Annotated in this window: 50 protein-coding genes, 1 tRNA gene and 1 pseudogene (1 of these 52 running past the window's edge); 26 read left to right on the top strand and 26 right to left on the bottom strand. The window is 71.4% G+C overall.

Translation table 11 applies throughout. The annotated features are described in order from the left end of the window. The 11 genes from OG349_RS24335 to OG349_RS24285 all read left to right on the top strand — a co-directional run. Nucleotides 1–797, top strand: the 3' portion of a protein-coding gene (locus tag OG349_RS24335; protein ID WP_327236619.1) for a carbohydrate ABC transporter permease. Its footprint begins 202 nt before the window's first position; the window shows 797 of its 999 coding nt (coding positions 203–999); its start codon lies off the left edge, out of view; the stop codon is at nt 795–797. A 1-nt stretch (nt 798) separates the two neighbouring features. After that, complete coding sequence (locus tag OG349_RS24330) at nt 799–1,701, top strand: carbohydrate ABC transporter permease (RefSeq protein ID WP_327236618.1); 903 nt, start codon at nt 799–801, stop codon at nt 1,699–1,701. Between the two features lie 5 nt (nt 1,702–1,706). Then, nucleotides 1,707–2,972, top strand: coding sequence for a 6-phospho-beta-glucosidase (locus OG349_RS24325; RefSeq protein WP_327236617.1), 1,266 nt, complete (start codon nt 1,707–1,709; stop codon nt 2,970–2,972). Next, a complete protein-coding gene (locus tag OG349_RS24320) occupies nt 2,969–3,985 on the top strand; it encodes an N-acetylglucosamine kinase (RefSeq protein WP_327236616.1) in 1,017 nt (338 codons plus the stop codon). Before OG349_RS24325 ends, OG349_RS24320 begins: the two co-directional genes overlap by 4 nt. A 389-nt stretch (nt 3,986–4,374) precedes the next feature. Continuing rightward, on the top strand, nt 4,375–5,715 hold the full coding sequence (locus OG349_RS24315; protein ID WP_327236615.1) for a hypothetical protein: 1,341 nt from the start codon (nt 4,375–4,377) through the stop codon (nt 5,713–5,715). Between the two features lie 128 nt (nt 5,716–5,843). After that, on the top strand, nt 5,844–6,812 hold the full coding sequence (locus tag OG349_RS24310) for a glutamate ABC transporter substrate-binding protein (protein ID WP_327238701.1): 969 nt from the start codon (nt 5,844–5,846) through the stop codon (nt 6,810–6,812). Between the two features lie 122 nt (nt 6,813–6,934). Beyond that, nucleotides 6,935–8,287 (top strand): hypothetical protein, encoded by a 1,353-nt coding sequence (locus OG349_RS24305; protein ID WP_442806304.1) that lies wholly within the window; start codon nt 6,935–6,937, stop codon nt 8,285–8,287. A 97-nt stretch (nt 8,288–8,384) separates the two neighbouring features. After that, nucleotides 8,385–11,795 carry a tetratricopeptide repeat protein gene (locus OG349_RS24300; protein WP_327236613.1) on the top strand — a complete coding sequence of 1,137 codons (3,411 nt, stop codon included), beginning with the start codon at nt 8,385–8,387 and terminating at the stop codon, nt 11,793–11,795. A 483-nt stretch (nt 11,796–12,278) separates the two neighbouring features. Then, nucleotides 12,279–13,763 (top strand): PP2C family protein-serine/threonine phosphatase, encoded by a 1,485-nt coding sequence (locus OG349_RS24295; RefSeq protein WP_442806414.1) that lies wholly within the window; start codon nt 12,279–12,281, stop codon nt 13,761–13,763. Nucleotides 13,764–13,810: 47 nt separating this feature from the next. Then, entirely contained in the window at nt 13,811–15,169 is a 1,359-nt protein-coding gene (locus OG349_RS24290; protein WP_327236611.1) for a vWA domain-containing protein, read from the top strand. Nucleotides 15,170–15,261: 92 nt separating this feature from the next. Next, nucleotides 15,262–16,485 (top strand): FHA domain-containing protein, encoded by a 1,224-nt coding sequence (locus OG349_RS24285; protein WP_327236610.1) that lies wholly within the window; start codon nt 15,262–15,264, stop codon nt 16,483–16,485. Here OG349_RS24285 and OG349_RS24280 read toward each other — a convergent pair. Next, nucleotides 16,466–17,518 (bottom strand): methyltransferase domain-containing protein, encoded by a 1,053-nt coding sequence (locus tag OG349_RS24280; RefSeq protein WP_327236609.1) that lies wholly within the window; start codon nt 17,516–17,518, stop codon nt 16,466–16,468. The genes OG349_RS24285 and OG349_RS24280 overlap by 20 nt on opposite strands. A gap of 180 nt (nt 17,519–17,698) precedes the next feature. Here OG349_RS24280 and OG349_RS24275 point away from each other — a divergent pair, with 180 nt between their 5' ends. Next, entirely contained in the window at nt 17,699–18,103 is a 405-nt protein-coding gene (locus tag OG349_RS24275; protein ID WP_327236608.1) for a globin, read from the top strand. Nucleotides 18,104–18,154: 51 nt separating this feature from the next. On the opposite strand, the gene OG349_RS24270 is transcribed toward OG349_RS24275, so the two are convergent. The 3 genes from OG349_RS24270 to ettA are packed head-to-tail and all read right to left on the bottom strand — an operon-like array spanning nt 18,155 to nt 20,986. Beyond that, complete coding sequence (locus OG349_RS24270; RefSeq protein WP_327236607.1) at nt 18,155–18,850, bottom strand: hypothetical protein; 696 nt, start codon at nt 18,848–18,850, stop codon at nt 18,155–18,157. Next, the gene (locus tag OG349_RS24265) at nt 18,847–19,320 is read right to left on the bottom strand and encodes an acyl-CoA thioesterase (RefSeq protein WP_327236606.1); all 474 of its coding nucleotides are present in this window, start codon (nt 19,318–19,320) and stop codon (nt 18,847–18,849) included. The genes OG349_RS24270 and OG349_RS24265 overlap by 4 nt, the downstream gene beginning before the upstream one ends. 1 nt (nt 19,321) lies before the next feature. Next, nucleotides 19,322–20,986, bottom strand: coding sequence for an energy-dependent translational throttle protein EttA (gene ettA / locus OG349_RS24260; protein WP_327236605.1), 1,665 nt, complete (start codon nt 20,984–20,986; stop codon nt 19,322–19,324). A 229-nt stretch (nt 20,987–21,215) separates the two neighbouring features. On the opposite strand from ettA, the gene OG349_RS24255 reads away from it, so the two are divergent. Genes OG349_RS24255 through OG349_RS24245 form a run of 3 tightly spaced genes read left to right on the top strand, consistent with a single transcriptional unit; the run spans nt 21,216 to nt 23,153 of the window. Then, a complete protein-coding gene (locus OG349_RS24255) occupies nt 21,216–21,611 on the top strand; it encodes an ArsR/SmtB family transcription factor (RefSeq protein WP_327236604.1) in 396 nt (131 codons plus the stop codon). Beyond that, complete coding sequence (arsB, locus tag OG349_RS24250) at nt 21,608–22,723, top strand: ACR3 family arsenite efflux transporter (protein ID WP_442806303.1); 1,116 nt, start codon at nt 21,608–21,610, stop codon at nt 22,721–22,723. Before OG349_RS24255 ends, arsB begins: the two co-directional genes overlap by 4 nt. Then, a complete protein-coding gene (locus OG349_RS24245) occupies nt 22,716–23,153 on the top strand; it encodes an arsenate reductase ArsC (protein ID WP_327236603.1) in 438 nt (145 codons plus the stop codon). Before arsB ends, OG349_RS24245 begins: the two co-directional genes overlap by 8 nt. An 84-nt stretch (nt 23,154–23,237) precedes the next feature. Here the strand turns inward: OG349_RS24245 and OG349_RS24240 are convergent, their stop codons facing one another. The 4 genes from OG349_RS24240 to OG349_RS24225 all read right to left on the bottom strand — a co-directional run bounded on the left by OG349_RS24240 (nt 23,238) and on the right by OG349_RS24225 (nt 29,479). Next, nucleotides 23,238–24,599 carry a thioester domain-containing protein gene (locus OG349_RS24240; RefSeq protein WP_327238699.1) on the bottom strand — a complete coding sequence of 454 codons (1,362 nt, stop codon included), beginning with the start codon at nt 24,597–24,599 and terminating at the stop codon, nt 23,238–23,240. 389 nt (nt 24,600–24,988) lie between these two features. Further along, the gene (locus OG349_RS24235; protein WP_327236602.1) at nt 24,989–25,540 is read right to left on the bottom strand and encodes a single-stranded DNA-binding protein; all 552 of its coding nucleotides are present in this window, start codon (nt 25,538–25,540) and stop codon (nt 24,989–24,991) included. Between the two features lie 158 nt (nt 25,541–25,698). Further along, nucleotides 25,699–27,675 carry a GTPase gene (locus OG349_RS24230; protein WP_327236601.1) on the bottom strand — a complete coding sequence of 659 codons (1,977 nt, stop codon included), beginning with the start codon at nt 27,673–27,675 and terminating at the stop codon, nt 25,699–25,701. Then, nucleotides 27,668–29,479: an ATP-binding protein gene (locus OG349_RS24225; protein ID WP_327238698.1), complete on the bottom strand. Its 1,812-nt coding sequence runs from the start codon at nt 29,477–29,479 to the stop codon at nt 27,668–27,670. Before OG349_RS24225 ends, OG349_RS24230 begins: the two co-directional genes overlap by 8 nt. A gap of 318 nt (nt 29,480–29,797) precedes the next feature. On the opposite strand from OG349_RS24225, the gene OG349_RS24220 reads away from it, so the two are divergent. Beyond that, a tRNA-Arg gene (locus OG349_RS24220) sits at nt 29,798–29,870 on the top strand. Nucleotides 29,871–30,136: 266 nt separating this feature from the next. On the opposite strand, the gene OG349_RS24215 is transcribed toward OG349_RS24220, so the two are convergent. After that, nucleotides 30,137–30,733: a TetR/AcrR family transcriptional regulator gene (locus OG349_RS24215; protein WP_327236600.1), complete on the bottom strand. Its 597-nt coding sequence runs from the start codon at nt 30,731–30,733 to the stop codon at nt 30,137–30,139. A gap of 76 nt (nt 30,734–30,809) precedes the next feature. Here OG349_RS24215 and OG349_RS24210 point away from each other — a divergent pair, with 76 nt between their 5' ends. Together OG349_RS24210 and OG349_RS24205 are read left to right on the top strand one after the other, a co-directional pair. Further along, nucleotides 30,810–31,145: a tautomerase family protein gene (locus tag OG349_RS24210; RefSeq protein WP_327236599.1), complete on the top strand. Its 336-nt coding sequence runs from the start codon at nt 30,810–30,812 to the stop codon at nt 31,143–31,145. 224 nt (nt 31,146–31,369) lie between these two features. Then, nucleotides 31,370–32,149, top strand: coding sequence for an SDR family oxidoreductase (locus tag OG349_RS24205; RefSeq protein ID WP_327236598.1), 780 nt, complete (start codon nt 31,370–31,372; stop codon nt 32,147–32,149). A 53-nt stretch (nt 32,150–32,202) separates the two neighbouring features. Here the strand turns inward: OG349_RS24205 and OG349_RS24200 are convergent, their stop codons facing one another. Both OG349_RS24200 and OG349_RS24195 read right to left on the bottom strand, forming a co-directional pair. Beyond that, nucleotides 32,203–33,471: a cytochrome P450 family protein gene (locus tag OG349_RS24200; RefSeq protein WP_327236597.1), complete on the bottom strand. Its 1,269-nt coding sequence runs from the start codon at nt 33,469–33,471 to the stop codon at nt 32,203–32,205. Between the two features lie 223 nt (nt 33,472–33,694). After that, entirely contained in the window at nt 33,695–34,480 is a 786-nt protein-coding gene (locus OG349_RS24195; RefSeq protein WP_327236596.1) for an SAM-dependent methyltransferase, read from the bottom strand. A gap of 313 nt (nt 34,481–34,793) precedes the next feature. On the opposite strand from OG349_RS24195, the gene kamB reads away from it, so the two are divergent. Next, nucleotides 34,794–35,495, top strand: coding sequence for a 16S rRNA (adenine(1408)-N(1))-methyltransferase KamB (gene kamB, locus OG349_RS24190; protein WP_327236595.1), 702 nt, complete (start codon nt 34,794–34,796; stop codon nt 35,493–35,495). Between the two features lie 5 nt (nt 35,496–35,500). Here kamB and OG349_RS24185 read toward each other — a convergent pair whose 3' ends face one another. Next, nucleotides 35,501–36,685, bottom strand: a complete 1,185-nt coding sequence (locus OG349_RS24185; RefSeq protein WP_327236594.1) for a DUF371 domain-containing protein — start codon at nt 36,683–36,685, stop codon at nt 35,501–35,503. Between the two features lie 128 nt (nt 36,686–36,813). On the opposite strand from OG349_RS24185, the gene OG349_RS24180 reads away from it, so the two are divergent. Continuing rightward, nucleotides 36,814–37,209: a TOBE domain-containing protein gene (locus tag OG349_RS24180; protein ID WP_327236593.1), complete on the top strand. Its 396-nt coding sequence runs from the start codon at nt 36,814–36,816 to the stop codon at nt 37,207–37,209. Nucleotides 37,210–37,250: 41 nt separating this feature from the next. Here OG349_RS24180 and OG349_RS24175 read toward each other — a convergent pair whose 3' ends face one another. The 3 genes from OG349_RS24175 to OG349_RS24170 are packed head-to-tail and all read right to left on the bottom strand — an operon-like array spanning nt 37,251 to nt 38,953. Beyond that, on the bottom strand, nt 37,251–37,880 hold the full coding sequence (locus OG349_RS24175) for a S10 family serine carboxypeptidase-like protein (protein ID WP_327236592.1): 630 nt from the start codon (nt 37,878–37,880) through the stop codon (nt 37,251–37,253). After that, nucleotides 37,799–38,533, bottom strand: coding sequence for a S10 family serine carboxypeptidase-like protein (locus tag OG349_RS34885; protein ID WP_442806413.1), 735 nt, complete (start codon nt 38,531–38,533; stop codon nt 37,799–37,801). The genes OG349_RS24175 and OG349_RS34885 overlap by 82 nt, the downstream gene beginning before the upstream one ends. A 15-nt stretch (nt 38,534–38,548) precedes the next feature. Then, nucleotides 38,549–38,953 (bottom strand): MazG nucleotide pyrophosphohydrolase domain-containing protein, encoded by a 405-nt coding sequence (locus tag OG349_RS24170; RefSeq protein ID WP_327236591.1) that lies wholly within the window; start codon nt 38,951–38,953, stop codon nt 38,549–38,551. Between the two features lie 132 nt (nt 38,954–39,085). Here OG349_RS24170 and OG349_RS24165 point away from each other — a divergent pair. After that, a pseudogene (locus OG349_RS24165) lies at nt 39,086–39,748 on the top strand (O-methyltransferase); the annotation flags it as partial. Between the two features lie 102 nt (nt 39,749–39,850). After that, nucleotides 39,851–40,486, top strand: coding sequence for a pyridoxine/pyridoxamine 5'-phosphate oxidase (locus OG349_RS24160; RefSeq protein WP_327238697.1), 636 nt, complete (start codon nt 39,851–39,853; stop codon nt 40,484–40,486). A gap of 30 nt (nt 40,487–40,516) precedes the next feature. On the opposite strand, the gene OG349_RS24155 is transcribed toward OG349_RS24160, so the two are convergent. Both OG349_RS24155 and OG349_RS24150 read right to left on the bottom strand, forming a co-directional pair. Continuing rightward, nucleotides 40,517–41,374: a GNAT family N-acetyltransferase gene (locus OG349_RS24155; RefSeq protein ID WP_327236590.1), complete on the bottom strand. Its 858-nt coding sequence runs from the start codon at nt 41,372–41,374 to the stop codon at nt 40,517–40,519. A gap of 104 nt (nt 41,375–41,478) precedes the next feature. Then, nucleotides 41,479–43,176, bottom strand: coding sequence for a discoidin domain-containing protein (locus OG349_RS24150; protein WP_327236589.1), 1,698 nt, complete (start codon nt 43,174–43,176; stop codon nt 41,479–41,481). Nucleotides 43,177–43,873: 697 nt separating this feature from the next. Here OG349_RS24150 and OG349_RS24145 point away from each other — a divergent pair. Beyond that, complete coding sequence (locus tag OG349_RS24145; protein ID WP_327236588.1) at nt 43,874–44,791, top strand: aminoglycoside phosphotransferase family protein; 918 nt, start codon at nt 43,874–43,876, stop codon at nt 44,789–44,791. Then, on the top strand, nt 44,788–45,642 hold the full coding sequence (locus OG349_RS24140; RefSeq protein WP_327236587.1) for a nucleotide triphosphate diphosphatase NUDT15: 855 nt from the start codon (nt 44,788–44,790) through the stop codon (nt 45,640–45,642). Before OG349_RS24145 ends, OG349_RS24140 begins: the two co-directional genes overlap by 4 nt. Here OG349_RS24140 and OG349_RS24135 read toward each other — a convergent pair. From OG349_RS24135 to OG349_RS24120, 4 genes are all read right to left on the bottom strand, one after another. Further along, nucleotides 45,615–46,442, bottom strand: a complete 828-nt coding sequence (locus OG349_RS24135; RefSeq protein ID WP_327236586.1) for an SAM-dependent methyltransferase — start codon at nt 46,440–46,442, stop codon at nt 45,615–45,617. The genes OG349_RS24140 and OG349_RS24135 overlap by 28 nt on opposite strands. Before the next feature lie 43 nt (nt 46,443–46,485). Continuing rightward, entirely contained in the window at nt 46,486–46,722 is a 237-nt protein-coding gene (locus OG349_RS24130) for a DUF397 domain-containing protein (RefSeq protein WP_161308020.1), read from the bottom strand. Beyond that, complete coding sequence (locus OG349_RS24125) at nt 46,722–47,582, bottom strand: helix-turn-helix domain-containing protein (RefSeq protein ID WP_327236585.1); 861 nt, start codon at nt 47,580–47,582, stop codon at nt 46,722–46,724. Before OG349_RS24125 ends, OG349_RS24130 begins: the two co-directional genes overlap by 1 nt. Nucleotides 47,583–47,944: 362 nt before the next feature. Then, a complete protein-coding gene (locus OG349_RS24120; protein ID WP_327236584.1) occupies nt 47,945–48,403 on the bottom strand; it encodes an anthrone oxygenase family protein in 459 nt (152 codons plus the stop codon). A gap of 359 nt (nt 48,404–48,762) precedes the next feature. Here OG349_RS24120 and OG349_RS24115 point away from each other — a divergent pair, with 359 nt between their 5' ends. Further along, entirely contained in the window at nt 48,763–49,455 is a 693-nt protein-coding gene (locus OG349_RS24115) for a DNA-binding response regulator (RefSeq protein ID WP_327236583.1), read from the top strand. A gap of 62 nt (nt 49,456–49,517) precedes the next feature. Here the strand turns inward: OG349_RS24115 and OG349_RS24110 are convergent, their stop codons facing one another. Both OG349_RS24110 and OG349_RS24105 read right to left on the bottom strand, forming a co-directional pair. After that, nucleotides 49,518–50,450, bottom strand: coding sequence for an ABC transporter permease (locus tag OG349_RS24110; protein WP_327236582.1), 933 nt, complete (start codon nt 50,448–50,450; stop codon nt 49,518–49,520). Next, a complete protein-coding gene (locus OG349_RS24105) occupies nt 50,447–53,086 on the bottom strand; it encodes an alpha/beta fold hydrolase (RefSeq protein ID WP_327236581.1) in 2,640 nt (879 codons plus the stop codon). Before OG349_RS24105 ends, OG349_RS24110 begins: the two co-directional genes overlap by 4 nt. A 386-nt stretch (nt 53,087–53,472) precedes the next feature. On the opposite strand from OG349_RS24105, the gene OG349_RS24100 reads away from it, so the two are divergent. Then, nucleotides 53,473–54,651 (top strand): S8 family peptidase, encoded by a 1,179-nt coding sequence (locus tag OG349_RS24100; protein ID WP_327236580.1) that lies wholly within the window; start codon nt 53,473–53,475, stop codon nt 54,649–54,651. A gap of 68 nt (nt 54,652–54,719) precedes the next feature. Here OG349_RS24100 and OG349_RS24095 read toward each other — a convergent pair whose 3' ends face one another. Genes OG349_RS24095 through OG349_RS24085 form a run of 3 tightly spaced genes read right to left on the bottom strand, consistent with a single transcriptional unit; the run spans nt 54,720 to nt 57,033 of the window. Next, nucleotides 54,720–55,775 (bottom strand): bile acid:sodium symporter family protein, encoded by a 1,056-nt coding sequence (locus OG349_RS24095; protein WP_327236579.1) that lies wholly within the window; start codon nt 55,773–55,775, stop codon nt 54,720–54,722. Between the two features lie 11 nt (nt 55,776–55,786). Then, nucleotides 55,787–56,137 carry a hypothetical protein gene (locus tag OG349_RS24090; RefSeq protein ID WP_327236578.1) on the bottom strand — a complete coding sequence of 117 codons (351 nt, stop codon included), beginning with the start codon at nt 56,135–56,137 and terminating at the stop codon, nt 55,787–55,789. Nucleotides 56,138–56,166: 29 nt separating this feature from the next. Beyond that, nucleotides 56,167–57,033, bottom strand: coding sequence for an isocitrate lyase/PEP mutase family protein (locus OG349_RS24085; RefSeq protein ID WP_327236577.1), 867 nt, complete (start codon nt 57,031–57,033; stop codon nt 56,167–56,169). Nucleotides 57,034–57,177 lie beyond the last annotated feature (144 nt).

The raw sequence follows: 57,177 nt of genomic DNA, 5'->3' as shown, positions 1-57,177 counted from the left end.
AGATCAAGGCCCCCGACTTCGTGGGGCTGCGGAACTGGAAGTACGTGTTCCAGCAGATGCCGCTCTTCGGTCCCGCGCTGTGGAACACGATGTGGCTGGTTGTCGTGATGGTCGCGCTGCGGGTGGCCTTCGGCCTGGGCATCGGCCTGCTGGTCACGAAGATCAAGACGGGCGTCGGCCTGTTCCGTACGGCCTTCTACATCCCGTACCTGGCACCGCCGGTCGCCGCGACCGTGGCCTTCGTCTTCCTGCTGAACCCGTCCACGGGCCCGGTCAACGAGATGCTGGGCTGGATCGGCCTGCACGGCCCGAACTGGTTCAACGACCCCAGCTGGTCGAAGCCGTCGCTGGTGCTGCTCTCCGTGTGGGGCATCGGCGATCTGATGGTCATCTTCATGGCCTCGCTGCTGGACGTGCCCAAGGAGCAGTACGAGGCCGCCGATCTCGACGGCGCGGGGGCCTGGTCGAAGTTCCGTTACGTCACCTGGCCGGCGATCACCCCGATCGTACTGTTCGCCGTGGTCACCGGGGTCGTACAGACGATGCAGTACTACACGCAGGCCCTGGTCGCCGGAAAGCTCGCGTCGGGTGTCTCCATCGGGCCCGGCACGGTGATCCAGCCCGGCTATCCCGACCACTCGACCCTGACCGTCCCGCAGCTCGTCTACTCGCTGGGCTTCCAGAACTTCAACACCGGCGCGGCATGTGTGCTCTCGCTCGTGCTCTTCGCCATCGCCATGGCCGTCACCCTGCTGCTGATGCGCAAGAGCGTCGGCCTCATCCCGGCGGAGGACTGAGATGACCACCACGACCCTGACCGCGCCACCCGCCGCCGAGCGGACCCGCGACCGCGGGCCCGACGCCGCCCGGCACCGCCGCAAGCGGATCCTGAACTGGATAGCGGTCCACTCCGTGGCGCTCGCGCTGGCGCTCTTCTTCATCCTGCCGTTCGTGTTCGTCTTCCTCACCTCGGTGATGAGCGACGGGCAGGCGCTGAGCGGCGACCTGTGGCCGACCTCGTGGCACTGGTCGAACTACTCGACGGTGTTCCACACGCCGGGCTTCCTGACCTGGTGGCGCAACTCGCTGGTGTACGCGGTGCTGGGCACCGTCTTCACGGTCTGTTCGTCGGTCCCGGTCGCGTACGCCCTCGCGAAGTTCCGCTTCCGGGGCCGCCGTACGGCCATGATCCTCGTCATCTCCACGATGATGCTGCCGCCGCAGGTCATCATCATCCCGATGTACCTGGTGTGGGCGCAGCAGTTCCACCTGTCGGGCTCGCTGTGGCCGCTCATCATCCCGATGGCGTTCGGCGACGCGTACTCGATCTTCCTGCTGCGGCAGTTCCTGCTCACCATCCCGCAGGAGTACATCGAGTCGGCGAAGGTCGACGGCTGCGGCGAACTGCGCACGCTGCTGAAGATCGTCGTACCGATGGCCAAGCCCGGCATCGCGGCCGTCGCCCTGTTCCAGTTCTTCTACTGCTGGAACGACTACTTCGGGCCGCAGATCTACGCCGCGCAGAACCCGGGGGCCTGGACACTGAGTTACGGACTGGAATCCTTCAAGAGCGCGCACTCGGTCAACTGGAACCTGACCATGGCGGCGACTCTGCTGGTGATGGCCCCGGTCATCATCGTGTTCTTCTTCGCACAAAAGGCCTTCGTCGAAGGCGTCACGCTCACCGGAGTAAAGGGCTGAGAACCATGAAGCTCGCAGTGGTAGGCGGAGGATCGACCTACACACCCGAACTCATCGACGGATTCGCACGGCTGAGGGACACCCTGCCGATCGAGGAACTCGTACTGATCGACCCGTCGGCCGACCGGCTCGGACTGGTCGGGGGCCTGGCCCGGCGCATCTTCGCCAAGCTCGGCCACCCCGGGCGCGTCACCACCACGTCCGACCTGGACGCGGGGGTCGAGGGCGCCGACGCCGTCCTGCTCCAGCTGCGGGTCGGCGGACAGGCCGCGCGGAACCAGGACGAGACGTGGCCGCTGGAGTGCGGCTGCGTCGGACAGGAGACGACGGGCGCCGGGGGGCTCGCCAAGGCGCTGCGCACGGTGCCGGTGGTGCTCGACATCGCCGAGCGGGTGCGCCGTACCAACCCCGACGCGTGGATCATCGACTTCACCAACCCGGTGGGGATCGTGACGCGCGCGCTGCTGGAGGCCGGGCACAAGGCCGTCGGGCTGTGCAACGTGGCGATCGGCTTCCAGCGCAAGTTCGCCGCGCTGCTGGAGGTCGCGCCGTCCGAGGTGTACCTGGACCACGTGGGGCTCAACCACCTGACGTGGGAGCTGGGGGTGCGCCTGGGCGGCCCCGAGGGCGAGAACCTGCTGCCCAAGCTGCTGTCCGAGCACGCGACGGCGGTGGCGGAGGACCTGCACATGCCGCGCGAGATCGTCGAGCGGCTCGGCGTCGTCCCCTCGTACTACCTGCGGTACTACTACCAGCACGACGCCGTCGTACGGGAGTTGCGGACGAAGCCGTCGCGCGCCTCCGAGGTGGCGGCGATGGAGAAGCAGCTGCTGGAGATGTACGGCGACCCGTCCCTGGACGAGAAGCCCGCGCTGCTCGCCAAGCGCGGGGGCGCCTTCTACTCGGAGGCCGCGGTGGACCTGGCGGCGTCGCTGCTGCGGGGCGGCGGCAGTCCGGTGCAGGTGGTGAACACGTACAACAACGGCACGCTGCCGTTCCTGCCCGACAACGCGGTCATCGAGGTCCAGGCGGAGGTCGGCACGTCCGGCGCGGTGCCGCTCGCGGTGCCGAAGCTGGACCCGCTGTACTCGGGGCTGATCGCGAACGTCACGGCGTACGAGGATCTCGCCCTCCAGGCGGCGCTGCACGGCGGGCGCGAGCGCGTCTTCAAGGCGCTGCTGTCGCATCCGCTGATCGGGCAGTACGAGTACGCCGAGGCGCTCACCGACCAGCTGATCGCGCACAACCGGGAGCACCTCGCGTGGGCATGAGCACGGGGACGGGCACGGCCGGCCCGGCGGCGGGGCGCGGCAGCGTCCTCGCCGTCGACGCCGGGAACAGCAAGACCGATGTGGCCGTGATCGGCGCCGACGGTTCGGTGCTGGGCACGGCCCGCGGGGGCGGCTTCCAGCCGCCGGTCGTCGGGATCGAGGCGGCGATCGACATCCTGGCGGTGGCGATCGCCGAGGCCGCGTCGGCGGCGGGGCTGCCGGGGCTGGACTTCGCCGACCATGTGTCGGCGTGTCTGGCCAACGCCGACCTGCCCGTCGAGGAGCGGGAGCTGGCGGAGGCGGTGCAGGCGCGGGGGTGGGGGCGTACGACCGACGTGCGCAACGACACCTTCGCGATACTGCGGGCCGGCCTGCCGAGCGGCGCGGAGCCGCGGGGTGTGGCCGTCGTGTGCGGCGCGGGCATCAACTGCGTCGGCATGCTGCCGGACGGGCGGACGGCGCGGTTCCCCGCGCTCGGGCGCATCTCCGGTGACTGGGGCGGCGGTTCGGGGCTCGCGGAAGAGGCGATGTACTACGGCGCCCGGGCCGAGGACGGCCGGGGCGAGCCGACGGAGCTGGTACGGACCCTGCCGGGGCACTTCGGCCTGGCGACGATGTACGACCTGATCGAGGCGCTGCACCGGGGGCACATCCCCTACGCGCGGCGGCACGAGCTGGCGCCGGTGCTGTTCGCGACGAGCGCGGCGGGCGACCCGGTCGCCCGGTCGCTGGTGGACCGGCTGGCGGAGGAGGTCGTGGCGCTGTCCACGGTCGCGCTCGGCAAGCTGGACCTGCTGGGCGAGGAGGCGCCGGTGCTCCTCGGCGGCAGTGTGCTGGCGGCGCGTCATCCGCAGCTGGACGACGGGATCGCGGAGCGGCTGGCGGCGAAGGCGCCGAAGGCGTACGTGGAGGTGGTCACGGCGCCGCCGGTGCTGGGGGCCGCGCTGCTGGGTCTTGACCGGGTGGGGGCGAGCGCGGAGGCGCATGTGCGGCTGGGTGAGCACTTCGTGTGACGTGTTGTCTCGGGTAGGCGCTGCCGCCGCCGGGGTTCTCCCGGCGGCGGCAGCGTCGTTGTAGGGAGCGGTCGTTGTACGGGTCCTGTCGTCGTACGGGGCTGTCGCACTTGGTACGGGTCCCTCGCCGCGCCCTCCGGGGACATGGCGGATGATCGCCACGAACACCCACGAACGCCCCGGAACGGGAACCGATCAAGCATGCGCGGCGTATTCATGGTGGGAAGCCGGACAGACGCGGGCGCACACCGGCCCGGCGCGATCCGTACAAGATCGCGTCAAGGCTGCTGCCAATGTCCGTCCCTGCGGCCATACTGCTGGTCGGGAGGGGTTCCCGGGCTCGCGAGGGGGTGAGCCACCGCCGGCCGATCGACCCAGGGGGAGGTCACGTGACATACCCAGCGTCTCCGTCGCCCGCAGCGCACGGCGCGTGGGCCGAGACCGTGGAGCGCCTGCGCGCTTCCGCGACGACGGAGCCCGGGCGGCTGCGGATCATCGGGGCCGCGCTGGCCCTGCTGGTCGTGGCCTTCGGCGCGGTGACGGCCTGGGAGGTCTCCGACCGCTTCGCCGCCGCCGACGACGTGGTGACCCGCAGTCAGCCGCTGAGCGCGGACGCGGCGAACATATACCGCTCGCTGGCCGACGCGGACACGGCCGCGGCGACGGGCTTCCTGGCGGGCGCGCAGGAGCGGCCCGAGGATCTGGCGCGGTATCAGAAGGACATAGAGACGGCGTCCCGGCTGCTGGTCAAGGCCGCCGCCAACACGGGCGGTTCGGGCGGCGGCGACGCGGCCCGGCAGATAGCGACACTCAACGAGGCCCTCCCCCGGTACACGGGTCTGATAGAGCGCGCCCGGGCGAACAACCGTCAGGGGCTGCCGCTGGGCGGCGCCTATCTGCGGTACGCGAACCAGCAGATGACGAGCGACCTGCTGCCGGCCGCCGAGAAGCTGTACGCGGAGGAGACGGCCAGGCTCGACCGGGACAACAACGACGCGCGGGTGTGGCCGTTCGTCTCCCTCGCGCTGGGCGTGCTCGCCTTCGCCGTGCTGTTCTGGGCGCAGCGGCGCAACTACCGTCGTACGAACCGGCTGGTTAACCACGGCCTGCTCGCGGCGACCGCCGCGTCCACCGCCATCCTGCTCTGGCTGGCCGTGGGACACACGGTCGCGCGGACCGAGTTGAACAACGCCCAGGTGCACGGGCAGGAGTCGCTCGCGGTCCTGAACGACGCGCGGATCAACTCGCTCAAGGCCCGGGCGAACGAGAACCTCACGCTGGTGGCACGGGGCGCGGTTCTCACGGCGGACGGCGACGACAAGTACGAGACGGACTACACGTCGGGCATGGCGAGGCTCACCACCGCGCTCGACCGGGCGAAGGGCCTGGCCGACGACGGCTCGGGCGTCGCGCCGGTGGCCGCCGCCATCGCCTCCGCCGACGAGTGGCAGAAGCGCCACAGGTCGGCCAGCGCCACGGACAAGGCCGGTGACTACGAGCTCGCGCTGGAGCGGGTGATCGGCACCGAGGGATCCACCGGTGAGTGCTTCGACCAGGTGGACGCGGCCCTGGAGAAGGCGATCGCGCACGAACAGGTGGAGTTCGACGCCTCCGCCACGGACGGCAGGAGCGCGCTGACGGGACTGGCCGTCGGGGCCGGGGTCCTGGCCCTGCTCGGCGCGGTGGCCGCGATCCTGGGCATAGGCCGCAGGCTTTCGGAGTACCGGTGAGAGGCGGAGGGATGACTTCCATGGACAGGCTCCGCCGGTCCGGCGGGCCGCGCCCGTCCGGCGGCCCTCGCGGCGCCGGCAGGCTCCGTCGCCCGGGCAGGCTCCGTGGCTGGGGCGGTGTCACCGCCATGGCCGCGGCCTGTGTGGTGACGGCGTCGCTCACCCTGCTGCCGCTCGCCCACAGCACGTCGGAGAAGGGTCCGGACCGGGCGGCCCAGCGCGTGGTCACCTCCGCGTCCGCCGCCGCCGAGGACTGCTCGGAGCCGGAAGCCAGCCTGCCGCCCTCCACCGCCGACGGCCCGGCGATCGAGCGGATCAAGGCCCGGAAGAAACTGGTCGTGGGCGTCGACCAGAACAGCTACCGCTGGGGGTACCGCGACCCTGAGTCGAACAAGATCCAGGGCTTCGACATCGATCTCGCGCGGGCGATCGCCAACGACATCCTGGGCAGCCCGGACGCGATCATCTTCCTCGCGATCCCCACCAACCAGCGGGTGCCGGCGCTGGAGAAGGGCACGGTGGACCTGGTCGTCAGGACGATGACGATCAACTGCGCCCGGATCAAGCAGGTCGCCTTCTCCACCGCCTACTTCCAGGCGGGCCAGCAGGTGCTCGCCCCCAAGGGCTCGACGATCACCGGGCGCGACACGTCGCTGGCCGGGAAGCGGGTCTGCACGGCGGAGGGCTCGACGGCGTACGAAGCGATGAAGGAGGAGTCCTTCGGTGCGATCTACCAGGACAAGAACGACGGGAAGCCCGGTGACGAGGACCTGTTGACGGTCCCCAACCAGCTCGACTGCCTGGTCCGGCTCCAGTTGGGCGAGGTGGACGCGGTGGTGACGGACAACGCGCTCGCGGCGGGCCAGGCCGCGCAGGACCCGACGGTCGAACTCACGGGCAAGCCGTTCACCACGGAGTACTACGGCGTCGCGGCCAAGCTCGGGAACGACGACCTGGTCCGCCGGGTGAACGAGGTGCTGGTGGGGTATCGCGCCGGTGGGGACAACAGCCCCTGGATGACCTCGTACCGGAAGTGGCTGGCGGCGGGGCTGCCGGGGATCACCGCGCCGCCTCCCGCCAAGTACAAGAACGGGTAGGCGGGCCGCTCGGGCGGGCCCCGGGATGTGCCTCGTCCCCCGAGGACGGGCGTTGTTCCCCAGGATGTGCGTTGTTCCGACACGGAGTTCCGGCAGGACACGAACGAGCGGAGAGGTGATCGATGGGCGGCGCGGGCTCCATCCCCGACTCCAGGGGAGTGCCATCCGGACCGGTGATGGACCGGGACGAGGCCGACCGCGCGCTGGCGCGCCTCGAAGCCGAGCACGAAGCCATCGAGACCTCCCTCCTCGCCCTCCAGGACCACGCGGGCCGCAGACTCCTCGAAGGGGCCGCGCTCACCGGCGTCACGAAGGACCGCTGGGCGGCGACCGAGCAGTCGATCACCCTGCTGTGGACGTACTTCGACGCCTACAGCGCGGCTCTGAGCGGTGCCCGTGACACCCGCGCCAGGCGCCGCTGGCCGAACCGCGACGACCTGGTGGAGCTGACCGAGACGCTGCGCGGCAGCAGCGTCACGCTCTCGGGCGCGGCCGCCCTCGCCGGGTCGGCGGAACACCAGCCGCCGTCCTCGATCACGGGACCCGCCCAGCTCTCCGAGCGCTTCACGCTCGCGGAGCTGGTCTCCCGGATGAACGAGCTGTACGCGCGCGCTCTCGACATGGTCGTGGCCGCCGACTCGGTGTGGTCCGCGCTGCCCGCCCGGATCGACCTGCTCTCCACCGAGCTGCGGCGGACACTGTCGCTCGCGCACTCGGTGGGCGTACGGCCCGGGGAACACCCGGCCGGGGACGACCTGGAGTCGATCACGCACGAACTGACCGCCCTGCGCGCCCAGGTGGTGTCCGACCCCCTGGGCTTCTGGCGGCCCGCGCCGGGGAGTTCGGCCCCCGGCGGCGGCCGGCCGGACACGGAGCGGTACGACCGGGCGGCCCGCGCGCTGGAGGACGTACGGCGCGAGATAGAGGCGGTCCTGGCGGTGCGCCAGGACTCGGAGGAGCGGCTGATGCGGCTGCGGGACGTCGTGTCCCGCGCGGACCGCACGCTCACCGAGGCCCGCGCCGCCCGGGGCGAGGTGCTCGCGAAGATCGCCGCGTCGGAGGTGCCCGCCGTCAGCGGGCCGCCGATCGTCCTCCACGAACGGCTGTCGACCGCCGCCGAGTACCGCAGGCACGCCCAGTGGCACCGGCTCTCGCCGCTGCTGGAGTCGCTGGAGCGCGAGGCCGAGGACGAACTGCTGCGGGCCCGCGAGTCGCTGACCGCCGTCACGCAGCCGCTCGCGGTCCGCGCGGAGCTGCGCGGCCGGCTCGACGCCTACAAGGCCAAGGTCGCCCGGCACGGCATGGCGGAGGACCCGGTGCTGATCGAGCGGTACGACGCGGCCCGCCGGATGCTGTGGAGCGCGCCGTGCGACCTGCGGGTCGCCGAGCAGGCCGTCCTGCGGTACCAGCAGGCGGCGGCGGACCTCCTGGTCCCGCGCGCCCCGGGCCCGGCGGACGGCGGGGGGCGGCCGTGAGCGGCACCACCACGGCGACGGCAGCGGCAGCGGGGCGGGTGCGGCCGGCCGTACAACCGACAGATCCACCGTCAGGGACACGGACAGGAGGGGACCGATGAGCGGGACGGGCACATGCCAGCGCCCCGGGTGCGAGGGCTCGTACGAGGACATGGGCGGCGGTGAGCTGTACTGCGACACCTGCGGTCTCGCCCCGGTGGTGGGCGCGCGCGGCGAGCTGTCCTCGCCGGCCACGGGCGTCACGGGCGGCGGCCGGGCCAGCGGGCGCTCCGCGCGCGGCAGTTCGTCGTCGCGCGCCTCCTCCCGGGCCTCCTCGCGCTCCGCCACCTCCCGCCGCTCGGTGTCCGGCCGGCTCTCCCTGGCGCAGTCGGGCACGGCGGCGACCGGCCGGTCGGTGTCGGTCCGCAGCTCCGGTGCGTCCTCCACGACCTCGGGGCGCGGCAGGCTGGGCGCCGGGCTGGTCTCCGTACCGGACGTGCCGCGTCCGGATCCGCAGGCCGCGGTGATGGAGAACGCGGAGGTGCCGGAGCGCAAGCGGTTCTGCTCGCGTTCCGACTGCGGTGCGCCGGTGGGGCGTTCGCGGGGTGACCGGCCGGGCCGTACGGAAGGGTTCTGCACGAAGTGCGGCCACCCGTACTCGTTCGTGCCGAAGCTGACCCGGGGCGATGTGGTGCACGGGCAGTACGAGGTCAAGGGCTGCCTGGCGCACGGCGGTCTGGGGTGGGTCTACCTGGCGATCGACCGGGCCGTCTCGGACCGCTGGGTCGTCCTCAAGGGCCTGCTGGACACGGGCGACCAGGACGCGATGGAGGCGGCGATCTCCGAGCGGCGCTTCCTCGCCGAGATCGAGCACTCGAACATCGTCCGCATCTACAACTTCGTGGAGCACCTCGACCAGCGGACCGGCTCCATGGACGGCTACATCGTCATGGAGTACGTGGGCGGGAAGTCGCTCAAGGAGATCGCCAACGAGCGGCGGACGGCCACCGGTCAGCGCGATCCGCTGCCGGTGGAGCAGGCGTGCGCGTACGGCATCGAGGCGCTGGAGGCGCTGGGTCACCTGCACAGCAGGAACCTGCTGTACTGCGACTTCAAGGTCGACAACGCGATCCAGACGGAGAACCAGCTCAAGCTGATCGACATGGGCGCGGTCCGCCGGGTGGACGACGACGAGTCGGCGATCTACGGCACCGTCGGGTACCAGGCGCCGGAGGTCGCGGAGACGGGTCCGTCGGTGGCCTCGGACCTGTACACGGTGGCGCGCACGCTCGCGGTGATGACCTTCGACTTCCACGGCTACACGAACGTGTTCGTGGACTCCCTCCCGGACCCGGGCACCATTGAGGTCTTCCGTACGTACGAGTCGTTCTACCGCCTGCTGGTGCGGGCGACGGACCCGGACCCGGCGCGGCGGTTCTCCTCGGCGCTGGAGATGGCGGAACAGCTGACGGGGGTGCTGCGGGAGGTCGTGGCCCTCCAGACGGGGCGCCCGCGCCCGGCACTGTCGACGCTGTTCGGTACGGAGGTACGGGTCACGGACACGGAGCTGTTCGCACAGCCGACGGAGGACGTGTCCCGCCTGGGCGCGCGGACGGCCCGCCGGAAGGGCCGGGGGGCGCGGCCGTCGGCGGCGCCGGGAACGGTGCCGGGTACCCCGGACCTCGCGGCACAGGCACAGCTCCCCGGCGAGGTCCGGTCCCCGGAGTACGCCTCCGCGCAGGGTCGCCCCCAGATCCCCGGCCAGGCGCCTGCCCAACCCCAGGGACAGGTCCAGGCCTCCATGTACGCCTCCACCCCAGGTCCCCTCCCGGGCCAACTCCCGGCGTACGGCCCGGGCCAGGGCCACGGCTCGGCCCTCCCGATCCCGCCCCAGGGCGAGACCCCGTCGCCCCTGCCGCTCGGCGCCCAGGCCCCGGCCTACGGCCCGGGCCCGGCCTCCGCTCCACGCGCGGGGCAGGCGCCCGGTACGGGCCACGGTTCGGCCCCGGGCCTGGGCCACGGCTCCCCCCTGCCGGCTCCCGGCGGGGGCCGGACCCAGGCCTACGGCCCGGGCCCGGCTGCCGCCCCGCGGACCGGGCAGACCCCAGGTGCGAGCCACGGCTCGCCCCCGGGCCAGGGCGCCCAGGCCTACGGCCCGGGCCCGGCTGCCACCCCGCCCACCGGACAGGCCCCCGGTACGGGCCACGGCTCGGCCCAGGGCCAGAACCACGGCTCACCTCTGCCGGCTCCCGCCGGGGGCCGGACCCCGGCCTTCGGCCCGGGTCCGGCTTCCGCCCCGCCCGCCGGCCCGGCGCCCGGCGCGGGCCACGGCTCGGCCCAGGGCCAGAGCCACAGCTCAGCCCTGCCGGTTCCGGGCGCGGGCCAGGGCTACGGGCCGGGCCCGGCCAACAGCCACGGCCAAAGCCTCGGTTCGGCGTCTCCGGACGTTTCGGGACAGGGTCCGGGTTCCGTTCCGCCGGCCGGGCGGGGCCACGCCGCGTACGTTCCGGCCCTCGGGCAGGGGCAGAGCCTGGCGCCCGTGGGCGGCGGGGGGCGGGGGCCGCGGCTCGTGGCCATGGACGCGCCCGCGACCGCGCTCGCGCTGCCCGTCCCCCGGGTCGACCCGAACGACCCGAACGCGGGGTTCCTGGCGAGCCTGATGGCCGCCGCCCCCGCCGAACTCATTTCCGCGCTGGCGTCGGCCCCGGCCGACACCGTGGAGCGCCGGCTGCGCGAGCTGCGGGCCCGGCTGGAGATGAACGACCTGGTCCCCGCCGGTGAGGCGCTGCGCGCGCTGGAGGCGGAGCACCCCGACGACTGGCGGGTCGTCTGGTACCGGGGCCTGTTCGCCCTGGCCACCGGCGATCACGAGAGCGCGGCGCTGGCGTACGACGCCATCTACGACGCGTTCCCCGGCGAGCCCGCGCCCAAGCTCGCGCTGGGGGTCTGCGCCGAGGTGCTCGGCCAGCTCGACAACGCCGCCGAGTACTACCGCCTGGTCTGGATGACCGACCCGAGTTACGTCAGCGCCGCGTTCGGCCTGGCCAGGGTGCAGTTGGCCGCCGGTGACCGGGCCTCGGCCGTACGGACCCTGGAGTCCGTGCCCGAGGCGTCGATCCACTACACGGCGGCGCGTGTCGCGGCCGTACGGGCCAGGCTGCGCGAGCGTGACGTGGCCGTACCGGCCCGGGAAGCGGCCCGGACCCCGGGCACGGAACCGGCGCTGATCGACGACCTGTCGGCGGCGGCGCGGCAGGTTTCCGAGCTCCAGCAGTTCGGCCTGGACGCGGTGCGGCGTGAACAGTTGTCGACGGAGGTACTGGGCACGGCTCTGGACTGGGTACTCTCCGGTAGTCCCGGGGGCCGCCCCGGCCCGGCCGTGCTGCTCGGCAGCGCGCTGGACGAGCGCGGCCTGCGTTTCGGGCTGGAACGCTCGTACCGGGTACTCGCCCGGCTCGCTCAGCGCGGCGAGGAGAGGATCGAACTGGTGGAGCGGGCCAACCGTTTCCGCCCCCGGACGTGGGTGTGAGTGATGGCGCAGATGCACCGGTCGACCGATGGCCCGACCTGCCCCGGCTGCGGGGATCCGCTGGAGCCCGCCGACCTGTTCTGCGGGGCGTGCGGGTACGACCTGTCGGCCGTGGCCACGGGCACGAGCGGCGGTGACCGCCCGACGGTCGCCCTGACCGGCGGCCCGATCGGCACCGGTCCCGTAGGCGGCATGCCTGCCGGCGGTGGTTCCGTCAGGAGCGCGCCCGCCGGCCCCGCTCCCGTGGGCGGCACACCTACCCACGGTCCCGTAGGCAGCTCGCCCGCCGGCAGCGGTCCCGTAGGCGGCACCCCCGCCGCCGCCGGTCCCGTCGCATGGCCGCCCGCCGCCGAGACGGACAGCTCGAACGTGCCCGCGCCCGTCCATGTGCCCAGCGAGCTGCCGGGCCTGGACTCGTCCGGCTCCCCCCTGTCGGTCCACCCGCCCACGCCCCCGGCCGGACCCCGGCGGCCGGACCCGTCCGTGGCCGCCGACCCGCCCGTACCCCCGCAGCCAGCCCATCACCCCGACGCCGCCCACGCGCCCGTACCGCCCGCTCCGTACACATCGCCCGCACCGCTCGCGAGCCCCCCGCAAGCCGCACCACCCGCGTCGCGCACGAACGGTCCGTCGGCCACGCCGCCCGTACCCCCGCAGCCCGCCCAACACCCGGCCGCCGCGCACCCGCCCGTACCACCCACACCACCCGGGCCGCCCGCTCCGCACGCATCGGCCGGCCCACCCCCACCCATCGCGGGCCCCCCGCAGGCCGCACCGCCCACAGCCGCCGCGCAGGCCCCGCCCCTGCAGGGAAACGGTGCGCCGCTGCCACCCCCGGCCGCCGGCACGGTCGGCACGGCCCCGCACGCGGGTGACTTCGAGCTGCCCGCGCCCCACCCGCCCGTACGGTCCGACGCTCCCGGCGGGAACGGCGCGGACGGCACGGACGGCACGGTCGGCACGAGCGCCACCCCCGCCGGGAGCCCCGCAGGAGACCCCCGTACCGCGTCCCCCGCGCCCGGCGCGAAGCTCTGTGTCGCCTGCCGGGCCGGCCGCGTGGACCTCGACGGCTACTGCGAGAACTGCGGCCACGCCCAGCCGCGCGAACGCGACCACATGGAGCAGGAGTTGGGCACGGTGGCAGCGGTCAGCGACCGCGGCCTGCGCCACCACCGCAACGAGGACGCGTTCGCCGTGTCCGCCGCGGCCCTCCCCGACGCCTCCCCCGCCGTCGTGGCGATCGTCTGCGACGGCGTGTCCTCCGCGACCCGCCCCGACGAGGCCTCGGCCGCCGCCGCGGCCTCCGCCAACGAGTCGTTGCTGACCGCCCTGCCGCGCGGCACGCACCCGCAGCAGGCGATGCACGAGGCGATCGTCGCCGCCGCCGAAGCGGTCAACGCGCTGGCCCCGGAGCCCGGCAGGGCGTCGGAGCACGAGCCGCACCGCCACCAGAACGCCCCCGCCTGCACCATCGTCGGCGCCGTTGTCGCGAGCGGACTGCTGGTCGTCGGCTGGATCGGCGACAGCAGGGCGTACTGGGTCCCCGACGACCGCGGCGGCCCCCCGGCCCGCCTCACCGAGGACGACTCGTGGGCCGCGCAGATGGTCGCGGCGGGCCTGATGAACGAGGCGGAGGCGTACGCGGACGAACGCGCCCACGCCATCACGGGATGGCTCGGCGCCGACGCGTACGAACTGGAGCCGCACACCGCGTCGTTCAAACCGGACCGCCCCGGCGTCGTGGTGGTCTGCACGGACGGGCTGTGGAACTACGCCGAGGGCGCCGACGACATGGCCAGGGTCCTGCCGCCCGACGCGGCGGCCCGCCCGCTGCACGCCGCGCGGGTCCTGGTCGGGCACGCGCTCGACGGAGGGGGCCACGACAACGTAACGGTGGCCCTGGTGCCGTTCGCCGTACCTGGGCAAGGGGCAGGATCCGCGTACGAAAAGGCCCCCGTCCTCCCCTGATCCCCTTCTCTTGTTCCGGTCTGTGGAGCGTCAAGGAGCGAAACGCGATGGCCAACTTCTCCAAGTCGAACGTGCCGCAATTCTCGGTCGACGTGTACCAGAACGAGTACCTGCCCGAGGGCGGCCGCGAGGTCAACGCCATCGTCACCGTCACCTCCACGGGCGGCGGCACCTCGGGCCGGGTCCCGCTGCTCGGCGCCTCGGCCACCCCCTCGGCCGTGCCCGGCAACAGCCCCGACGCAGCCGTGGTGATCATGGTCGACTGTTCGGGGTCGATGGAGTACCCGCCGGCGAAGATGCGCAACGCGCGCGACGCGACGGCCGCCGCCGTGGACACCCTGCGCGACGGGGTCGCCTTCGCGGTGGTCGCCGGTACGCACCTGGCGAAGGAGGTCTACCCGGGCAACGGCCGGCTGGCCGTCGCCGACGCGCGGACCAGGGAAGAGGCGAAGCACGCGCTGCGCCGGCTCAACGCGGCCGGCGGTACGGCGATCAGCACCTGGCTGCGGCTGGCCGACCGGCTGCTGAACTCCGCCGAGGTCACCATCCGCCACGGCATCCTCCTCACCGACGGCCGGAACGAACACGAGTCGTCCGAGGCCCTCAGGTCCGCGCTGGACGACTGCGCCGGCCGCTTCACCTGCGACGCCAGGGGCGTGGGGACGGACTGGGAGGTGAAGGAGGTCACCGGCATCGCGTCGGCACTGCTCGGCACCTCCGACATCGTCGCCGACCCCGCCGGACTGGCCGCGGACTTCACGCAGATGATGACAAACGCGATGGGCAAGGAGGTCGCGGACGTGTCGCTGCGCCTCTGGACGCCGGTCGGGGTGGAGATCGCGTTCGTCAAGCAGGTCGCGCCCCGGGTCGAGCAGCTCACGGACCGGCGTACGGAAGCGGGGCCCCGGGCCGGCGACTACCCGACCGGCTCGTGGGGCGACGAGTCCCGCGACTACCACGTGTGCGTACGGGTCCCGGAGGCCGGCATAGGCAGGGAGATGCTGGCCGCCCGCGTCTCCCTCATCATCCCGGCGCCGGACGGCGGCTCCCCCGAGATGCTGTCCCAGGGGTTGGTACGGGCGGTGTGGACGGACGACATGGAGGCCTCCACCTCCATCAACCCCCAAGTCGCCCACTACACCGGCCAGGCCGAGCTGGCCCAGGTCATCCAACAGGGCCTGGACGCACGGAAGATGGGCGATCTGGACGGCGCGACGGCGAAGCTGGGCCGCGCCGTACAGCTCGCCGCCTTCTCCGGGAACGCGGATACGGCGAAACTGCTTTCGAAGGTGGTGGACGTCGTCGACGAAGCGAGCGGTACTGTGCGACTGAAGGCGAAAGTCGCGGAAGCGGACGAGATGACCCTCGAAACCCGCTCCACCAAGACGGTTCGCGTCAAGAAGTAGGAGCGCGACCGGGCGGCGCCGAGCGGTACCGCCCGGGAACCAGTGGTGAGAAATCCGGCCTCCGGGCCGCACAGGAAGGGGGAAGCGCCGATATGCCGACATGCCCGAACGGACACCAGTCGGGATCCGACGACTGGTGCGAGGTCTGCGGCCATCGCATGACAGGCCAGGCGCCCACGGGCTCCGTGCCCCAGCCTCCTCCCCCGCCGCCGGGCTACGGCTTTCCGCCCGCCCCCGGCCCGGGCCCCGGACCCGACGCGACCATGCAGGCCCAGCTCTGCCCGCAGTGCCGCACCCCGCGCGAGCCGATGGCTCCGTTCTGCGAGGAGTGCCGGTGGAACTTCCTCACGAACACGGCCACGTCGTACACCCCGCTGGCTCCGCAGGGCGGTCCGGTCAGCCGGCCCACAGGGCCGGTCCCCGGCGTCAATCCGCCGCCGGGCTTCCCGTCCCAGGGACCGCCGAGGCCGCCGGACCCGTACGAGTACCAGAGCTCACGCCCCTCCCAGCTGAACCGGCCCGCGGAGCCGCTCGCGGCCGAACAGGGCCACCAGCAGGGCGCTCCCCACGCGCCGCAGCAGGGATCGCCGCTGGGCCCGCCGCCTTCGGCCTTCCAGCGGCAGGCGCCGCCGCAGCAGGGGTCGCACCCGCAGGGTCCGCACCAGGGCGGCCCTCACCAGCAGGGATCGCACCAGCAGGGTCCGCCCCCGCCGCCGTACCAGCACCAGGGCCCCCCGCTCCCGCCCGTCTTCCAGCAGCAGTCCTCGGCCCCGCCCGCGCCGCCGCAGTCGCGCGGGACCGCCGAGGACGACTGGATGCTCCCGCCGCCCTCGGCCGGCCAGTCGCCGCTGCCGCAGCACGGTCCGCCCTCCCCGCAGCACGGCCCGCCGGCCGCGCAGTACGGTCCGCCCGTCGGATGGACGGCCGTCGTCGGGCCCGACCGTGAGTACTTCATGGCGATGATGCAGCGCAGCGGCCCCGAGGCGACGGGCCTCAATCTGCCCGCGTACTCCCCCGAGCAGCGGCTCACGCTCGGCGGGCACCAGCTGACCATCGGCCGCCGCCGGCACTCCACCGGCGAGTCCCCCGACATCGACCTGTCCGTCCCGCCGGAGGACCCCGGGGTCTCGCACCAGCACGCGATCCTGGTCCGCCAGCCGGACGACACCTGGGCCGTCGTGGACCAGAACTCCACGAACGGCACCACGATCAACGGCGCCGAGGACCCGATCCAGCCCTACGTCCCCGTCCCCCTGTCGGACGGCGACCGGGTGCACGTCGGCGCCTGGACGACGATCACGGTCCGCCGGGGCTGAGCAGCCCGGCGGCGGCCGGTCCCGTCGGTTCGAGCGGCCATACGTACGGCCCCGCGGGGTCGTCCAGCCACGCCCATTGGCGGCCGCCGCCGACCGTGACGCCGTACCGCTCCCGAGCCGGGCGCCCCTCCAGCTCCCAGAGGGAGAGCGCCTCGTGCGGGTCGAGGCTGCCCTCGGTCAGCGCGAGCAGGAAGCGGAAGAGGTCGTTGTCGGTGACGCCTTTCGGCAGTCCGCCGAGGGGCCGTGCCGCCATGGGCACCCCCTTGGGCGTGCCCCGCAGCGGTACGAAGAAGGCCGCGGTCCGGAGGAACCGCCCCTCCGCGAAATCCGGCCTGCCCGCTGTCCCCGCCTCCCCGGCCTTCAGGACGATCAGTCCGGTGGCGAGCGGGGCGAGGATCCTGGCCCCGGGCGCGCACTGCGCCAGCCAGCCGCTCGGCACCGACGGGAGGGTGCAGGTCGCGATGATCCGGTCGAACGGCGCGCGCTCCGGGCAGCCGCGCACCCCGTCCCCGGTGACGACGGCGGGCCGGTAGCCGGCCGTCGCGAGGTGGGCGCGGGCCGACTCCGTGATCTCCGGGTCCAGGTCGACGGTGGTGACGTTCTCCTCGCCGAGCCGGTGGGAGAGGAGCGCCGCGTTGTATCCGCTGCCCGCGCCGATCTCCAGGACGCGGTTGCCGTCCCGTACGTCCAGCTCGTCCAGCATCCGGGCCATGAGGGAGGGCTGGCTGCTGGACGAGATCAGCTCGCCGTCCCGTACCCGCGTCGCGATCGCGCTGTCCGCGTACGCCCCGCGCAGCCAGCGCTCCCGCCGCCGGGGGTCGGGGTCCCCGTACCAGAGCCTGTCGTAGCCGCCGGGCCTCCCGACGAAGTAGTACGGGACGAAGAGATGGCGCGGGACCTGCGCGAACGCCGTACGCCAGGCCGGATCGTCCAGCACCCCCGACAGGCTGATCTCCTGCACGAGCGCGGCCCGCGCCTCGCCGGCCGCCGCTTCGTCCGGTCTGTACACGTCCTGGTCCCGGTGTGCGCCCATCTCTCCACTGTCCTGGGTACGGGCCCAGGAAGCGAGCGGGCCGGGTCCGTACGGCGGTCCACACCGGACGGGGTGGGCCCCAGGGCCTGTCCGCGAAGTGGTGTCCGGCTCGCGACGTCCGGCAGGCCCTAGGTCGCTGGACCGAGGCAGGGAGGCGGTCGTGTCTGAGACGATGGTCAGGTGAAAGAGATTCCGCGCGGCACGCTTCAGGAGCAGACCTTCTACGAGCAGGTCGGCGGCGAGCAGACCTTCCGGCGCCTGGTCCACCGCTTCTACCAGGGGGTCGCCGGGGACCCCGAGCTGCGGGCGATGTACCCGGAGGAGGACCTCGGCCCCGCCGAGGAGCGCTTCACGCTGTTCCTGATGCAGTACTGGGGCGGCCCCCGCACCTACAGCGACCACCGAGGCCACCCCCGCCTGCGGATGCGGCACGCCCCCTTCGCGGTGAACCAGGCCGCGCACGACGCGTGGCTCCGGCACATGCGGGTGGCGGTCGACGAGCTGGGACTGTCCGAGGAGCACAGGAAACAGCTCTGGGACTACCTGACGTACGCGGCGGCGTCGATGGTGAACACGGCGGGCTGAGGGCTCGCTGAGGGCTGCGGCCCTGAGGCCCGGGGCCTCACGCGGGCATGCTCAGGCGGGCGTGACCGACAGGCCGCCGACTCCGGCCCTGCGTACCGCGATCGAGCCGTACGGCGTCCGCAGCCGCAGCCAGTTGCCGGACGCGAGCAGCGCCACCGTCTTCTCCGGGGCTCCGCCCGCCGGCACCAACGCCCGTACCGGACGCAGGAATCCGAGCGACTGGGCCGCATGCGCGGCCCGCAGCGGGAGCGGGGTCTCCCCGAGCGTCCTGGACCAGATCTCGCGCCCGATCCGGTCCCGCTGGGCCCTGGTCCGGTCGCCGGGCGCCAACTGTTCGTCCCGCGAACGGAATTCGCCGACCGCCGCGGCCACCGCACCGCGTATGGCGTCCTCCTCCGGCAGCCCGGGGAGCTGCTGCCAGCCGCCGCGCGGCGGCAGCATCCCGGCCCACGGGGGGCCGGTGACGGCGGCCGGGATCCCGGCCGTGCCCGCCGACTCCCCGATGCCTTCGAGGAGTTCACCCGCGGAGACGGTGACGTCCAGCACGTGCGGGGTGGCGAGCCTGGCCGAACGGATGGCGAGCACGTCGAACGACGCCGGCCTGCCGAACACGGCGAGCGCGCCGCCGCCGGCCTGGATCCTGACCGCCGCGGCGCGGTCGTAGTGGATCAGCCGGCCGAGGAAGGCGGCGAGGTCCGCCGCCTCCCTCGGATCGGCGAAGTCCAGTGTCAGGACGGGCGATGTCATGCCGCGAGAGCATCCTTTTTGTTGTTGCCGCGCTGGGAGCCGGCACCGTTCGCACCGTCGTCCAGGTAGTGGAGGAGGAAGGACTTCTCCTCGTCGGTGATGCGCCGGGGCCGCCCTGCCTCCAGGTTGTACGGCACCACGACCGTCGAGGCCTTCACGTACACCTCGTCCGCGCCCTCGGCGTCCTTGATCTCGTACGCGATCGTCAGCGACGCGGCCGTGATCGCCGTCACCCAGGACTCGATGATCACCGGCTCGTGCCGGTGGACCAGCGGGCGCTTGTAGTCGATCTCGTGCCGGGCCACGACGGACCCGCCGGAGAACGACGGCGAGCCGTCCCCGGGCGCCAGCCGGAACATGAAGTCGATGCGGGCCTCCTCCAGGTAGCGGAGGAAGACCACATTGTTGACGTGCCCGAAGGCGTCCATGTCCGACCAGCGCAGGGGGCAGCTGTAGATGTGCCGGGCCATCTCAGCCTCGCGTCAGCTTCTTGTAGGTGGCACGGGTGGGGCGGGCGGCGTCCGCGCCGAGGCGCTCGACCTTGTTCTTCTCGTACGAGTCGAAGTTGCCCTCGAACCAGAACCACTTGGAGTTGCCCTCGTACGCGAGGATGTGCGTCGCGACCCGGTCGAGGAACCACCGATCGTGACTGACGACCACGGCCGCGCCGGGGAATTCGAGGAGCGCGTTCTCCAGCGAGGAGAGTGTCTCGACGTCGAGGTCGTTGGTCGGTTCGTCGAGGAGCAGCAGGTTGCCGCCCTGCTTGAGGGTCAGCGCGAGGTTCAGGCGGTTGCGCTCACCACCGGAGAGGACGCCGGCCGGCTTCTGCTGGTCGGGGCCCTTGAAGCCGAACGCGGAGACGTACGCGCGCGAAGGCATCTCGACCTGGCCGACGTTGATGTAGTCCAGCTCGTCGGAGACGACGGCCCACAGCGACTTCTTGGGGTCGATGTTGCCGCGGCCCTGGTCGACGTAACTGATCTTGACGGTTTCGCCGACCTTGATCGAGCCGGAGTCGGGCTGCTCGAAGCCCTGGATCATCTTGAACAGGGTCGTCTTGCCGGCGCCGTTGGGGCCGATCACGCCGACGATGCCCATGCGGGGCAGCGTGAACGAGAGGTCGTCGATCAGCACCTTGTCGCCGAACGCCTTGGTGAGGTGCTCGACTTCGACGACCACATTGCCGAGGCGCGGGCCCGGCGGGATCTGGATCTCGTCGAAGTCCAGCTTCCGCATCTTGTCCGCCTCGGCGGCCATCTCCTCGTAACGGGCCAGCCGGGCCTTGGACTTGACCTGCCGTCCCTTCGCGTTGGAGCGGACCCACTCCAGCTCTTCCTTGAGCCGCTTGGCGCGCTTGACGTCCTTCTGGCCCTCGACCTTGAGGCGGGCCTGCTTGCTCTCCAGGTACGTGGAGTAGTTGCCCTCGTAGCCGATGGCGCGGCCGCGGTCGAGCTCCAGGATCCAGCCCGCGACGTTGTCGAGGAAGTACCGGTCGTGAGTGACGGCGACGACGGTGCCGGGGTACTTGGCGAGGTGCTGCTCCAGCCACTGCACGGACTCGGCGTCCAGGTGGTTGGTGGGCTCGTCGAGGAGCAGCAGGTCGGGCGCTTCGAGGAGCAGCTTGCAGAGCGCGACGCGGCGGCGCTCACCACCGGAGAGGTTGGTGACGGGCCAGTCGCCGGGCGGGCAGCCCAGGGCGTCCATGGCCTGTTCGAGCTGGGTGTCCAGGTCCCACGCGTTGGCGTGGTCGAGGTCCTCCTGGAGCTTGCCCATCTCGTCGAGCAGGGCGTCGGAGTAGTCGGTGGCCATCAACTCGGCGACCTCGTTGAAGCGGTGGAGCTTGCCCATGATCTCGGCCGCGCCCTGCTGGACGTTCTCCAGCACCGTCTTGGTCTCGTCGAGCGGCGGCTCCTGGAGGAGCATGCCGACCGTGTAACCGGGCGAGAGGAAGGCGTCCCCGTTGGACGGCTGCTCCAGGCCCGCCATGATCTTCAGCACGGTGGACTTTCCGGCGCCGTTCGGACCCACCACACCGATCTTCGCGCCCGGCAGGAAGCTCAGCGTCACGTCATCGAGGATGACCTTGTCGCCGTGCGCCTTACGCGTCTTGCGCATCGTGTAGATGTACTCAGCCAAGAGAAACCGTCCGGCAATCGAGAAGGGCCAATGTGCGGCTCCGCCGCGTGAGGGCAGATACACCCCATCTTGCCTGACGTCCATCCCCCGGGGGAAACCGCCCGTCCAGCCCCCGGACACACCCCGCCGACCTGCGGTGACCGGGAGCGACCTTCGTCGCTGTCCGTCAACATCCCTCACTCCCGCATGCGGCCTTGGCGTCTGAATCGAAGGCTGTCAATATAGAGGAATGTCGAATCAGTCGGATCCAGAGTTGGTGGTGCTCGGTCGGAGCGATGAGGCCAGGGCCTGCTGTCCGGGTGCGGGGCTGCTGGCCGCTCCTCTGGGCGAGGACCAGGCCGGGGAGCTGGCGAAGGTGTTCAAGGCGCTGGGCGATCCGGTCCGGCTGCGCCTGTTGTCGATGATCGGCTCGCGGGCGGGCGGTGAGGTCTGCGTGTGCGACCTGACCCCGGCCTTCGACCTGTCCCAGCCGACGATCTCGCACCACCTCAAGCTGCTGCGGCAGGCGGGGCTCATCGACTGTGAGCGTCGCGGCACGTGGGTCTACTACTGGCTGGTTCCGGAGACGACCGACCGGCTCGCGACCGTCCTGAGCCGGCCCGGCGGCGCGGAAGCGGTTTCGTGAGCGGTGCCGGACAGGAAGCACCGGAACGGCCGGAAGAGAACGTGGCCGGCCGTCTGTCCCTTCCCGACCGCTACCTCGCCGTCTGGATCCTCACCGCGATGGCCGCCGGCCTCGGCCTCGGCCGCCTCGTCCCGGGCCTGGGCGACGCTCTCGCCGAGGTGACCATGACCGGGGTGTCCCTTCCGATCGCCCTGGGCCTGCTGGTGATGATGTATCCGGTGCTGGCCAAGGTCCGCTACGACCGCCTCGACACCGTCACCCGCGACCGCCGCCTGCTGCTGTCGTCCCTGCTGCTGAACTGGATCGTCGGCCCGGCGCTCATGTTCTCCCTGGCGTGGCTGTTCCTGCCGGACCTGCCCGCGTACCGCACGGGCCTGATCATCGTCGGACTGGCCCGCTGTATCGCCATGGTCATCATCTGGAACGACCTCGCCGGCGGACACCGCGAAGCCGCCGCCGTTCTGGTCGCCCTGAACTCGGTCTTCCAGGTGATCGCGTTCTCCGCGCTCGGCTGGTTCTATCTCTCCTACCTGCCGGGCCGGTTGGGGCTGGAACAGACGGGCCTCGACGTGTCGATCCAGGAGATCACCCGCAGCGTGGCCATCTTCCTCGGGATCCCGCTCGCCGCCGGCTACCTCACGCGCCGTATCGGGGAGAGGGCCAAGGGCCGCGCCTGGTACGAGTCCGCCCTCCTCCCGCGCATCGGCCCCTTCGCCCTGTACGGGCTGCTGTTCACCGTCGTCGTCCTGTTCGCCCTGCAAGGAGACGCCATCACCTCGCAGCCCCTCGACGTCGTCCGCATCGCCCTGCCGCTGCTGGTCTACTTCGCGGTCATGTGGACCGGATCCATGCTCCTGGGCCGCGCCGTGGGCCTGGACCACCCGCGCGCCACCACCCTCGCCTTCACCGCGGCGGGCAACAACTTCGAACTGGCCATCGCCGTGGCCGTCGCGACCTTCGGCGCCTCCTCGGGCCAGGCGCTCGCCGGGGTGGTCGGCCCGCTCATCGAAGTGCCCGTCCTGATCGGTCTCGTGTACGTGGCCCTCCGCGCCCGCCGCTACTTCACCCCCGCCCAGCCGCCCACACCCCAGGAAGACCCCGCCCATGCCTGAGAACACCGCACCGCGGCCGTCGGTGCTGTTCGTCTGCGTCCACAACGCCGGACGCTCCCAGATGGCCGCGGCCTTCCTGAGCCACCTCGCAGCCGACCGCGTCGAGGTCCGCTCCGCCGGCTCCGCACCCGCCGACACCGTCAACCCCGCCGTCGCGGAGGCGATGAGAGAGGTCGGCATCGACATCTCGGCCAACGCCCCCGAGCTGCTCACCAGCGAGGCGGTGCAGGCTTCCGACGTCGTCATCACGATGGGGTGCGGCGACACCTGCCCGGTCTTCCCCGGCAAGCGCTACCTGGACTGGCAACTTCCCGACCCGGCCGGCCGGAACGTCGACGCGGTCCGCCCCATCCGCGACGAGATCGAAACCCGCGTCCACGCCCTCATCGAAGAAATCGCCCCAGCGGCACAACGATCGAGGCGAGGCTGACAGCCGCCCGGGATTCCCCCGCGCACCCCCCGCTCCCCGGCTTCGGCCAGGAACGGGGGTGCGTGGTGTTGTCGTTCTCTCCTTCTACTCGGTGGTGGTCGGGGAAGAGGGCGTGGCCTTCTTCTTGCGGAGGAAGAAGACCGCTCCGCCGCCGATCACGAGGAGGGCTGTCGCGATGCCCGCGATGAGGGGGGTCGCGCTGGAGCCGCCTGTTTCTGCGAGGTTGGCCGGGGTGCCCGCCGTTGCCGCGCCTGCCGAGTCCGTGCCCAGCTGGGTGGTGATGTTCTCGTCCGGCGGGGGTGCGGTGCCGGTGGTGCGGCAGTCCAGGACGCCCTTGAAGGTCTTGGTGAATCCGTCGGGGCCGTTCACCGCGAACTCGTACGGCTGGTCCTCGACCACGGGCACCGTGACCGTACGGGACTCGCCGGGCGCGACCGCGTGTTCGTCGCCCGACAGCTCGAAGGTGAACTCCGCGTCCCCCTCGTTGGCGACGGTGACGTCGACCCCGCTCCTGGCGCAGTTCTTCGCCGCGGAGACCGCCGGGATGGCGCCGCCCTCGGCCCAGGTGGCGGTGGCCGTCGCCGAGACCGTGGAGTCACTCGACCCCGCCAGGATCTGCGTCTGGCTCCTGGTCACGCCGGCGAAGGCCCGGCCGACCGGCACGGAGGTGGTGGCCTGCACGGCGAGCGACGCGGTGCCGTCGTCGGCGCCCTCCGGGACGTCGAAGTAGAGCCGCGCGCCGTCGGCCGCCGTGGTGACCTCCTTGCCCGCCTTGTCGGTGATCTTCACGCCGGTGGCGCTCGCGACGTCCGCCACGCCCACGTCGACGGGCGGGGTCACCGTGACCCGGTCCGCGTTCGTGCGGACGGTGACCGGTCCGAGTCGCTCGCCCGCCTTGCCGGAGACCGCGGCGGACTCCAGGGTGAGCGAGGCCTTGGGCTCGGGGGTGTCCCGCGCGTTCTTCTCCAGCCAGTCGGCCAGCTTCTCGGCCGCCGGGTCGCTGGCGTCGACGTCGGCGTCGTCCGAGAAGCGCCAGATGGCGACCTGGGTGCCCGCCGCCGCGGTCTGGTCGGTGAGCGGCCCGGTCTTCGCGGCCGCGGCGAGGTCCGCCAGGTCGTCGACCTGTGGGTACGAGTGCTCCAGGATCCAGCGGATCCTGCCCGCGTCGTCGTTGGCGCCCAGCGAGGTCTGGGCCCAGGGCGTCTCCTGGTACTTCGCCTGCGCCTGGGTCGGGTTGTGGATGTCGACGCAGTACGTCTTGAGCGTGCCGCCGCCCTCGACCGTCATCTCGAACAGGCCGGCGGGCAACTCCTGGTCCGCGCCGTCCGTGTGCAGCACGGCGCCGCCGAAGGTCTTCAGTCCGTCGAGCGTTGCGGACGCGCCGCCCTGGTGCTGGGGCACGTCGTCGGCGGCGGCGGCCGTGCCGGCCCCGGCCAGAGCGCCCATCGCGAGGAGACCGGGAACCAGCGCGGCGGCGGCGAGGCGGGCGGCACCCCGGCGCCACGCGGAACCCGCGGCCGGCACGGACAGCGCGGAGACCCCGGACGGCGCGTACGCCTCGGACGGCGCGGGTGACTCGGATATCGCAGAGACCACAGAATTCCCCTTCGGGCGAGGAGTTTCGCGTGGGACGCGTGGGGGGTTGTGCCTCGCCGGCTGACTCAAGTGCCCCGTGAGTACACCGGAATCCTATGGATGGCGAGTGTCGCGGGTGCCCAATCAAGCGACCAGGCAACCGTTCCGAATCGGAATCGTTATCGAATGATCGACGTATCCATGGAATACGACCGCACGTATCGACAAGTCTTCACAGCCACCTCTCAGGACCCGGCCGCCTACACCCCGGCCCCCACGCCCACGCCCACCCCCGCACCGACAGGCTCCTCCCGCGCCCCCTGGTCCGCCCCGGGCACGGGCAACTGCCCCTGTACCTCCCGGACCTGCCGCGCCTGCTCCCCCCGATCCGTTCGCGGCGCGGCCTCCTGGCCCTGGGTCGCGGAGTTGTGACGCTCCGTCAAGGAGGGAGTCGCCCTGGCCACACGCCTGAACGCCGACGTCCCGCGCGTCAGATCGTGACCCACCGCCACCGCGTCGATGTCCACGAACGTCCGCCGCTGGCCGTCCCGTTCCTCGTCCCGCACCCTCAGCCGGCCGTGCACCACGAGGGGCTCCCCGACGGACACCGAGGCCGCCAGATTCGCCCCCAGCGTCCGCCACGCCCACACCGTGTAGAAGCTCGTGGGCCCGTCCGCCCAGCTCTCCTCCTGCCGGTCCCAGCGGCGGCCCGTCACCGCGAATCTGAACCGCGCCACTCCTCCGGTCGCCGACTCCCTGAATTCCACACCGGTCGCCACATTGCCCACCACGGTCACCACTGTGTCGCTCATAACCGCTCACTTCCGTCCGACTGCATTGCGTGATGTCACCGCACCCATGCTGAGCCGAACCGAAAGAATCCGCTGACGCCTGTGGATTACCCGCCAGTTGTGGAAAAGTCCATCACCCCGTCACCCGTGACGCCCCACCTGCCGCCCCCTTACCCCCCTCACCGCGCCAGCGGCACCACCCCCGACACCGTGACGTACTGCTCCCGCACCTCCCGGTACCGCATCAGCTCCGCCGAGACGGGGTCGAGCACCTTCGCCCGCCCGCACCCGGCCGCCGCCTCCCGCAGCCGCCGCTCCGCGTCCTGCCCGTACCGCCGCGCGGGCCCCCGCGCCGCCGCCCCGCAGGCCCACTCCACGAACGGCCCGCCGATGATCCCCGCGAGCATCACCAGCACCGGCGGCAACAGCCCCGGTTCCAGGACGCCGACGATCTGTCCCATCAGCCAGAGCGCGCCGAAGATCTGGAGCAGCGTCATGGAGGCCTGGGCGAGGACGGCGGCCGGCCACCACGCCGGACGCGGCGGACGGCCCGTCGGCGCCCCCACCGTCACCGCCAGCTCGTCCAGCGCCTCCGGCAGCCCCTCCGCGCCCCGTACGGCCGCCTCACGCACCGCGTGCGCCCAGGGCGCGGGCAGACCGGCGGACGCCTCCTCCGACACCGTACGGACCGCCTGTTCGACCCGCTGGCGGGCCGTCAGCTCCTCCTCCACCAGCACCTCGGACGACGTGACCTCACCCCCGGGCACGCGCTTGCGCTCGTACCACCGGTACAGCCGCAGCCACGGCGTGCCGCAGGCACGACCCGCGTTCCTGCGCCACTCGCGCTCCGCCGTCTCACCGGCGGCCACCGCGCCGACGGCCCAGGCCAGCCGGTCCGCGAACTGCTCGCGCGAGCGCTCGCCGAGACCGGGGTGCCCGTCGGCGACGTACGCCGAGCGCATCCGTACGGAAGCGGCGTCGACGTCGGCGGAGAGGCGGCGCGCGGCGGCGTTCCGTTCCTGTACGAACCGGCCCAGCAGCTCGCGCAGTTCGCCCACACCCTGCCCGGTGAGCGCGGAGAGCGCGAGGACGGTGGCGCCCGGTTCGCCGTGCTCGCCCAGGGCCATACCGTCCTCGTCGAGCAGCCGGCGCAGGTCGTCGAGCACCTGGTGGGAGGCGTCGCCGGGCAGCCGGTCGATCTGGTTGAGCACGACGAACGTGACCTCGGCGTGGCCCGCGAGCGGGCGCAGATAGCGCTCGTGGAGCGCGGCGTCCGCGTACTTCTCGGGATCGACCACCCAGATCACGGCGTCCACGAGCCCCAGCACCCGGTCCACCTGGTCGCGGTGGCGGGTGACGGCCGAGTCGTGGTCGGGGAGGTCCACCAGGACGAGCCCGTGCAGTTCCTCGTCGCCGTCCCCGCCCGCCAGCGGCCTGCGGCGCAGCCGTCCTGGGATGGCGAGCCGGTCGAGCAGCCCCGCCGCGCCGTCCGACCACGTGCAGGCGATCGGGGCGGAGGTGGTGGGGCGGCGCAGCCCGGTCTCCGAGATCGGCACCTCGGCGAGGGCGTTGAACAGCGTCGACTTGCCGCTGCCGGTCGCTCCCGCGATGGCGACGACGGTGTGGCGCGAGGACAGCCGCTGCCGGGCCGACGCCTCGTCGAGGACGCGGCCCGCCTCGGCGAGGATGGAACCTTCGAGACGGGTACGGGAGAGGCCGACCAACTCGCCCAGGGCGTCGAGCCGGACCCGCAGGGCGCCGCCGTAGGGCCCGCCGATGGGCGTGTGGGTCTCACCACCCGCCCCGAGCGCGCCGGAGGCGCCGTGAGGGCCGTCAGGGCCGCCGGAACGGCCGGTCCCGTCGAGACCGTCCGGGCCGCCGGATCCGTCGGTCAGCCCGAGGGCACGTAGGTCACGCAGGTCGCGCACGTCGGCCTGTCCGTCCGTCAGACCGTCCGTGAAGCCGTCCGTAAGACCGTCCAGCCCGGAGCGCCCGCCCGCCCGCCCCCTGGCGCCATGCTCTCCGGCCCGGCGGGCGATCAGCCCGTCGTCCCAGCGCCCGGCGCCCTTCCCTGTACCGCCCGCCCGGTCCGCCCTGTCCCCGCCCCCGGCATCGGCGTCCGTCGTCACGTCCGCGGCGGCGTTCACATCAGTCACGTCGGTCACCTTTCCTCCTGCTTTCCTTCTGGAGTACGGACAGCGCGGCGATCAGTTCCGCCTGGGGCTCCGGAGTCACCTCAAGGGCGTCGAGGGGCGCGAGCCGCCGGTCGCGCTCCCCGTGCAGGACACGGTCGATGTACGTCGTCACCAGCTCGGCGCCCCGGTCGCGCAGCCGCAGCGCGGCCTGCGCCCCGACGCTCTCGGCGAGGCGCTCGCCCGCGACCCGGGCGCGACGCCCTCCTAGGAGGGCGGTCGCGAGCAGGGCGGCGACGGCTTCGGGTTCGGGCGCGGCGCTGCGTTCCAGCTGCCGTACCTCGTCCTCCGCCAGCTCCTCCAGGACGCGCCGCCAGCGCCGTACGGCCATCCCGATCCGCTCCGTCACCTCGCCGTCCGCGCCCGACACGTCGACGGCCCCGGCGGCCGGCTCGCGCCGCCAGGCCTCCTCCACCCGTTCGTCGGCGGCGGCGACGGCGCACTGGAGGAGCGCGCCGAGGCTCTCCACGAGCGAGTCGAGCAGTTCCCGCGACGAACTGTCCCTCGGATAGCCCCGCCAGCGGGTGCGCGCGTCCCCGGCCAGGACGGCGCCGCGCTGAAGCTGACGGCGCACCCGCTCGCCTTCTGCGGTGTACGCGTCCTCCACCGCGGCCATGAGCCGTACGGACGCCGCGTACTGCGCGGCCACCGCGCCCGCCAGCTCCGGCATCCGTACGTCCAGCGAGTCGATGACCCCCGACGCGGTCCGTACGACGGCCTGCTGACGGGCCGCCGGATCCTGCACCCGGTGCGCGAGCCAGGCGAGCAGCGGGGCGACGGCGGTGGTGGGCAGGAGTCCGCTGCCGCCGCCGGCCGACTCGGGCAGCTCGGGAATCGTGAAGCGGGGTACGTCCCCGAGCCCGGCCCTGGTCAGGAGGGCCCCGTACTGCCGCGACACCTCCTCGACCAGTTGGTGCGGGACACGGTCGAGGACGGTCACGAGCGAGGCGTCGTACTCCTTGGCCGTACGCAGCAGATGCCACGGCACGGCGTCGGCGTAGCGGCTGGCGGTGGTCACCATGACCCATACGTCGGCGGCGCAGATCAACTCGGCGGCCAGCACCCGGTTCTCCACCACGAGCGAGTCGATGTCGGGCGCGTCGAGGAGCGCGAGGCCACGGGGCAGGGTGGCGGCGGTGTCGATACGGAGGGAGTCGGCGCCGGCGCGCTCGCGGCCGGCGGCTCTCCCGCCCCGGCCGGTGCGGCCGAAGGGCCGGGGGCGTGCGCCGGCGGGGCCGAAGGTACGGCCGGCGCCGGTGCCGACGCCGGTGCCGGCATCTGAGCCGTCGCCCTGCCCGACCCCGAGCCCAACGCCCTGTCCGGCGTCTCGCCCGACCGATGTCCCGTCCCGTCTCCCGTCCCCGCCGTCTCCCTCCCCCTCGTCCCCGTCCTCCCCCTCGGGCAGCCAGATCCGGGTCAGGTGCGGCAGGATCCGCATGCCCGCGAACCAGTGGTGGTCGTCCGGATGGCACACCAGGACGGGGGTACGCGTGGTGGGCCGCAGCACCCCCGCCTCACTGACGCGCCGCCCCACAAGGGAGTTGACGAGGGTGGACTTGCCGGCGCCGGTCGACCCGCCGACGACGGCGAGCACCGGGGCGTCGGGCTCCCGGAGCCGGGGCAGAAGGTAGTCGTCGAGCTGCGCGAGCAGCTCGGCCCGGGTCTGCCGGGCCCGCGGCGCCCCGGGAAGAGGCAGTGGAAGACGCACCGCCGCGACACGGTCGCGCAGCGCGGAGAGTGCGTCGATCAGCTGGGGGCGTACATCCAAGGTCACCACATGCGAAGAATGCCCGCTTTTAGCGGCTTTTTGAAGCGTATAGACATCTCTGCGCGCCGATCAGACACTCGGGACAGACGGGATGAGTGGGACACAGGCATAACGAGTGCACAACACCCGTGGCGCGAGAGCGAAAAAGCGGTGCGGGAATCGCACCTGCCTGCGATTATCGGTTCGCTTCACTGAACCTCCACATCGTGCCACGCACGTGAAGCAACCGGGTCAGGGGGATCGGAGCCCTATCCTTGTCCCGGCAAGGTCACGGAACCACCCGCCGGGGGCTCCGGGACAACCGAGGCCGCTCGTCCGGCCCCCGTAGCTCAGTGGATAGAGCAGGTGCCTTCTAAGCACTTGGCCGCAGGTTCGAGTCCTGCCGGGGGCACATTTCTACGCGCGAAGCGCAGCTCTCCCCAAGGGAGGGCCTTTCCGCAGGTCAGAGCAACCGTAGCGGGCCCTGCGTAAGACCCACATCAGCGCTGGGCCGACCCCGGCCCGGCACCCCCGGCGCCACAGGACCGGGGCGGCCCGGCCCACAAGAGAACCTGTTCGGCAGCATTCGGCGGTCAGGGGCGCTGTAGTTATGTCGTCCGGTATACATGCTGTGGTACGGAGCGGATCCCGCCCCTCCCCGAGACGGCAGGAACCCGCCTACGACGCCGCCCGGATGCCGGCGGTGAGGTTTCGCGCGCGGTCGGCCAGCACGACGCGTACCGCGTCGAACGGCTGCGGGCTGCGCAGCGCGCGCGAGGTGACCATGGCGCCTTCCACCCCCGCCACCACGGCGTGAGCCAGCTCCCGCGCGTCGGCGTTTCCCACGCCGTGGACGATCAGCTGGAAGGCCATGCCGTCGACCATGGCCGAGAACGACCGGCGCGTGGCGTCCTGGAGCCCCTCGGACTCCTCGCTCGCCTCGATCACCAGCGGCGCGATGGCGCAGCCGCGCTGATAGCCGCTGCCCACCATGCCTTCACGGGCCAGGTCGAAGTAGGTACGGACGAGGTCCTCGGCCGATGACGACGAGGCCGCCGCCCGGTTGATGATCTCCACCTGCTCCTGGGCGTGGCTGGCGGCCGCCTCGGCCGCCATCTGCCCCTTGCCTTCGGGGAAGTGGTAGTAGACCGATCCCCGGGGTGCCGCGCTCCGCTCCACCACGTCGGACAGTGCCGTGCCGTGGTAGCCCCGCTCGCGGATGAGCTGCCGTGCGGCCTCGACCATCCGCTGCCTGCTGTCCGACTTCCTACCCATGTCCCCGAGTCTATCCGATCCGGCGACTTGCTATCTATACCGAGCGACATAGTATGGATTTTGGAGGCAGCGGACAGTGGACCTCGGACCGCAGGCGCAGACCGCAGACCGCAGACCGCAGACCGCGCAGCGGCATCGCGCCGATCCGGGGCCGGAAGGGATCGTCATGCCATTCGTGAACATCGACCTGCTCCGGGGGAAGTCTCCCGAGTACCTGACAGCCGTGTCCGACGCCGTGCACGAGGCGCTGGTCGAAGGGCTCGGAATGTTTCCCGAGGACCGATTCCAGGTCATCCACCAACTCGCGCCCGGAGAACTGGTCTTCAGCCGGGACTTCCGTGGCGGACCCCGTTCCGACGCGGGAAGCGCGGGAAGCGCTGGACCGGGATGCCGCGTGACAGCTTCCTGCTGAAAATGCCGGCGACGACACAGCAGTCGATGAACATCGAGACGCGCGGGCATGCGACGTCACCGACGGTAACTTCGTCTCGGCGAAGATCTACGCCGACACCGCCCGCGATGCGAAGACGGCGGGCTGAGCACTTCTCTTCCCGTTCTCCGGCGAAACAAAAGCGGTCGGCCGGTACGAAACGGCCTACGCCGCCACCACACCACCCACCCAGTCAGGAGACCGACATGACCTCCGTACTCATCACCGGCGCTTCCAAGGGCATCGGCCGGGCCATCGCCGTCGAACTCGCCGCCCGCGGCCACCGCGTCGTCGCCACCGCCCGCCGGCCCGAAGACCTGGACGACCTCCCCGTCGACCAACGCCTGCGCCTCGACGTCACCGATCAGAAGAGTGTCGACGAGGCCATCCGCGACGCCGGGGAGATCGACGTACTCGTCAGCAACGCCGGCGCGACGATCCGCGCCTCCCTGGAGAACGTGCCTCTCTCCAAGGTCGAAGACCTCTTCCAGCTCAACACCTTCGGCCCCCTGCGGGTCGCCCAGGGTGTGCTGCCCGCGATGCGCGAACGCGGCGCGGGGCGGCTCATCTTCGTCTCCAGCATCCAGGGCCGGCTCGTCGTACCGATCATCGGCCCGTACGCCGCCAGCAAGTGGGCCATGGAGGCGTTCGCCGAGACCATCGCCGTCGAGGCGGGGCACTTCGGGATCAAGGTGACCATCCTCCAGCCGAGCACCGTCTCCTCCGGCGGGGCCGAGCGCGCGAAGTCCTACTTCACGGACAACGACCCGTACACGCCGCTGTTCAAGCAGTTCGCCCCGCTGCGCGGCACCTCCATCTTCGAGCCCGTCACCCCCGAGGAGGTGGCCGTCGCGCTCGCCGACACGCTCGAACAGCCCGATCCCCCGCTGCGCCTCCCGATCGGCGAGCCCGCCAAGGTCGCCCTGGAGGCCCGCAAAGCAGCCCCCGAGGACGCCCCCTTCGTACCGCTTCCGCTCGACTGGTAGCCGGATCAGCAGGTGACCGGGTCAGCCACCAAACGGATCAGCCGGCAGCCGGATCAGCCCGAGTGCGGCGGACTCACCGGGTGCGGGACGACGTGCAGTTGGGCCGGCCCGTTGAGGGAGAGCGACGGGACGGGGGACGGAAGCCGGCCAGGGTGGGCGAGCGCCAGGAGAGGAAGGCGCTCGAACAGGGTGGTCAGAGCCACATGGGTCTCCATCCGGGCCAGGTGGGCCCCCAGGCAGAAGTGGGGGCCGTGGCCGAAGGCGAGGTGCTCCTTGCGCCTCCGCGCGGGGTCGAACACATCAGGGCTGTCGGGGTGCAGCTCGGGGTCACGCCCGGCAGCCGCGAAGGCGATGATGACAGGCTCGCCCCGGCGGATGACGACCCCTTCGCCGAGATCGATGTCCTCGATGGCGTAACGCATCGGGTGATGCATGATCGGGCCGTTGTGACGCAGCGTCTCCTCGATGACGTCGTCCCAGCCGACGTCGCCCGCGCGGAGCCGGCCGAGGTGTCCGGGCGCGGCCAGCAGGGCGTGCACGGCGCTGGTGATGAGGTTGACGGCCGTCTCGTACCCCGCTGCGAGCATGAGGAAGAGGTGGTCGAGCAGTTCCCTGTCGGTCAGCAACGCCTCCCCATCCGCAGAGGGGGACGCGGACGGGAACGGCGTGAGGAGATCGTTGGTGAAGTCGGAACCGGGGTGTGCCTTCTTGTACTCCAGCAACTCCGCCAGCCGGGCGTCGAGTTCGGCCAGCCTGGCCCGGCCCTGTTCGGCCGTTGCCGTGGTGTCCATCAGCGCGTCGATGGAGGCGCCGAGATCCTCCCTGAGGACGTCGGGGACACCGAACAGATCGCAGATGACCGTCATGGTCAGCGGAAGGGCGAGCGCGCGCCGGATGTCGGTACTCCGGCCGGGCGGCAGCGCGTCGATCGCGTCGACCAGGCGGTCCGCCGTCGTCTGGATCCGCGGGCGCATCGCCTCCACCCGCCGGGGCGAGAAGGACGGGGCCATACGGCGGCGTAACCCGCGGTGCTCCTCGCCGTAGGCGTTCAGGAAGTTCCGCATGAGGGCCGAGACCGCCAGGGGCCAGCCTTCGGGGACCTCGGCGAGACCCGGCCAGTGGCGGTACGGATCACGGGAGACGCGCGGGTCCCCCGTCAGTCTCTGGATGACACTGTGCCGGGTGACGGACCAGGCGCGCACACCTCCCGGCAGCTCCACCGGCGTCGCGGGGCCCTTGGCACGCAGTACGGCCGCGTCCGCGTGGGCGGCACGCGCGGTGGGGTCCAGCACGGGACACCCGGAATCGGACAGTGCGGTCATACCGTGCTCCTCCGTGCCGCCGTGCTGCCGGGGCGCACAGCACGACCGTCGGTTGTGTACACGGTTGTGTACGCGGCTGTGTGCGCGGCACTCCCCGGACCGCCGGCCTCGGCAGAGCCGAATCCCTCTGTTCTCTTCTACGCTCCGGCGCTCACCCTGACAACGGCGCACTTCGCGTCACCGGCGGCGCGAAACCGGCGCGGTGACGCGAAGCCCGCGTGGTTCAGCCGATGCGGGCCACTCCCGCGTACAGGCCGCAGTCCTCGTCCTCAGGGGCCGGGGTGTCCTTGAACCACTCCGTCGCCGTCACCACGCCCGGGGGAACCAGGTCGAGGCCGTCGAAGAAGCGGGACACGCCGTCACGGGTACGGAATCCGAGGGTGATGCCGCCCTTCGCGTACTCCGCCGTCACCCGCGACGACAGCTCGGGGAAGAGGTCGGACGCGGCGTGCGACAGCACCAGGTAGCTGCCGGCGGGCAGGGCGCCCACGAGCGTGTCCGTGATGCCGTACGGGTCCTGGTCCTCGGGGATGAAGTGCAGGAGCGCGATCAGCGACAGGGCGATGGGCCGGCTGAAGTCCAGGAGCGTACGGGCGTGTTCGAGGATCACCTCGGGCTCGCGCACATCCGCCTGGATGTAGTCGGTGACGCCCTCCGGGGAGCTGATGAGCAGGGCCTCGGCATGCCGCAGCACGATGGGGTCGTTGTCCGTGTAGACGATCCGCGCCTTGGGATTGATCTCCTGGACGATCTGGTGGAGGTTCGGCTCCGTCGGGATGCCCGTACCGATGTCCAGGAACTGGTCGACACCGTTCCGCGCCAGCCAGGCCGAGGCCCGCTGCATGAACGCGCGGTTCTGCCGGGCGGCGGCCTTCGCCTCCGGGGGAAGCTTCTCGCCCACCTCCTGGTCGACCTGGTAGTTGTCCTTGCCGCCGAGGAGGAAGTCGTAGACGCGCGCCGGGTGCGGCTTGCTGGTGTCGACCTGAGGCTTGGGCGTACTCGCCGTCATGAGGCGCTCCTATGCGGACGTGATCGTGGACCTTGATCGGGGACAACACATGCAACACATGATCGTGGACAAGAAGGTGACGTGTACCTGCACCCGGTGCGATGGTAGTCGCGGTGCCGGAGCGGGCGCGGGCAGGCCCCATGCGCGTAGACCCTCTGCGTACGGAACGCTCGCCGGCGTTCTTTCTCTCCCGCCCCCTCTCCCCTCTCCCACCCCTTTCTCTCCCGCCTGCTTCGTTTTCCGTCCGGCTACACTCGGACGCCCCGGGGGCTTGACCAGGACCGACGCCCCAGTACCACTGGAGCGTTCGTTCATGGCCATGCGTCGCGTGCTGGGGAAGCGCATCGTGGAGATCGACAGTGACGCCTACGGTGAGCTTCTCGCCCGCTACGAGGGTGTGGTCCTGGATGTCGGTACGGGCGACGGGAAGCACCCGTTCCATCTGGCCCGGCAGCGGCCCGACCAGCTGGTCATCGGGCTGGACGCCGCCAAGGACAACCTCCGTAAGACAGCGGCGAAGGCGGCCGCGAACCCCGCCAAGGGCGGGCTGGCCAACCTGCTCTACCTCTGGGCGCCCGCCGAGCAGCTGCCGGCCGGGCTGCGGGGCGTCACGGAACTGCACATGCTGATGCCCTGGGGCAGCCTGCTGCGCGGCATGCTCGGCTCCGATCCCTCGATGCTGCGGGGGCTCGCGGCGGTCTGCGAGCCGGACGCGCGGTTCCTGACCACGCTGAACCTGCACGCGTGGCGCCCGCCCGTACCGGAAGTGGGCGACCACCCGGAACCGACCCCCGAGTCGGCGGTCAAGGGCCTCGGCCCGCTCCTGGCGGCGGCCGGGTGGCGGCTGGACGAGGCGAAGTACCTGGACGCCGAGGAGATCGCCTCGCTCGCCACGTCGTGGACCCGTCGGCTGAACTCGACACGGGCGCAGCTCGACGTCCTCGCCCTGACCGGGATCATCAACCCGTCAAGCGAGGACGGGGGGAAAGCGCCGGCTCCGGCGCCCGGTGCCTGAACCGCTCAGCGGGAGGTGTCTTCCTTCGGCTGCCGCTGAGCCTTCGCCGCCTCGAGCACGAACTCGTACGCCCGCTTCCTCGACCACGTCGGCAGCGCCGCCAGTGCCTGCGCCAGCGTCTTCGAGGAGACCGACTGCGCTGCCAGCGCTCTGACCAGGGCCGACAGGTCGACGTCGGAGTCCTCGGCCCCCTCGGGGACCTCCTCCGCCGGGTCCACGCAGCACAGCACGTCGCCACCGCCGGTGAGCCGGGTCGCGGCCTCCGCCACCGGCCCCCACCAGGGGCGTTCCGCCGCCGCGGAAGTCGCGGCGGTCACCGCCACGGTCCGGACGCCCAGTGTCCGCCCCGCCTCGTCCAGGAGCTTCGGCAGTTCGGCGGCCGGGACCCTGAAGACCACCCGCGACAGGCGGTGCGCACCCAGCAGCCTGCCGATCTGCCGCCTGCGCTCGTGGGGGGCGAGAAGGACCGGGACGGGGTACGGCGACAGCGCCGCGACCGCCAACTCCGCCGGGAGCCCGATGACTTCCACCGCCGGGCGGTCCCGCGCCGCGAGCAGCTTGCCGACCGGGGCGCTCCGGGTGTCCTCGGTCGACACGGCCAGGACCCGCCCTCCCTCCGCGATCGCCGACGGGACCGAGTCCCAGGGATCCGCGTCCGCCCCCAGTACGGTGATGACCTGGCCGGCCCCGGCGTCCTCCGCGATCACCGTGTCCGCCGCCGCGATCTCCGCCGCGAGGCGGTCGTCCCGCTCGTCGCCGGCGCGGTAGAGGACAAGCCGGGCCTCGGCGGCCTCGGTGTCCCGCTCGACGACGATCGTGATCTCGGCGTCCGGGTCGGTGAGCGCGTGCAGCAGGTCGCGGGGCAGGTCGGAGGAGGCGTGGTCGGCGTCGGTGGCCAGGGTGTTCGGCAGGCGCTCGGAGCTGAGCCGTACCACCGCGCCCGAACCGGGCCGCCAGGCGGAATTGGCCAGCGCCCGGACGGTGAAGGTGTGATCACCGACGGTCAGGGTGATCCGCAGCGGACCGGCCAGCCGTGCGGGGGCGGGGCCGTCGAGCGTGGCGCCGACGCCGATCACGCAGGTCGCGCGGCCGGTGATCTCGGAGCTGGTGGTGAATTCGAGGGTCTTGGTGTGGGTGGCGCGGATGTCCCGGTGCCCCCGGCACCGCAACCGCATCAGCTCGGCCGACATCACGCACCCGCTTTCCCTGTGTTGTCTTTGTGCTGTCCCTGTGTTGCCCCTGGGGGACTCCGGGTACAGGGGCGATCATCGCAGCAGGTCGATCGAGTGGCGAATTCCGCGCGGCATAGAGTGCGTACGTGCCGTCGTACAGCATTGGCCAGGCAGCGGGACTGCTCGGCGTGAGTTCGGAGACCGTCCGCCGCTGGGCCGGCGGGGGTCAGCTGCTCATGGAGCGGGACGGTTCGGGGAACCGCGTGATCGACGGGGTCAGCCTCGCCGGCTTCGCGAAGGACCGGGCCGTGGGGCTGCATCCGGTGGCCGACGAGGTGTCCACCTCGGTGCGCAATTCCTTCGCCGGGATCGTGACCGGGGTGGTGCTGGACGACGTGGTGGCCCAGGTGGAGGTCCAGTCGGGGCCGCACCGGCTGGTGTCGCTGGTGACCCGCGAGGCCGTCGAGGAGCTGGGGATCGAGGTCGGGGTGACCGTCACGGCCCGGGTGAAGTCGACGAACGTGCACGTCGACCGTCCCTGAGGGCTGTCCCGCAATCGCCACCGGGGATTGCGGGACAGGCCTCAGGTCGACGGCGGCTTCTTTGATGTGCCTTGATGTGCCTTCTTCAGGATTTCATCGACCGTGCTCTTCGGGTCCTGGCCGAAGAAGGGACGGTCGAAGAGCCAGTTGTACAGCATTTCCCGCGCGATCTGTGGCTGGTAGGCCGGCACTTCGTGCCCGGAGTCGGGGATGGCCACCTGTGTCACGTTCTTCCCGGGGGAATCGCCTGTCTTTTCTGTCGTGAGACTACGGACAAACCCTTTCGGGTTGCCCTGCGCCTGCTTCCAGATCAGCCGGGGAGAGGCGTGCCATGCGTCGTGCGGCGTGACGAGCGTGTCCAGGATCTCCTCGGTGCTCTGGTATCCGCAGGCGGTGTCGAAGTTCCCTGTGTAGAGCAGGACCTTGTAGCCCTTTTCCATGATGTCGCCGTACTTCTTCGAGGCATCCGTCATGTTGTCGGCCTTCAGGGCCATGGCCACCGGACCGGAGTTGTCCGCGAACTGCCAGAGCACGCCGGAATCATGGATATTCAGGGCTTCCCTGACGCCCTTGCTGTCCATGTAGGGTTTCAACGCTCCCGCGGACAGGTCGTCCCAGCGGCGTACGTCATAGACGTCGAAGTTGCCCCCGTAGGCCAGTACCGCGTCCACCAGCGCATTGCCGAGGTCGGTGGCCTGCTCCAGCGTCTTGACGTCCTGGGTTTTCTCTCCGTCCTCAAGGACGTTCTTGAAATTGGTGTAGTACGGTGCTCGGCGATCTCCAGAGCGATCGCCGGCACGTACTTTCCCGCGTAGCTCTCCCCGCAGACGTACAGGGGGCAGCGCTTGTATTCCGGGTACGTCGCGTAGAACGCTTGCAGGCCCTCGCGGAACATGGCGCTGAGGACGTCCTCGTCCTGGACGTACGTCTTCGGTGTTTCGCAGTAGCTGTACCCCGTGCCGACGGGCTGGTCCCAGTAGAGGACGTGCGCTTCCTGGTTCCAGCTGTCGGGGCTCACCGAAATGGTCCCGGCCGCGTCGTCCGCGATGCGCAGGGGGCCGTTCTCCAGGAAGAGTCCCGCCGAGGAGGAAGCGCCGGGGCCGCCGTTGAGCCAGATCAGCAGGGGCGTCTCGTCGATCAGCTGCTTCTGCTCGGCGGGCTCCAGATGGGGGTCGCAGGTCTGGCTTTCGAAGAACCAGTAGAACAGGTGGCTCTTCGCCGCGTCCGGGCCGTTGACGTCCGCGTAACCGGCATAGGAGCGGACCGTCTTCGGAGTGCCGTCCTCCCCCTTGTCCGGCTTCTGGGGTTTGGGGTAGAAGCCGATCCGCCGCGCCCCGCCCTACCTCTCCCCACCCGTCCACCCCTGTCGGCGCAGCACCGCCGCCACGTCCGGCGCCCGGTAGTGGTCCCCCTTGAGCACCTTGCCGTCGGCGCGCAGGACCGGGCGCCCTTCCGGGCCCAGCTTGGTCATGTTGGCCCGGTGGATCTCCGCGATCACCGCGTCGAGATCGATGCCGTGGACCAGCGCGGTGCCGTACGCGACATAGACGACGTCGGCCAGTTCGTGGGCGAGGTGGTCCAGGGCCCCCTCACGGGACGCCTCCGCGACCTCGCCGACCTCCTCGTCCAGCAACTCCTGCCGGTGTGCGGCGAGTTGCTCGGGGATCTCGGCCGGAGTCGTACGGGCGTCGAGGCCGAAGGCCCGGTGGAATTCGCGGACCAGAGCGGCGGGGGAAGGAAGCACGGCTGGATGATATCCGGCGCGGAGGGCCACCCGTGCGAGTATGTTTAGTGGCGGAACTTAATGGCCGGGCAGCAGAGCCGAGCAGGCTGGTGGTGAAGAACGAGCCTGTCGGCGGCGGAGAAGAGGAGCACCATGGACCAGGAGCTGTGGACCGACGTGGACCGCTACTTCGGCGATCATCTGGTGGGGAACGACGCCGTCCTCGACGCGGCACTCGCGGACAGTACGGCCGCCGGGCTGCCGGCCATCCATGTGGCGCCCGTACAAGGGAAGTTGCTGCATCTGCTGGCCCGGATGCACAGAGCTCGGACGATCCTGGAGATCGGCACGCTCGGCGGGTACAGCACGATCTGGCTCGCCCGCGCGCTGCCCCCCGGCGGGCGGCTGATCACGCTGGAGGCCGACCCGGTCCACGCCGACGTGGCCCGCGCCAACCTCGCACGCGCGGGGCTGGCCGGTACGGTCGAGGTGATCACCGGCCCCGCGCTGGAGACGCTGCCCCGGCTGGCGGAGGCCGGACACGGGCCGTTCGACCTGGTCTTCATCGACGCCGACAAGCCCAGCAACCCGGCGTACCTGACCTGGGCCCTGACGCTCTCCCGGCCCGGCAGCGTCATCATCACGGACAACGTCGTGCGCGCCGGTGAGGTGATCGACCCGGACAGCACCGACCCCCGGGTGCGGGGGGTACGGCGCTTCACCGAACTCGTCGCCGCCGAACCCCGGTTGAGCGCGACCGCACTCCAGACGGTGGGCAGCAAGGGGTACGACGGGTTCGCCCTGGCCCTCGTCACGGCGGGCGCCCCCTCGGCTCCGGAGGCCCGTGACACCCCTGACACGCCTGAGGCCCCTTCCCGCCGGACCGGCACCCTGCGCGAGACCTTGCGCGGACTCGACGTGTTCGCCGGTGAACTCCCCGCCTTCCACCCGCACACGGCCCCCTCGGATCCCGAACAGCTCTTCGTGGACTGGCTCTTCGAGGCGGTGGACGCGGGTGTGCGCGAGCCGCACGCGATGACCCTCTCGACCGTCGATCCGGAAGGGAACCCGGCGGCACGGGTGTTGATCCTCAAGAACGTGGACGCGGACGGCTGGCAGTTCGCCGTGCACGCCGGCAGCCCCAAGGGCCGGGACCTGGCCGCCCACGGCCGGGCCGCGCTCACCTTCTACTGGCCCCAACTGGCCCGGCAGGTACGGGTACGGGGCCCGGTGGCCGCCGAGCCGCCCGAGCGGAGCGCCGCCGACTTCCTCGCCCGCTCCCCCGAGGCCCGGGCGGAAGCGCTGCTCGGCCTCCAGAGCGGCCCGTTGACGGATCTCGCGGCCCGCGACGCGGCGACCGGAGCATCCCTGGAACGCGTGGAGCGGGAGCCGGGACTGGTGACGCCGGAGTGGACGCTGTACTCCCTGCACGCGGAAGAGGTCGAGTTCTGGCAGGGAGACCGGCAGCGCAACCACACCCGTCTCCAGTACACCCGACGGGGAGAAGGAGAAGGAGAAGGGGACGGCTGGGCGAAGCAGCTGCTGTGGCCGTGAGGTGAGGCCGGCTCCCAGGAAGCCGCCTCCTCAGCCGAGTTCGAGAGTGGTGACGGCGAAGAGTCCGGCCAGATCCACGTCCGGGTCAGGACCGGTGTACATCCGCGCCGCCTCGAACGACGGGCTCAGCCCCAGCCGTTCCATCAACTCGACGGACGGCGCGTTGATGTCCGGGACATCGATCGCCACCGGCGCGCCCGGGGAGGTCGCCGACAACCCGCCCACCAGCGCTGCGGCGACCTCCTGCGACGAGGCGTAGAGCGGGCCGACACGGGAGGCGCCATGGCAGGCGCGCACGACGGCGAAGCCGGCCAGTTCACCGTCCCGGATCGCGACCAGCGCGGTCCGGTCGGGCAGACCCACCCAGGAAGCGAGGAAGCCGGGCCGGGGAGCGGGGAAGAACCGCCGGTCGTACGCGGCGAGTTGGCCGAACGGTACGGTACGGGCGTCCCGCAGCGTGATCCCGTCCGCCCGCTCACCCCCACTGCCCCCGCTCGACGGCACCCCTTCGTACCGGATGTTGTTCCAGGCCCGGCGGAAGCCGGACGCACGGTAGTTGTCCTGCTGGTCGAGCACCCCGTCGAGCCCGACGTTCCGCCCGGCCAGGCGCGCCATGCCCGCGCGCCACACCTGGATTCCGTACCCCTGCCCCCGTACGGAGGGCCGGGCGATGTAGAACCCGATGAAGCCGAAGTCCGTCCCGTAGCGCACGGCGGAGATCGAGGCCACCGGCTCACCGTCCAGCCGCCCGAAGAGGAATCCGTCCGGATCCGTGGGGAAGAACGCCTGCCCGTCGGAGTCCCCCGGATTCCATCCCTCGTCGGCCGACCACGCGACGAGCGCCCTGATGTCGTCGGCGCTCGCACCGGCGATCTCGAACTGTCCCACCCTGCACCTCCAGGTACATTTCGCCCCAAAGTACAGCAGGTGCGGGGTCCCGCGCCCCAGAATCCGTACCCCGGGACCCCACACCGCAGGACCCTTCGCGGGCGCTACGAGCCGTACACGCTGAAGCCCGACAACTGTCCGGCCGGCCACCCCGTGTTCGCGGTGAACTGGAGCCGAACGTAACGGGCGTTGGCGGCCGTCGCGAGCGTCACCGTCGTGGTGTTGCCGGAGGCGGGGTCGAAGGTGCGGCCCGCCGCCGCCGAAAGGGTGGTGAAATCCGAGCCGTTGGTGGATCCCAGCACGGCCACGGTCTGCGTACGGCTCCCCCACGCCGGGTTCGGCGGCAGCGAGAGCACCACACGCTTGACCGTCGACGCGGCCCCCAGGTCGACCTGGATCCACTGCGGGAAGGCGTTGTTGGCGCTCTCCCAGTAGCTCGAAGTGTTCCCGTCGACGGCGTTGCCCGCGCCGTAGTTCTGCGTGACGCTGCTGGCCGAGGCGGGCCTGTTCAGCGCCAGGTCGCCGGTCGGCTGCGTCGGCCCGCCGCCGCCGGGGAACGGCACGGTGGGCCGTACCGCCGTCAGCGCCAGCTGCCCCTTCAGCATGCGCCCGCCATCGGCGGTGAGGCGCAGGTAGTAGTCGGCGGAGCAGGCCGTGCCGTCCTCGTTCAGCGCCCGGATCCCGGACCCGGCCGGTACCTCGGCGCTCGTCTCCGTGGTCTTCGCGATCTGGTTGCCCTCGTTGAACTCGTCGAACATCGAGATGTAGAAGCCCTGCACCCCCACCCGGCAGAGGTTGTAGAACTGACGCCACATCAACTCGCCGTGCGCGCGGTGCCCCGACTGGAGGTCGCCGGGGATGACGCAGGGCTGGTAGTCGATGCCATGCGCGTCGCAGTCCGCCTGGTCGGGGGTGTTGAGGTCCCGGTAGAACTGGTCGGCCTGGCTGACGTTGGTGATCCGCCCGACCATCCAGGGCGAGATCATGTCGAACGAGTGGTACACGTCGAGGAAGCCGGGCCGTGAGTCGTTGATGCCGTTGCGCCAGTGCGTGGGCACGCCGCCGATCACGTAACACCCCTGCGCCTTGAACCAGTCGACGACGTCCTTGCAGGGCGCGGGCGCGAACGGCCGCCCCGGGTCGCTGAATCCGAAGCCCCAGATGCAGACGACGGGCTTGCCGTTCTGCACGGCGTACGCGCTCGACGCGGTGTACGCCTTCATCTTGTTCGTCCAGTCCTGCTTGATCTCCGACTGCATGTTCGTCCAGTCGGTGACGTCGTACATGATGTAGAACTTCCGGCCGTACGCCTCCGCCGACTGCCGTACCTTCTGGGCCATTCCGTCCCGCGTCGGGCCCTCACCCCCGAACGGGTTGAAGCGCTGGAGCGCCGCCGTGTCGCAGCCGTTCTCCCGCATCCACCGGAAGTGGGTGTCGACCGTCTGCTGGTCCCAGGACGAGAACAGCGTGGCGCGCTGGCCGTTGCCGAGGTTCGGGTACGCGGTCGCGTAACCGCGGGTGTACTCCCGCATGTCGGGCCACGACACGAGGGTGGTGTTGCTGGGCGACGGCGGCTGGCCCGCGTTCCGGCTGTAGTGCCACCAGCTGTTGATGGGCGCCCCGTCGCCGATGCAGGCGAACCAGCCCTGGTAGCCCACCGTCACCTTGCCGACCACGTCTCCCGGCGGGGAGGCCGTGGGGGCGGCCGCAGCCTGCGTGAGGGTGCCCGGCAGACCGCCGAAGCCGGCGGTGGCGGTCCCGGCGAGTGCGGACACGATGACGGAGCGTCTGGAGATGGCCATGGGGGATTCCTCGCTGTCGGCTCTGCGTACCGGTCGGGGGGGGCGAGCGGCGGCCCGCGTCCCGGCGGGCCCCCGCTCGCCGACAACATATGGACATGACAACGCACGGACAAGATGAGTGCATGCAAATTCTGTACTGACGCTCACAAACTCCTGATCATTCAACGGGAAATATCAACGAAATGAGAGGGTACGGACCGGCGCGGGCGGGCGCCGCGCACGCCCCGTTCACGCCTGGGAGACGACCCGCCCACGTCCCACGCGCACGCGATCCGGCCAATCTGTTCCGCGGCCCCGGGCGCCGTGGCCGGGTCCGTACCGTCGGGCGGACGCCGCCGCGCAATCCCCCGATAGAGTGCCCACCCACCTCACGGGTGGTTCGAACGCATCATCCCGGCCGCGCGCGCCCACGCCGCACGGGTCCCCGACTCGGCTCGAACATTTGTTCTATGATTCCCCCGGCGTCCCCCGTTACAGCCCCTTGATCAGGGCCGTTGTCCGGGCGCCGGCTCATCACCCCGCGCCCTTCCGGAGGAATCATGCGACCTGTCCCTGCCCCCGCCTGCCCTGTCACCGGACATCCCGCGTTCGAGAACGGCGGTACGGCGCCCCTCGCCGAGCCACGCCGGGTTGACGCTCCCGCCCGCCGCGCGGCGCCGGCGGCCCTGGCATCTCGACCCTCACCGAGGAGGGGTGCATGAGCCACACCAAGACACTTCCGCCGCCCCTGCGGGCGTGGGCGGAACGCTCCGTCGGCCCCCTCGGAGCCGTACACGACGCGTCGCACCCCCGCGCGGACTCGCGGGTGTGGGACATCGCCGACGCCCAGGGCCGGCGCTTCTTCGTCAAGCAGTCGCCGACCCCGAAGTTCTACGAGCGCGAGACGTTCGGGTACCAGTCGGCCGTGCCCGCGCTCGGCTTCGGCGGGGCGCCCCGGCTCGTGGCCAGCGACGCCCGCAATCTGGCGCTGCTCCTGACCGCCGTACCGGGCACCCCGCTCTCCCTGCTCACCCTCACCGCCACCGCGCACCGGTCGGCACACCGGCAGTTCGGGGCCCTCCTGCGGCGGCTGCACGGCAGCGACAGGATGCCGGGCGCGGGCCGCAGGGCGGCGGAGGAGGCGGCGGAGCACGCGGCGACCACGGGGGTCGAGAAGCATCTCGTACGGGCCGGGGCCCTGCTGACCGACCACCGGAGGGCGCTCGTACGGCGCGCGGCCGAGCATCTCCTCCAGCTGACGGACCGGCTCGTACCGGCCCACATCCACGGCGACGCGCAGGAGCGGAACGCCCTGTGGACGGGGGCAGGGGCAGGTACCGGGGCGGGGTCGGGCCGGCTGGCCGTGATCGACTTCGAGCGGTCCCGGTACGCGCCCGCCGTACAGGACTTCGTACGGCTGGCCTGCGGGCCCTGGCAGGACCGCCCCGACCTGCGTGACGCGTTTTTCCACGGGTACGGACGCACCCTCACCGACGCCGAACGCCAGGCGCTGACGTGTCTGGCCGCGCTCGACGCGGTGAGCGGTCTGGCGTACGGGCCGGCGCACGGCGATCACGAGGTGACCGAGCGGGGAACGCGCACGCTGGAGCGGCTGGAGCGGGGGCTTTTCGTATGAGTGATCAGGAAGTATTCGCGGTCGAGACGCGTGTGGTCGAGACGGTCGGCGGACCTCTCGACCCCGTCGACCCGGGCCGGCTCCTCCCCCGCCTCGCCGCCGAGATCCCTCCGGGCGGGCGGCTGGAGCTGACCGTACGGACCGGGGATCTCACCCAGGAGTTGTGGGAGGACCTCCTGGTCGAGGCCGGCTTCATCGTCGACGAGATCGTCCCGGTCAGCGTCCTGGACCGGGGAACTCCGGTTCTCTGCCGACTGATCCGCGCACGCCGGCGCCTCGCGCCCCCGCGCCCGCGCGTCACCAGCCGGCCGCGCGCCGCGGCGCCGCCCCGGGCGCACGCCATGATCGGTGTCGGCGTGATCGTGCGGAACCGGTCCGGCCGTATCCTCCTCGGCCTGCACCACGGCGGGACGTGGGAGCTGCCGGGCGGCAGGCTGGAGCCCGGCGAGGCCGTCGCCACCGCCGCCGTACGCGAACTGCGCGAGGAGACCGGACTCCGCGCCCGGGAACAGGACGTGACCGTGTTCGCGATGCTCCACGACGAGACCGCGGGCCTCACGCGCGTCACCATGGCGGCCGTCGTCACCGCGTACGAGGGTGTCCCCTTCGCGGCGGAGCCGGAGTTGATCGCCGAGTGGCGGTGGGTGCGGACGGACGAGCTGCCCAGCCCGCTCTTCGTACCGTCCGCACAGATCCTCACCACCTGGCGGCCGGAACTCGACGTGGACCACCCACCGGTCCACCGCCTGGCCCTCGCCCTCGCCGGCGAGCGCGGCGGAGAGCCAGGACAAGGCACCCGGCCGCGCAGAGCCGTCCAGCGGGATCAGGGCTTGCGGGCCAACCCCGCGTAGAGGGAGACCGCACCGTCGGTGGTGCCCTCCGGAAGCTCGCCCTCCGGACGCCAGCGGTGCGGGACCTCCACCCCCGGCTCGACCAGGTCGAGGCCGTCGAAGAAACGCAGGATCTCGTCGCGCGAGCGCACCTGGCCGGGGATTCCGCTGCCGTGGTAGACGCCGAGGATCTTCACCCACATCTCCGGATCGAAGTCCGGGGTGCAGTGGGAGAGGCCGAGGTAGCTGCCGGAGGGCAGCGCGTCGAGCAGGAACCGTACGGAGTCGTACGGCCGTTCGTCGTCGGGGACGAAGTGCAGCAGCGCGTTGAGCGACAGCGCGACCGGGCGGGTCAGGTCGAGCGTGTCGCGCAGCCGCGGCGACTCGATGATGCTCCGCGGATCCCGGAAGTCGGCGTGCACGAAGGCGGTACGGCCCTCGGGGGTGCTGTGCATCAGGGCCTCGGCGTGCCGCAGCACGACCGGGTCGTTGTCGACGTAGACGACGCGCGCGTCCGGGGCGGTCTCCTGGGCGACCTGATGGAGGTTGGGGCTGGTGGGGATGCCCGTACCGATGTCCAGGAACTGCCGGACGCCCGCCTCCCCCGCCAGCCAGCGGGTCGCCCGGTGCATGAACCGCCGGTTGGTCGCGGCGGCCGTCCTGGCGCCGGGGGCGATCGCTTCCACCCGCGCCGCGGCCTTCCGGTCGACCTCGTAGTAGTCCTTGCCCCGGAGGAAGTAGTCGTACATGCGCGCGGCATGCGGGCGTGTGGTGTCGAGGTCGTCGAAGGTGTCGACCGGGGGCGGGTCGGGGTCCGTCATGCGATCCATCCGTTTCTCGGGCGGCCCGGGCCGGGAGGCCGGCTCAGAGCAGGAAGTCGGCGAGGCCGTTCTTCGCCCCTTCGACAAAACCCGCCATGGCGGCGACGGTGCAGATCAGGGCGGGACCCGTGGGGTCCGAGGACTGACGGACCGCGACGCGCCCGCCGTCCACCCGCTTGGCCTCCACGCAACTGCCCCCGTTGGGACCGCTCCAGGGCCGCTCCCAACCCTCGTCCCCCAGTGAGTCGGCCGGCATGCCGTTGAATATGTCCCGCATCATCAGAACTCCTTGCGTATTCCTTGGAGAAAGTCTCTTGTTCCGTCCACGCCGGAGGCCCGGACCGCCATGTTGTCCAGGACTTCCAGATAGGCGGCGACGTCGGGGCGCTGGTCCATATAGACCGCGCCGGTGAGATTCTCGGTGTAGACGATGTCCGGCAGATCGGGGAGATCGAACCGGAAGAGATGGAACGGCCCGAACGCGCCGAGATGCGGACCGATCGAGAACGGCATGATCTGGAGCGTCACATTCGGCCGGGACGCCAACTCGATCAGCCGGTCGATCTGCCCGCGCATGACGTCCACTCCCCCGACGGGCCTGCGCAACACCGCCTCCTCCATGAGGATCCAGAGAATCGGCGCGTCGGCTTTGGTGAGCAACTGCTGGCGTTTGGCCCGCAGTGCCACGCGCCGTTCCAGCTCGGTGGGATTGCGGTGCACACCGGCGCTCAGCACGGCGCGGGCATACTCCTCCGTCTGCAACAGCCCGGGGACGTAGTGCGGTTCGTACGTCCTGATCAGGCGGGCCTCGTCCTCCAGGCTGACGTAGGCGCTGAACCAGCTGGGCAGGGCGTCGCGGTAACGGTGCCACCACCCGGGCTTGTTGGCCGCCTTGACCAGCTCGACAAATTCCTCGGCCTCCGCCGCCACCACTCCGTACGCCGCCAGGAGCAGTCGGACATAGGGGAGTTTGAGGCCCACTTCGGAATTTTCCATCCGCCGGACGGTGAGTGGGGTCACGTCCAGGATTTCGGCCGCCGCCTCGCGGGACACCCGGGCTTTCTCACGCAGAGCACCGAGTCGCTTACCGAGAAGCATACGCAGGACCGTGGGAGCGGTTCCCGTACGGGAGTCACTCACGTGCCGCCTCCTGACGCCGACTCATTGGGCCGATTCTGGCAGGTGGGCCGGGCTCGAACCAGTGTGGTCGGGCGCATTCTGAAATTATCAGAGCGATCAGTTGCGAGTGGATAGTCTCAGCCCGCATAGTGAGCGCGTGACGCGGACCACGGATCGACTCACCCGTCCCCGACTCCGTTCGGCTGCCCGCCCGGTGACGGCGGGTCATACCGCCCGGGTCACCCTCCCCATGGACCGCGCCTCGGCGTGACCATCGGAGTCCGCTGACCGACGCCACGGGGGGCCGGTCAGCGGACTCTGCTGTACGGGGAGTACGGGATACGCGGGACGTACGGGGAGTACTCCGGGGGCGCCGCCAGGGCTCAGGAGAGCGTCGCGCTGACCACGAGGACGAAAGCGGCCACGGAGAACAGCGTGCGGACGCGGTGGAACGCGTTCCAGCGCCCCTCGAAGGCGAGGCGCGCCGCACGGACCGGCGACGGGGACGACTCCAGCTGGTTGTTGAGCGGTACGTTGCCGCCGATGGTCACCAGGTGATTGATCACCGCGCACACCAGTCCGGCCACCAGCAGCCACTTCTGTGTGTCCGAGCGGCCGTCGACGGGGACGGCCAGCGCCGCCGACGGGAAGCCCACGATGGCGAAGAAGGTCAGCAGGAAGACCGGGCGCGGCACGTACTGGTTGACCCGGCGCATGGCGGGGACGAACTGCTCGTCCGTCAGCGTGCCCAGGGCGGGCATGATGCCGGTCTGGAAGATCAGGAAGTAGCCCGCGAACAGACCGGTGGATATCGCGGAGAGCGCGAGCAGCAAGGTGGCCATGACGGACATCATGGCGCAGGAAACGGTCGCGCCGGCACGGTTCTTGAGCACTTTTCGAAGACGCGGGCATGCCACTGGCATGGAGTCGCCACTCTCTGAACTGGCACTTGTCACGGAGCGCAATCATGTGCGTACATGGAGTGGCGTACGGCTCCGAGGGGATGCGGGGGTGGTCAGCCGTGGCGGAGGTCTCAGGTGCGGTTCTCAATCGGTCCGCGCTGTCGCTGGCGCAGTCGAAGGGGATAGTGACAAGGAGCATCACGCAGACGGGCACGACGGGCGTGATGGGCGTGGCAGGCATGTCCGCAGGGATGGACCCGCTCCGGACGCCGGGCCGGCCGGTCCGGGGGATACGGGAAGTGACGGCCACGCTCACGGCGTTGGTGCGGTCGGCCCGCCGGGAGTTCCTGATCTTCGACGATCCGGGGAGCTGTCTGGGGCAGGGGATTCCCGAGCAGTTCCTCGATTTCGCCGACTCCTGCGTACGGGCGGCGGGCGAGCGGCTCCCGCAGGGCGGCGGGCCCGGCGGAAGGGCCGGAGGCAGGTCCGGGGGCCGCGCGCCGGCGCGGGCTCCCGCGATCACCGTGCGGCGGATCGTGCCGAGGCAGGGCCTGGCGGGGCTGCCGTTGCCGACGCCGTGGCCGCTGCCGGGGCGGGCCAGACAGACGGACTCCATCCCGTTCAAGATGATCCTGGTGGACCGCGCGGTGGCCGCCGTCCCCCTCGATCTCCAACTGCACTACAACGGCGTGCTGCTGATCCGTGACCCCGTGATCGTCCAGGCCCTGGTCCGTACGCACCAGCTGTGGTGGGAGACCGGTGAGGAACTGCCCACCGACCCGCTCTCGGTGTCGGCCCCGGGTGTGCTGCCCGAGTCGTTACGGCCGGTGCTGGAGGCCCTCCTGGCGGGCCTCACGGACGAGGCGGCGGCAACCCGGCTGGGCATGTCGGGCCGTACGTACAGCAGGCGGGTGTGCGACCTGCTCACCGCCCTCGGCACGACGAGCCGCTTCCGGGCGGGCGCGGAAGCGGCTCGTCGGGGGTGGATCTGATGGGGTGGGTGGATCTGATGTCGCGGCCGGAACCGATGTCGTGGCTGAGTCCGGACCGCGTCCTACGACACGACGTCCTTGCGGGAGAAGCCGCGGAAGGCCAGGGCGAACAGCACCACGGCGTACGTCACCGAGATCGCCGTGCCCTTGAGCATGCCGCCCCACTCCAGTTGCGGCTGGAGCGCGTCGGCCCAGGCGAACTGCCAGTGGGCGGGCAGGAAGTCCCGCCAGGACCCGAGCGCGGTCACGGCGTCCAGCACGTTGCCGATGATCGTGAGCCCCACCGCGCCGCCGACCGCACCCAGGGGGGCGTCGGTCTTCGTCGACAGCCAGAAGGCGAGCGCGGCCGTGACCAGTTGGGAGACGAAGATGAACGCGACCACCAGCGCCAGCCTCGGCACGGTGTCACCGGCTGCCAGGGAGCCACCGGCCGGCAGCTCCAACGGCCCCCACCCGTAGGCCACCGTGCCCGCCGCCAGGCCGACCAGCGGGAGCAGCGCCATCGCCGCCGCGCTCATCGTCAGCGCGACCACGAGCTTGCTCCAGAGCAGCCGGGCCCGGGGCACGGGCGCGGCGAGGAGATAGCGCAACGAGGACCAGCTGGCCTCGGAGGCGACGGTGTCGCCGTGGAAGAGCGCGACGGGCACCACGAGCAGGAAGCCCGCCGAGACGAAGAGACAGGTGGCGGCGAAGTTGGCGCCGGAGGCGGTCGCTGTGTCCATCAGGTTCAGCCGGCCGCCGCCGTCCCCGTCGCTGTCGCCGCCGGGGGTGCCCCCGATGGCGAACGCGATGATCAGGACAAACGGAAGGAGGCCGAGGATGGCACCCATCACCAGGGTGCGCCGCCGCTTGAGCTGGCGCAGCGCTTCGACGCGCAGCGGCAGCGTGTGGCGGGACCGGTAGCCGGGGGCCGATTCGGTGGCCGGCTCCCCCACAGGACTGACAGGCCCGCCAGGCCCGGCGGCTCCCGCGGCCGGTTCGGTCAGCGCGCTCATGCGGAGCCTCCTGAGATCAGGGTGAGGAACGCGTCCTCCAGGCGGCGGTGCGGTCCGACGCCCGTCAGCGGCACGTCGAGCCGGACCAGTTCGGTGATGAGCGCGCCCGTCGACAGCGTCCCGCCGAGGGCGACCAGCAGTCCGTCGTCCGTCCGGACGGTGGAGCCGACCCCCGCCAGGGCGGCGATCTTCTCCAGGACGGGTTCGGACACGGGCTCGGCGGTGGTGACGAGGAGGGTGTCGCCGGAGCCGGTGATCTCCGCGACCGGACCGGCCTGGATCAGCCGGCCCTGGTGCATGACCACCAGATGCGTGCAGGACTGTTCGACCTCGGAGAGGAGGTGGCTGGAGACGATGACCGTCCTGCCGCCCGCCGCGTACCTGATCATCACGTCCCTCATCTCCCGGATCTGGGGCGGGTCGAGACCGTTGGTCGGCTCGTCCAGGATCAGGAGGTCCGGCATACCGAGCATGGCCTGCGCGATGGCGAGCCGCTGCCGCATGCCCTGCGAGTAGGTGCGTACGGCACGGGCGAGCGCGTCCCCGAGTCCGGCGATCTTCAAGGCCTCCTCGATGTGTGAGTCCTCGCCGGGGCGGCCGGTCGCCTGCCAGTACAGCTCCAGGTTGGCCCGGCCCGACAGGTGCGGCAGGAAGCCCGCGCCCTCGACGAACGAGCCGACCCGCGAGAGCACCGGGGCGCCCGGCCGGATCGCGTGGCCGAACACCCGGATCTCACCGGCGTCCGGGGCGATGAGTCCCATCAGCATGCGCAGGGTGGTGGTCTTGCCGGCGCCGTTCGGGCCCAGCAGACCGAGCACCTGCCCCTTTTCGACCTGGAAGGAGAGATCACGGACGGCATAGCGGTCGGCGGACCTGGCGTAGCGCTTGGTCAGGCCGGTGATCTGGAGGGGCACCTGGGCGAGCGCCGGGTCGGGCGCGGGCGCGTGGGTGCGGCGCCTGGCGGTGAGCAGGAGGGCGGCGGCGATCAGTACGCCGATGGCCGGGAGTCCCCAGACCCACCAGGGCAGCGTGGTCGCCGCGGTGGTGAGGCCGGGCACGGTCGGGACGGTCAGCGGGCTGTCCACGGAGACCCGGTAGGTGGCGGGGACGACCGGGGAGGCGTAGCCGAGGTCGGTGGCGGCGAGGACGACCCGGAGCCGGTGACCGGCGTCCACCTCGTGGTCGACGGCGGGCATGGTCAGTTCGACGGCCTTGCCCTGCCGGGCGCCCTCGACCTTGACCGGTGCGACGAGTTGGGAGGGCAGGACCTGCTGTCTGCCGTCGGGGCCGACGTCGTACACCTTGCCGAAGAGCACGGCGTCGCCTGTGTCGGAGGTGACGGTGACCCGGACGGTCGGGGAGCCGGTGATCCGCAGCGCCTCGGCGAGCGGCCGGGAGTCGAAGCTCGCGTACTGCCCGGGGAAGTCGAGGGAGAGCCCGACCCCGAGCGACGACAGCTGGGAGAGTCCGCCGCCGAGACCGGGGACGGCGGAGATGGCGGGCGGGCTGGCGCCGGGCGGGTTGGCGAAGGTCTTGGTGCCGCCGCTCAGCGGCACGTCGGTGCCGCCGCTCCCCAGGCCCGGGTAGCGTGCGCCGTTCGCGCCGCGCAACAGGGCCTGGCCGTCGGTGGAGTCGACGCCGCCGGTCCGGCTGACGCGGAAGGCGGGTCCGGTGTCGGCGTTCTTGTCGTCCTTGAGGTAGCGGTCGAACCACGACGTGATCCGGCTCTCCACCCGTCCGGTCTCCGGGTCGCCGCCGTCGTGGCCGCCCTGCTTCCAGTCGACGTCGACAGGTGCGCCGTTGGCGCTGATCGCCTTCGCCATCGCGTCGGCCTGGCCGAGGGGGAAGAGCGAGTCGCTCTGTCCCTGGACGATCAGCGCGGGCACGTCGATGCGGTCGCCGACGGCGGAGGGGCTGCGCTGCTCCAGCATCGTGCGGGCGGCGGCGTCCGGGGTGCCGGAGACCGCGACCCGCTGGTACATGTCACACAGCTGCTTCTCGTAGGTGGCGCAGCCCCCGCCGCCGACGGAGAAGAAGATCCCGGCCCAGAGCTTTTTGAAGACCCCGTCGGGGAAGAGGGCGTCGGCGAGGTTCCAGTAGGTGATCTGAGGGGCGATCGCGTCGACCCGCTTGTCGTAGCCGGCGGCGAGCAGCGAGACCGCTCCGCCGTACGACTGTCCGGTGATCCCGACCCGTGGATCGCCCGCCTTGTCGAGTTCCACCTCCGGCCGCTTGGCAAGCCAGTCGATCATCCGGGACACGTCCTTGACCTCGCGGTCGGGGTCGTTGAGCCCGATCTTGCCGGTGGACTTCCCGAAGCCGCGCGCGGACCAGGTCAGCACGGCGTACCCGTCCCGGGCGAGTTTCTCCGCCTGGGCCCGTACGTCGTCCTTGCTGCCGCCGAAGCCGTGCCCGATCAGCACGGCGGGCCTGCGCCCGGTGCCGGAGGTGAAGTACGAGGTGTCGATCGTGGCGCCGGGCATGTCCATCGTCCGGTCCTGCCGGCGCACGGTGGGCGCGTCGTCGGACGCGACGGCGGTCCAGGTGCCGGCGCCGACCAGCACCAGAGCGGCGGCCGCGCCCGCGAGCCATCGTGCACGCGGCCGGGGCCCGCGGCGTGGGGGTGGGGTCTCCATATCTGAACCCTAAGCGGGCCCTGGGCCGTACGACGCTGACACCGGGCTGAACCGGGCGGCATCCTCCGGTAGTACGCGGACCGGCCGCCGTACACCAGCCGTGGTAGTCCGCGCTCTCCTCCGGGGGCCGGCGCGCGGCGAAATCAAGCCCGTCCGGCGCGCGGCCAAAATAAGCCCGTCCGGCGATTGAGGACATCAGTAACTCGCGCCGCGCACAGTGGCGCGCAAACAGCGGCCGATATTGGCGTCTTGTGCGCCCCCAGGCCACACGAGACGCTGACGCCCATCCCCACCTCGCACGCCACGCACCGCGCACCGCGTGCGTACCGCACCCCGCACCCCGTACTTGCCCGCAATCCGGACAACGAAAGGTCAGGTGCACGACAATGGCATCTTCTGTCCGCCGCCTCGGCGCGCTGATCCCCGTGATCGCCCTCGCCGCCGGGCTCCAGTTCGCCGCGGCCCCCACCGCGCAGAGCGCGCCCACCGGCGAGGTTCGTCTCGCCGCCGCCGGTACGGCCGTCGAGAACAGCTGGATCGTCATCCTCAAGGACGGTTCCACCAGCGCCGCCGATCTGGGCGCCACCCCGCAGCACGTCTACCGCACCGCCCTCAAGGGCTTCTCCACGACGATGTCCACGGCCGCCGCGCGGAAGCTGGCCGCCGACCCCCGGGTGTCGTACGTCGAGCAGAACGCGACCGTCCGCCTCAACGCCACGCAGGCGAACCCGACCTGGGGCCTCGACCGCGTCGACCAGCGTGACCTGCCGCTGTCGGCGTCGTACACGTACAACACGACGGCGTCGAACGTGAACGCGTACATCATCGACACCGGGATCCGCACTTCGCACGCCGAGTTCGGCGGCCGGGCGTCGGTCGGTACGGACACCGTCGGCGGCGGTCAGAACGGCCAGGACTGCCAGGGCCACGGCACACACGTCGCGGGTACGGTCGGCGGTGGTACGTACGGGGTCGCGAAGGGCGTCAAGCTCATCGCCGTACGGGTCCTGAACTGCCAGGGGTCCGGTACGACGGCCGGGGTCGCCGCCGGCATCGACTGGGTGACGGCCAACGCCGTCAAGCCCGCCATCGCCAACATGAGCCTGGGCGGCGGCGCGGACACCGTCCTCGACAACGCGGTGCGGAGGTCGATCGCCAGCGGCATCACGTACGCCATCGCCGCGGGCAACGGCAACGCGGTCGGCACCCCGCAGAACGCGTGCAACTACTCGCCGGCCCGGGTCGCGGAGGCGATCACCGTGGGCGCGACGGACAGCACCGACCGGCGGGCGTCGTTCTCGAACTTCGGTACGTGCCTGGACCTGTTCGCGCCGGGCGTGAGCATCACGTCGGCCTGGCGGACCAGCGACACCGCCACGAACACGATCTCCGGCACGTCGATGGCCACCCCGCACACCGCCGGGGTGGGCGCGCTGTACCTGGCGACGCACCCGACGGCGACCCCGCAGCAGGTCAGGGACGCGCTGGTGGCCGGCGCGACGAACAACAAGGTCATCAACCCGGGCACGGGCTCCCCGAACAAGCTGCTGTACTCGCTGTTCTGAGCCCGTTCCGCCTGAGTACTGACACCTCGCCGCGGAGTGCCCGTCCATCGGGCACTCCGCGGTCCTGGTCAGGCGACCGATCCCGGCGCGCGGAGACCGGTAGCGGCGGTCACGGTGACGGGCGACGGTTCGTACGCGCGGGACCAGCGGTTCGCGATCACCGAGCAGACCGCGAGCTGGAGTTGGTGGTAGAGCATCAGCGGCAGGATCACGAGCCCGGCCGATCCCCCGAACAGCACCGCCGCCATGGGCAGTCCCGTCGCCAGGCTCTTGTTGGAGCCGCAGAACACGACGGTGACGCGGTCCTCCCGGCTGAACCCGAGACGGCGTGCGGCGAAGGACGTGGTGGCGAGCGCCACCGCCAAGAGGAGTCCGGTCAGACAGAACAGCGCGATCAGCCGGCCAGGGGTCACCTGGTGCCAGATCCCTTGCGCCATGCCCCTGCTGAAAGCTGTGTAGACCACAAGGAGGATCACTCCCCGGTCCAGGAGGCCGAGCGACTTCTTGTGGCGCGCGATGAACGCGCCGATCCAGCGGCGTACCAACTGGCCTGCCAGGAAGGGCAGGAGGAGCTGGCTGCCGATGGACAGCAGCCCGTGGTGCGAGAACCCGACCTCCGAGCCGACCAGCCAGGCGGCCAGCAGCGGGGTGGCGATCATCCCGAACAGACTGGAGTACGTGCCGGCGCAGACGGCGGCCGGGACGTTGCCGCGCGCCGTGGAGGTCAGCGTGATCGACGACTGGATGGTCGAGGGGACCACACAGAGGAAGAGCAGACCGATGTAGAGCCGCTCGGTGAGCAGGTGGGGGACGAGGAATCCCGCGGCCAACCCCAGGAGAGGAAAGAGCACGAAGGTGCTCGCGCCGACCGTGAGGTGGAGCTTCCACTGCCGCAGACCGTCCACCACCTCGCGGGTGGAGAGCCTGGCTCCGTAGAGGAAGAACAGCAGGGCGATGGCGATGTCCGCCGTGCCCTCGGCGAGCGTGGCGCCCCGGCCGGTCGCGGGCAGGAGCACCGCCAGCCCGACCGTACCGAGGAGTGCCACGACGTACGGGTCGACCGCCCTGGGCACGCGTCGCTTCCAGGAGGGGCGCGGGGGTGGGGCCACGGGCGTCGTCTCCATCTCACTCACTCTCACTCACTGCCCTCGCCCTGCCAGGGCGGATGCCCGACCGCGACGGCGTCGGGTCCTGACACCTCACGGGCCTCCACGTCGATGGCGCCGCCGCCCCCGTCGTGGTCGCTGCCCGCCGTGCCCTTGCTGTGGAGCAGGGTGTTGAAGGTCCGGTCGATCTCCAGGACCGAGTCCCGGGACGAGTTGTCGACCACCAGCAGCCCGATGGTCTGGCCGGGGCGCGCCCGGTCCTCCGACTCGTCATCGTCGTCATCGCCGTCGTCGAGGGCATGCGCGACGGGAGGGGGCATCGTGTCGTCCGTGGCGTGCGCGGCGACCGCGCCGCCGTACAGCAGGCTCGCGGCCGCCACGACGAGAAGCCCGGTGGAACGTAATTGATTCACTGGGCGGGGACCGGTGCGCGGTGTTCGTGGTGCCTGCTGATGTTCTTCTCCAGCAGTTCCGTGGCCGCCTTGACCCCGACGGCGCCGGTGTGCGCCATGGCGGGCAGTCGCCCGTCGGCCGCTTTCAGTTCGAGCAGCGCGCTGTCGATCGCGCTGTGCGCGGCGAAAAGGCACGGGGTGCTGTAAATGGCCACGTCGACGTGGAGATCCGTGAGTTCGGTCAGCGAAAGGCGGGGTGACTTCCCTCCCGCGATCTGGTTGAACAGGAGAGGTTTCGAGCCGACGACCTCGCGAATGCGGCTGATCCATTCGATGCTGCGTACGCCGTCGACCAGGACAACATCCGCGTCCGTCTCGGCGAGTGCGGCGGCGCGGCGGATGATCTCGGATTCCTCGGTGGCGTCGGTACGCGCGACGACCAGCAGGTCCCGCCTGCTCTGCAACACCAGATCGAGCTTCTCCAGGTACTCCTCCAGCGGCAGGATCTGCTTGCCGTCCGCGTGTCCGCACCTCCGGGGTCTCTTCTGGTCCTCCAGGATGACCCCCGACGCCCCGGCCCGCTCCAGGCGTTGCACCACGTGGCAGGCCACTTCGGGGTCCACGTAACCGTCGTCGATGTCAACGAGCAGGTGATGCGTGGGGAAGGCCAGGCGCAGCCGCTCGGTGAACTCCACCATGTCGGGCCAGGCGATGAATCCGATGTCGGGCAGCCCGTAGTGCGAGGCGGCGAACCCGAATCCGGAGACGAAGAATCCGTCGTAGTGCTGGGCCGCGATGGAGGCCGAATACATGTCGTAGATGCCGATGAGGGGCGTGGTGCCCGGCGCTTGGACGGCGGCTCGTAAATCGGTTCCGTACTGCATGCGCACTCCTCGGTAAAGAACTCGGCCGCGGGTCGGCCGACGTTCTGATCTCAAATGTTCCAGAGACTCAAGGAATAGTAAAACCAAACGCGAATGCAGCACCCGTTTGAAGAGACGAAGCAGGTCAGAGCCATATCTCAGAAT

Source organism: Streptomyces sp. NBC_01317 (assembly GCF_035961655.1).
GTDB lineage: Bacteria > Actinomycetota > Actinomycetes > Streptomycetales > Streptomycetaceae > Streptomyces.
This window is presented reverse-complemented; position numbering and strand designations above follow the sequence as displayed.

Bases quoted from the DNA above. Each gene is read 5' to 3' on its own strand.
- OG349_RS24330 (WP_327236618.1), top strand. From the start codon at position 799: ATGACCACCACGACCCTGACCGCGCCACCCGCCGCCGAGCGGACCCGC.
- OG349_RS24325 (WP_327236617.1), top strand. From the start codon at position 1,707: ATGAAGCTCGCAGTGGTAGGCGGAGGATCGACCTACACACCCGAACTC.
- OG349_RS24320 (WP_327236616.1), top strand. From the start codon at position 2,969: ATGAGCACGGGGACGGGCACGGCCGGCCCGGCGGCGGGGCGCGGCAGC.
- OG349_RS24310 (WP_327238701.1), top strand. From the start codon at position 5,844: ATGGCCGCGGCCTGTGTGGTGACGGCGTCGCTCACCCTGCTGCCGCTC.
- OG349_RS24305 (WP_442806304.1), top strand. From the start codon at position 6,935: ATGGGCGGCGCGGGCTCCATCCCCGACTCCAGGGGAGTGCCATCCGGA.
- OG349_RS24300 (WP_327236613.1), top strand. From the start codon at position 8,385: ATGAGCGGGACGGGCACATGCCAGCGCCCCGGGTGCGAGGGCTCGTAC.
- OG349_RS24290 (WP_327236611.1), top strand. From the start codon at position 13,811: ATGGCCAACTTCTCCAAGTCGAACGTGCCGCAATTCTCGGTCGACGTG.
- OG349_RS24285 (WP_327236610.1), top strand. From the start codon at position 15,262: ATGCCGACATGCCCGAACGGACACCAGTCGGGATCCGACGACTGGTGC.
- OG349_RS24280 (WP_327236609.1), bottom strand. From the start codon at position 17,518: ATGGGCGCACACCGGGACCAGGACGTGTACAGACCGGACGAAGCGGCG.
- OG349_RS24270 (WP_327236607.1), bottom strand. From the start codon at position 18,850: ATGACATCGCCCGTCCTGACACTGGACTTCGCCGATCCGAGGGAGGCG.
- OG349_RS24265 (WP_327236606.1), bottom strand. From the start codon at position 19,320: ATGGCCCGGCACATCTACAGCTGCCCCCTGCGCTGGTCGGACATGGAC.
- OG349_RS24255 (WP_327236604.1), top strand. From the start codon at position 21,216: ATGTCGAATCAGTCGGATCCAGAGTTGGTGGTGCTCGGTCGGAGCGAT.
- OG349_RS24245 (WP_327236603.1), top strand. From the start codon at position 22,716: ATGCCTGAGAACACCGCACCGCGGCCGTCGGTGCTGTTCGTCTGCGTC.
- OG349_RS24240 (WP_327238699.1), bottom strand. From the start codon at position 24,599: ATGGGCGCTCTGGCCGGGGCCGGCACGGCCGCCGCCGCCGACGACGTG.
- OG349_RS24235 (WP_327236602.1), bottom strand. From the start codon at position 25,540: ATGAGCGACACAGTGGTGACCGTGGTGGGCAATGTGGCGACCGGTGTG.
- OG349_RS24215 (WP_327236600.1), bottom strand. From the start codon at position 30,733: ATGGGTAGGAAGTCGGACAGCAGGCAGCGGATGGTCGAGGCCGCACGG.
- OG349_RS24205 (WP_327236598.1), top strand. From the start codon at position 31,370: ATGACCTCCGTACTCATCACCGGCGCTTCCAAGGGCATCGGCCGGGCC.
- OG349_RS24200 (WP_327236597.1), bottom strand. From the start codon at position 33,471: ATGACCGCACTGTCCGATTCCGGGTGTCCCGTGCTGGACCCCACCGCG.
- OG349_RS24195 (WP_327236596.1), bottom strand. From the start codon at position 34,480: ATGACGGCGAGTACGCCCAAGCCTCAGGTCGACACCAGCAAGCCGCAC.
- kamB (WP_327236595.1), top strand. From the start codon at position 34,794: ATGGCCATGCGTCGCGTGCTGGGGAAGCGCATCGTGGAGATCGACAGT.
- OG349_RS24185 (WP_327236594.1), bottom strand. From the start codon at position 36,685: ATGTCGGCCGAGCTGATGCGGTTGCGGTGCCGGGGGCACCGGGACATC.
- OG349_RS24150 (WP_327236589.1), bottom strand. From the start codon at position 43,176: ATGGCCATCTCCAGACGCTCCGTCATCGTGTCCGCACTCGCCGGGACC.
- OG349_RS24145 (WP_327236588.1), top strand. From the start codon at position 43,874: ATGAGCCACACCAAGACACTTCCGCCGCCCCTGCGGGCGTGGGCGGAA.
- OG349_RS24140 (WP_327236587.1), top strand. From the start codon at position 44,788: ATGAGTGATCAGGAAGTATTCGCGGTCGAGACGCGTGTGGTCGAGACG.
- OG349_RS24135 (WP_327236586.1), bottom strand. From the start codon at position 46,442: ATGACGGACCCCGACCCGCCCCCGGTCGACACCTTCGACGACCTCGAC.
- OG349_RS24130 (WP_161308020.1), bottom strand. From the start codon at position 46,722: ATGATGCGGGACATATTCAACGGCATGCCGGCCGACTCACTGGGGGAC.
- OG349_RS24120 (WP_327236584.1), bottom strand. From the start codon at position 48,403: ATGGCCACCTTGCTGCTCGCGCTCTCCGCGATATCCACCGGTCTGTTC.
- OG349_RS24110 (WP_327236582.1), bottom strand. From the start codon at position 50,450: ATGAGCGCGCTGACCGAACCGGCCGCGGGAGCCGCCGGGCCTGGCGGG.
- OG349_RS24105 (WP_327236581.1), bottom strand. From the start codon at position 53,086: ATGGAGACCCCACCCCCACGCCGCGGGCCCCGGCCGCGTGCACGATGG.
- OG349_RS24100 (WP_327236580.1), top strand. From the start codon at position 53,473: ATGGCATCTTCTGTCCGCCGCCTCGGCGCGCTGATCCCCGTGATCGCC.
- OG349_RS24095 (WP_327236579.1), bottom strand. From the start codon at position 55,775: ATGGAGACGACGCCCGTGGCCCCACCCCCGCGCCCCTCCTGGAAGCGA.
- OG349_RS24085 (WP_327236577.1), bottom strand. From the start codon at position 57,033: ATGCAGTACGGAACCGATTTACGAGCCGCCGTCCAAGCGCCGGGCACC.